This is a genomic window from Georgenia sp. (assembly GCF_054605595.1).
Window position 1 is genome coordinate 1 of the sequence record NZ_JBTSDU010000005.1, and the last position, 57,329, is coordinate 57,329.

At 72.5% G+C, this 57,329-nt stretch carries 46 protein-coding genes, 2 tRNA genes and 1 pseudogene; 38 read left to right on the forward strand and 11 right to left on the reverse strand.

All coding sequences use genetic code 11. The annotated features are described in order from the left end of the window. Positions 1-175 precede the first annotated feature (175 nt). Entirely contained in the window at positions 176-1,522 is a 1,347-nt protein-coding gene (locus ACYC1Z_RS01290; RefSeq protein WP_461407751.1) for an AI-2E family transporter, read from the reverse strand. Further along, positions 1,519-2,232, reverse strand: a complete 714-nt coding sequence (locus ACYC1Z_RS01295; protein ID WP_461407752.1) for an HAD hydrolase-like protein — start codon at positions 2,230-2,232, stop codon at positions 1,519-1,521. The genes ACYC1Z_RS01290 and ACYC1Z_RS01295 overlap by 4 nt, the downstream gene beginning before the upstream one ends. A 230-nt stretch (positions 2,233-2,462) precedes the next feature. On the opposite strand from ACYC1Z_RS01295, the gene ACYC1Z_RS01300 reads away from it, so the two are divergent. Both ACYC1Z_RS01300 and ACYC1Z_RS01305 read left to right on the forward strand, forming a co-directional pair. Then, the gene (locus ACYC1Z_RS01300; protein WP_461407753.1) at positions 2,463-2,933 is read left to right on the forward strand and encodes a hypothetical protein; all 471 of its coding nucleotides are present in this window, start codon (positions 2,463-2,465) and stop codon (positions 2,931-2,933) included. 129 nt (positions 2,934-3,062) lie between these two features. Beyond that, positions 3,063-3,968: a D-hexose-6-phosphate mutarotase gene (locus ACYC1Z_RS01305; RefSeq protein WP_461407754.1), complete on the forward strand. Its 906-nt coding sequence runs from the start codon at positions 3,063-3,065 to the stop codon at positions 3,966-3,968. Positions 3,969-4,140: 172 nt separating this feature from the next. Here the strand turns inward: ACYC1Z_RS01305 and ACYC1Z_RS01310 are convergent. Then, positions 4,141-4,226: transfer RNA gene (locus ACYC1Z_RS01310), tRNA-Leu, on the reverse strand. Positions 4,227-4,501: 275 nt separating this feature from the next. Here ACYC1Z_RS01310 and ACYC1Z_RS01315 point away from each other — a divergent pair. The 3 genes from ACYC1Z_RS01315 (at position 4,502) to ACYC1Z_RS01325 (ending at position 9,142) form a co-directional block, all read left to right on the forward strand. Continuing rightward, positions 4,502-5,575 carry a GNAT family N-acetyltransferase gene (locus ACYC1Z_RS01315; RefSeq protein ID WP_461407755.1) on the forward strand — a complete coding sequence of 358 codons (1,074 nt, stop codon included), beginning with the start codon at positions 4,502-4,504 and terminating at the stop codon, positions 5,573-5,575. A 122-nt stretch (positions 5,576-5,697) separates the two neighbouring features. Beyond that, positions 5,698-7,785, forward strand: coding sequence for a M3 family metallopeptidase (locus ACYC1Z_RS01320; protein ID WP_461407756.1), 2,088 nt, complete (start codon positions 5,698-5,700; stop codon positions 7,783-7,785). A gap of 19 nt (positions 7,786-7,804) precedes the next feature. Continuing rightward, entirely contained in the window at positions 7,805-9,142 is a 1,338-nt protein-coding gene (locus tag ACYC1Z_RS01325) for a M20/M25/M40 family metallo-hydrolase (protein WP_461407757.1), read from the forward strand. A gap of 49 nt (positions 9,143-9,191) precedes the next feature. On the opposite strand, the gene ACYC1Z_RS01330 is transcribed toward ACYC1Z_RS01325, so the two are convergent. Next, positions 9,192-9,422, reverse strand: coding sequence for a DUF5703 family protein (locus tag ACYC1Z_RS01330; protein WP_461407758.1), 231 nt, complete (start codon positions 9,420-9,422; stop codon positions 9,192-9,194). Between the two features lie 112 nt (positions 9,423-9,534). On the opposite strand from ACYC1Z_RS01330, the gene ACYC1Z_RS01335 reads away from it, so the two are divergent. After that, entirely contained in the window at positions 9,535-9,930 is a 396-nt protein-coding gene (locus ACYC1Z_RS01335) for a DNA primase (protein ID WP_461407759.1), read from the forward strand. Positions 9,931-10,121: 191 nt separating this feature from the next. Here the strand turns inward: ACYC1Z_RS01335 and ACYC1Z_RS01340 are convergent, their stop codons facing one another. Beyond that, the gene (locus ACYC1Z_RS01340) at positions 10,122-11,111 is read right to left on the reverse strand and encodes an aldo/keto reductase (protein ID WP_461407760.1); all 990 of its coding nucleotides are present in this window, start codon (positions 11,109-11,111) and stop codon (positions 10,122-10,124) included. Positions 11,112-11,255: 144 nt separating this feature from the next. On the opposite strand from ACYC1Z_RS01340, the gene ACYC1Z_RS01345 reads away from it, so the two are divergent. Then, positions 11,256-12,107, forward strand: coding sequence for an undecaprenyl-diphosphate phosphatase (locus ACYC1Z_RS01345; RefSeq protein ID WP_461407761.1), 852 nt, complete (start codon positions 11,256-11,258; stop codon positions 12,105-12,107). Positions 12,108-12,168: 61 nt separating this feature from the next. Next, positions 12,169-13,452 (forward strand): cysteine--1-D-myo-inosityl 2-amino-2-deoxy-alpha-D-glucopyranoside ligase, encoded by a 1,284-nt coding sequence (mshC, locus tag ACYC1Z_RS01350; RefSeq protein WP_461407762.1) that lies wholly within the window; start codon positions 12,169-12,171, stop codon positions 13,450-13,452. A gap of 139 nt (positions 13,453-13,591) precedes the next feature. On the opposite strand, the gene ACYC1Z_RS01355 is transcribed toward mshC, so the two are convergent. Next, positions 13,592-14,578 carry a proteasome assembly chaperone family protein gene (locus ACYC1Z_RS01355; protein WP_461407763.1) on the reverse strand — a complete coding sequence of 329 codons (987 nt, stop codon included), beginning with the start codon at positions 14,576-14,578 and terminating at the stop codon, positions 13,592-13,594. Positions 14,579-14,719: 141 nt separating this feature from the next. On the opposite strand from ACYC1Z_RS01355, the gene ACYC1Z_RS01360 reads away from it, so the two are divergent. Next, positions 14,720-15,421, forward strand: coding sequence for an HAD family hydrolase (locus tag ACYC1Z_RS01360; RefSeq protein ID WP_461407764.1), 702 nt, complete (start codon positions 14,720-14,722; stop codon positions 15,419-15,421). A 36-nt stretch (positions 15,422-15,457) separates the two neighbouring features. On the opposite strand, the gene ACYC1Z_RS01365 is transcribed toward ACYC1Z_RS01360, so the two are convergent. After that, on the reverse strand, positions 15,458-16,375 hold the full coding sequence (locus tag ACYC1Z_RS01365; RefSeq protein WP_461407765.1) for a RecB family exonuclease: 918 nt from the start codon (positions 16,373-16,375) through the stop codon (positions 15,458-15,460). A 126-nt stretch (positions 16,376-16,501) separates the two neighbouring features. Between ACYC1Z_RS01365 and ACYC1Z_RS01370 the strand changes: the two genes are divergently transcribed. From ACYC1Z_RS01370 to ACYC1Z_RS01400, 7 genes and pseudogenes are all read left to right on the forward strand, one after another. Continuing rightward, on the forward strand, positions 16,502-17,671 hold the full coding sequence (locus tag ACYC1Z_RS01370) for a site-2 protease family protein (RefSeq protein WP_461407766.1): 1,170 nt from the start codon (positions 16,502-16,504) through the stop codon (positions 17,669-17,671). A gap of 76 nt (positions 17,672-17,747) precedes the next feature. Then, positions 17,748-18,878 (forward strand): tRNA (adenine-N1)-methyltransferase, encoded by a 1,131-nt coding sequence (locus ACYC1Z_RS01375; RefSeq protein ID WP_461407767.1) that lies wholly within the window; start codon positions 17,748-17,750, stop codon positions 18,876-18,878. 151 nt (positions 18,879-19,029) lie between these two features. Further along, positions 19,030-20,625, forward strand: a pseudogene (arc, locus tag ACYC1Z_RS01380) (proteasome ATPase); the annotation flags it as partial. Between the two features lie 205 nt (positions 20,626-20,830). Then, complete coding sequence (gene dop / locus ACYC1Z_RS01385) at positions 20,831-22,534, forward strand: depupylase/deamidase Dop (RefSeq protein ID WP_461407768.1); 1,704 nt, start codon at positions 20,831-20,833, stop codon at positions 22,532-22,534. A gap of 41 nt (positions 22,535-22,575) precedes the next feature. Next, positions 22,576-22,761 carry a ubiquitin-like protein Pup gene (locus ACYC1Z_RS01390; RefSeq protein ID WP_461407769.1) on the forward strand — a complete coding sequence of 62 codons (186 nt, stop codon included), beginning with the start codon at positions 22,576-22,578 and terminating at the stop codon, positions 22,759-22,761. Then, positions 22,758-24,149, forward strand: a complete 1,392-nt coding sequence (pafA, locus tag ACYC1Z_RS01395) for a Pup--protein ligase (protein WP_461407770.1) — start codon at positions 22,758-22,760, stop codon at positions 24,147-24,149. Before ACYC1Z_RS01390 ends, pafA begins: the two co-directional genes overlap by 4 nt. Before the next feature lie 119 nt (positions 24,150-24,268). Next, a complete protein-coding gene (locus ACYC1Z_RS01400; RefSeq protein ID WP_461407771.1) occupies positions 24,269-25,192 on the forward strand; it encodes an FKBP-type peptidyl-prolyl cis-trans isomerase in 924 nt (307 codons plus the stop codon). A 298-nt stretch (positions 25,193-25,490) separates the two neighbouring features. On the opposite strand, the gene ACYC1Z_RS01405 is transcribed toward ACYC1Z_RS01400, so the two are convergent. After that, the gene (locus ACYC1Z_RS01405; protein ID WP_461407772.1) at positions 25,491-26,219 is read right to left on the reverse strand and encodes a nucleoside/nucleotide kinase family protein; all 729 of its coding nucleotides are present in this window, start codon (positions 26,217-26,219) and stop codon (positions 25,491-25,493) included. 72 nt (positions 26,220-26,291) lie between these two features. On the opposite strand from ACYC1Z_RS01405, the gene hisF reads away from it, so the two are divergent. After that, positions 26,292-27,062, forward strand: coding sequence for an imidazole glycerol phosphate synthase subunit HisF (gene hisF, locus ACYC1Z_RS01410; protein WP_461407773.1), 771 nt, complete (start codon positions 26,292-26,294; stop codon positions 27,060-27,062). A gap of 129 nt (positions 27,063-27,191) precedes the next feature. Here hisF and ACYC1Z_RS01415 read toward each other — a convergent pair whose 3' ends face one another. Then, positions 27,192-27,827, reverse strand: coding sequence for a TIGR03085 family metal-binding protein (locus ACYC1Z_RS01415; RefSeq protein ID WP_461407774.1), 636 nt, complete (start codon positions 27,825-27,827; stop codon positions 27,192-27,194). Positions 27,828-28,037: 210 nt separating this feature from the next. Between ACYC1Z_RS01415 and hisI the strand changes: the two genes are divergently transcribed. From hisI to ACYC1Z_RS01480, 13 genes are all read left to right on the forward strand, one after another. After that, complete coding sequence (hisI, locus tag ACYC1Z_RS01420; RefSeq protein ID WP_461407775.1) at positions 28,038-28,421, forward strand: phosphoribosyl-AMP cyclohydrolase; 384 nt, start codon at positions 28,038-28,040, stop codon at positions 28,419-28,421. Then, positions 28,418-29,983 (forward strand): anthranilate synthase component I, encoded by a 1,566-nt coding sequence (locus tag ACYC1Z_RS01425; protein WP_461407776.1) that lies wholly within the window; start codon positions 28,418-28,420, stop codon positions 29,981-29,983. Before hisI ends, ACYC1Z_RS01425 begins: the two co-directional genes overlap by 4 nt. Next, positions 29,980-30,579, forward strand: coding sequence for a Trp biosynthesis-associated membrane protein (locus ACYC1Z_RS01430; protein WP_461407777.1), 600 nt, complete (start codon positions 29,980-29,982; stop codon positions 30,577-30,579). Before ACYC1Z_RS01425 ends, ACYC1Z_RS01430 begins: the two co-directional genes overlap by 4 nt. Before the next feature lie 165 nt (positions 30,580-30,744). Then, positions 30,745-31,050: an HGxxPAAW family protein gene (locus tag ACYC1Z_RS01435; RefSeq protein ID WP_461407778.1), complete on the forward strand. Its 306-nt coding sequence runs from the start codon at positions 30,745-30,747 to the stop codon at positions 31,048-31,050. Positions 31,051-31,225: 175 nt separating this feature from the next. Further along, a complete protein-coding gene (gene trpC / locus ACYC1Z_RS01440) occupies positions 31,226-32,041 on the forward strand; it encodes an indole-3-glycerol phosphate synthase TrpC (RefSeq protein WP_461407779.1) in 816 nt (271 codons plus the stop codon). Continuing rightward, positions 32,038-33,381, forward strand: coding sequence for a tryptophan synthase subunit beta (gene trpB, locus ACYC1Z_RS01445; protein WP_461407780.1), 1,344 nt, complete (start codon positions 32,038-32,040; stop codon positions 33,379-33,381). The genes trpC and trpB overlap by 4 nt, the downstream gene beginning before the upstream one ends. Positions 33,382-33,389: 8 nt before the next feature. Then, complete coding sequence (gene trpA, locus ACYC1Z_RS01450; protein WP_461407781.1) at positions 33,390-34,205, forward strand: tryptophan synthase subunit alpha; 816 nt, start codon at positions 33,390-33,392, stop codon at positions 34,203-34,205. Positions 34,206-34,319: 114 nt separating this feature from the next. Next, positions 34,320-35,387, forward strand: coding sequence for a prolipoprotein diacylglyceryl transferase (lgt, locus tag ACYC1Z_RS01455; protein ID WP_461407782.1), 1,068 nt, complete (start codon positions 34,320-34,322; stop codon positions 35,385-35,387). A gap of 271 nt (positions 35,388-35,658) precedes the next feature. Next, a complete protein-coding gene (gltB, locus tag ACYC1Z_RS01460) occupies positions 35,659-40,221 on the forward strand; it encodes a glutamate synthase large subunit (protein ID WP_461407783.1) in 4,563 nt (1,520 codons plus the stop codon). Continuing rightward, the gene (locus tag ACYC1Z_RS01465; RefSeq protein WP_461407784.1) at positions 40,214-41,698 is read left to right on the forward strand and encodes a glutamate synthase subunit beta; all 1,485 of its coding nucleotides are present in this window, start codon (positions 40,214-40,216) and stop codon (positions 41,696-41,698) included. Before gltB ends, ACYC1Z_RS01465 begins: the two co-directional genes overlap by 8 nt. A gap of 143 nt (positions 41,699-41,841) precedes the next feature. Then, positions 41,842-43,266, forward strand: coding sequence for a pyruvate kinase (pyk, locus tag ACYC1Z_RS01470; RefSeq protein ID WP_461407785.1), 1,425 nt, complete (start codon positions 41,842-41,844; stop codon positions 43,264-43,266). A 124-nt stretch (positions 43,267-43,390) separates the two neighbouring features. Beyond that, positions 43,391-43,472 (forward strand) — tRNA-Leu (locus ACYC1Z_RS01475). Between the two features lie 134 nt (positions 43,473-43,606). Continuing rightward, positions 43,607-44,314, forward strand: coding sequence for an ANTAR domain-containing response regulator (locus ACYC1Z_RS01480; RefSeq protein ID WP_461407786.1), 708 nt, complete (start codon positions 43,607-43,609; stop codon positions 44,312-44,314). Positions 44,315-44,427: 113 nt separating this feature from the next. Here the strand turns inward: ACYC1Z_RS01480 and ACYC1Z_RS01485 are convergent, their stop codons facing one another. Then, positions 44,428-44,991, reverse strand: coding sequence for a hotdog fold thioesterase (locus ACYC1Z_RS01485; RefSeq protein WP_461407787.1), 564 nt, complete (start codon positions 44,989-44,991; stop codon positions 44,428-44,430). Between the two features lie 81 nt (positions 44,992-45,072). On the opposite strand from ACYC1Z_RS01485, the gene polA reads away from it, so the two are divergent. Further along, a complete protein-coding gene (polA, locus tag ACYC1Z_RS01490) occupies positions 45,073-47,784 on the forward strand; it encodes a DNA polymerase I (RefSeq protein WP_461407788.1) in 2,712 nt (903 codons plus the stop codon). A 6-nt stretch (positions 47,785-47,790) separates the two neighbouring features. Here the strand turns inward: polA and ACYC1Z_RS01495 are convergent, their stop codons facing one another. After that, positions 47,791-48,696: a class I SAM-dependent methyltransferase gene (locus tag ACYC1Z_RS01495; protein ID WP_461407789.1), complete on the reverse strand. Its 906-nt coding sequence runs from the start codon at positions 48,694-48,696 to the stop codon at positions 47,791-47,793. Between the two features lie 190 nt (positions 48,697-48,886). Here ACYC1Z_RS01495 and ACYC1Z_RS01500 point away from each other — a divergent pair, with 190 nt between their 5' ends. From ACYC1Z_RS01500 to ACYC1Z_RS01530, 7 genes are all read left to right on the forward strand, one after another. Continuing rightward, positions 48,887-49,912, forward strand: a complete 1,026-nt coding sequence (locus tag ACYC1Z_RS01500; RefSeq protein WP_461407790.1) for a 6-phosphofructokinase — start codon at positions 48,887-48,889, stop codon at positions 49,910-49,912. Positions 49,913-50,082: 170 nt separating this feature from the next. Then, entirely contained in the window at positions 50,083-51,570 is a 1,488-nt protein-coding gene (rpsA, locus tag ACYC1Z_RS01505; RefSeq protein ID WP_461407791.1) for a 30S ribosomal protein S1, read from the forward strand. 113 nt (positions 51,571-51,683) lie between these two features. Continuing rightward, the gene (locus tag ACYC1Z_RS01510; RefSeq protein WP_461407792.1) at positions 51,684-52,544 is read left to right on the forward strand and encodes a siderophore-interacting protein; all 861 of its coding nucleotides are present in this window, start codon (positions 51,684-51,686) and stop codon (positions 52,542-52,544) included. Next, positions 52,544-53,149: a dephospho-CoA kinase gene (coaE, locus tag ACYC1Z_RS01515; protein WP_461407793.1), complete on the forward strand. Its 606-nt coding sequence runs from the start codon at positions 52,544-52,546 to the stop codon at positions 53,147-53,149. The genes ACYC1Z_RS01510 and coaE overlap by 1 nt, the downstream gene beginning before the upstream one ends. Before the next feature lie 230 nt (positions 53,150-53,379). Beyond that, positions 53,380-53,826 carry a MarR family winged helix-turn-helix transcriptional regulator gene (locus ACYC1Z_RS01520; protein ID WP_461407794.1) on the forward strand — a complete coding sequence of 149 codons (447 nt, stop codon included), beginning with the start codon at positions 53,380-53,382 and terminating at the stop codon, positions 53,824-53,826. Between the two features lie 42 nt (positions 53,827-53,868). Then, on the forward strand, positions 53,869-55,965 hold the full coding sequence (gene uvrB / locus ACYC1Z_RS01525) for an excinuclease ABC subunit UvrB (RefSeq protein WP_461407795.1): 2,097 nt from the start codon (positions 53,869-53,871) through the stop codon (positions 55,963-55,965). Positions 55,966-56,278: 313 nt separating this feature from the next. Continuing rightward, positions 56,279-57,329, forward strand: a 1,051-nt coding sequence (locus ACYC1Z_RS01530; protein WP_461407796.1) for a TerC family protein, incomplete at its 3' end; no start/stop codon positions are given.

Below are 57,329 nucleotides of genomic sequence, written 5' to 3' on the forward strand. Positions count from 1 at the left end.
GTGGCCCGCACGGCTTGTGTAGTCCGGATCGCCGTGTTCGGGCCGTCCGCTCAAGGTCACCACCGTCACGCGCCACTCACGCACTTCGGCCCGCCGGCCATTCCCGCGCTTCGGACCGCCTGGCCCGGGTTCCCGCCTTCGCCCCGGTCATCTGACCTCCGACCGTCCGGACCGCCTACTCCCGCCCCCGACCTCGGGAGCCGGGCAGACGCGGCAACGGTCCCTCGATCGGCGGATCGAGCTGCCGAAGCGTGGAGTAGACCGCCCACACGACGGCGATCAACGGGATGGCGATGACCGCGCCGAGCAGGCCGGCGAGGAACGTGCCCGCGGCGACGCCCACGGCCACGACAACCGGGTGCAGCGACACCTGTTTCCCCATCACGAGCGGCTCGAGGATGTGCCCCTCGATCTGGCCGATGAGCGCGACGCCGATGGTGACGATCAGTGCGGCGACCAGACCTTCGGCGGCGAGCGCCACGACCGCCGCGACGATCATCGCCGCAGGGGCGCCGATCAACGGGATGAAGGCGCCGATGAAGACCAGCACGGCCAACGGTGCGGCCAGCGGGACGCCCACGATGCTCAGCAGGATGAACGCCAGGAGGCCGTCCACCGACGCCACGATCATCGTGCCGCGGGCATACCCGGAGAACGTGTACCAGCCCGCTCCGGCCGCGGCGTGCACGAGCTCGCGGTTCTTGGCGGGCAACTGGTTGAGGAACCACCGCCACAGCACACTGCCGCGCGCCAGGAAGAAGATCGTGATGAACAGGCTCAGCGCGAGCACCGTGAACACCAGCACGACCGCGCCCGCGTTCGAGAACACCTGCCCGACGAGGTCCGTGGCGTTGTTCTGGAGATACCGGGTCGCCTGGTCCAGCAACTGGTTGATGGCGTCGTTCAACTCGGCCTGGGTGAATCGGAACGGCAGCGGGCCGGTCTCGAAGAAGGTGAGGATCGTGTCGATGCCCTCGCCGAAGCTCTCGGCAAGCTTGGACCACTGGCGCTCGACCGAGCTGATCACGTAATAGAGGAGGCCCGCCACCACAGCGAACGAGCCGACGAGCGAGACCGCGGTCGCCAACGGTCGTGGCATCACCCGGGCCATCCCCGTGACGATCGGGTTGAGCACCGACGTCACCACCAGCGACAGGAAGACGGCGATGAACACGACCTGTATCCGCGACGTCGCAAAGACGACCATGCCGATGACGATCACGAGACCGATGAGCAGCCACGCCAAGGTTCCGTACTTGCGGATCCAGCGCGGCACGCCCGATGTGAGGTCGTCGGCGTGGGTGGCCCGTTCGGGCATGCGTCGCACGTGCAGGCGCATGCTGCTGGACAGGCCCCCGGGGCGGATGGTCGGGGTGCTGGGGGAGGTCGTCCCGGACAGCCGAGGCTGGGCGATCACCTGGTCGACCGAGCTGGGCGTCGATCGCCGGACGCGGCGCGGGAGAGCCACCCGCCGGCCGACCTGGCCCAGCAGGCGCCTCGAGCGGTCACCGATGGGTGTCATCGGGGCAAGTGTGCACCACGGACGCCGAGTACATCGGCGAGGCCGGCCGTGTCGTCGACGACGGCGTACGTGCCCAGCTCCTCCCCGGGCTGTCCGTAGCCCCACCTTGTCAGGATGGCCGGGATCCCGGCCGCCGTCGCACCCTCGACGTCGTGGTGGCGGTCGCCCACCATCACCGCCACGGTGGTGTCGGCCCCGGCGGCCGACAGCCCCGTCAGGGCGTCGGTGATGATGTCCGCCTTGGCGCTGCGAGTCTCGTCGGCGGTCGCGCCGCAGATGACGGTGAAGTACCGGGCGAGCCCGGCGTGCTCGAGGATCGCTACGGCCATCTCGCGCATCTTGGAGGTCGCCACGGCCTGCGGAACACCCATCGCGTGGAGGTCCCGGACGAGCGCAGCCATGCCCGGGTAGAGCTCGACGTCGAGCATCCGGGCGGTGTACGCGGTGCGGTAGAGGTCCACGACGCCGTCGAGCTCGTCGTCGGTCACCCCGGCGAACTGGGTGAGGCCGGTCCGGATTGGCGGCCCGACGAAGCGCAGCAGCTCCTCGGGACTCTGCTCGCGGTAGCCGAACGCGGCGAGCGCGTCCGCGATCGAGCGGGTGATCGCCGGCGCCGAGTCGGTGATCGTGCCGTCGAGGTCGAGGAGCACCGCCGTGGCCGCCAGCGGTGCGGCAGCGACGGCAGGCGTCGAGGTGGCATCGGAGGTCATGGGCACTGTGAGTCCGTTCGTTCGTGGAGACCCGTGGGCACTCGGGAGGCCTGACCGGGCCCGTCCAGGCTACGACGGCGGTGGTGTCGCCCGGCTCAAGCGCCCGGCGGCTGAAGTCTCCGAGCGGAATGGGTGGCTGGTGTGCGGCAACCCCGATGTTTGGCTCGGGCGCGGACACTGTGGTCGTCATACGCTTGGGCTTCCGGGGACAAGTTGTCGAAGGGTGTGGGATGGGCAAGGTCGGAACACTGATCAAGGTCGCGGCGACGGCGGGTCCTGCGGTGTGGGGGGTGGTGCGCCGGTTCGGGCCCATGCTCGAGCGCATGCGCAAGGACAACCCCGAGGTCTTCGACCAGATCGCCACCCAGGTGCAGCGGCTGGCGCGCAGCCGGCGCGAGGCGAAGGGCCCCGAGGGCCTGCGACGCCGGATCGTCGTCCTGCGCCAGCAGCTGGCATATCTGGACAGGTCCGCCGACGACGACGGGGAGCGGGTCCGTGCCCGCGGCTGGGCGCGCCAACTCGACAAGCTGGAGGCATCGTTGCCGTTGCTCGACACGATGAGCCGGCGCACCTCGACGCGCGAGGCCCACCGCGTCGGCGACCGGATCGACGCGCTCTCCGAGGAGATCCTCACCGCGTTCATCGACGAGCAACGGGCGGACAGCGGGCCGAGCGGACCGGTCCGCCGGCTCGAGCCCTGACGAGTTCTCGAGCCCTGACGAGTTGCGGCACGAACGTCCGACGGGCAACAACGTCCGGCGGGCAAGATGACGGGCAACATCGAGCAACCAGTGGCCGCGGGTACCACTGGTCGGTCTAGCGTCGGTCTCATGACAGCTGAGCTCGCCATCGACCTTCCCGACTCCGTGACGATCTCGGAGGGGGCGGGTGGCCTCCGGCACGTGGACGTCACCTCTCCGGTCGCGACCGGAGAGATCTACCTGCACGGGGCGCACGTCACCGCGTACACCCCCGCCGGACAGGATCCCGTCATCTGGATGAGCAAGGCCTCCATGTTCGAGGAGGAACGGCCGATCCGTGGCGGCGTGCCGATCTGCTTCCCGTGGTTCGGCGGCGGCCGCGACCCGGGCATGGAGCCCGCGCACGGCTTCGCGCGGCTGGTCGAGTGGGACCTCGTGGGCGCCGACGACGTCGACGGCGTCATCACCCTGACGCTGCGTCTGACGGGGGAGGACGTCGCCGGGCTCCCGGCCACCCAGGCGTGGCCGCACGCGTTCGACGCCACCTACACGGTCACGTTCGGCCCCGAGCTCGGCCTCGACCTCACGGTCCGCAACCCCGGTGACCGGTCGTACTCCTTCGAGGAGGCCCTGCACAGCTACCTCCACGTCAAGGACGTCACCGTCGTCACGGTCGACGGTCTGGACGGCGCGACGTACCGTGACAAGGCTCCCGGGGCCGGCCCCGAGCCGGTGACGCAGTCCGGGGCGGTGACCTTCGCCGGCGAGACCGACCGCGTCTACACCTCGTCCGGCACCGCCGTCGTACGGGACCCGGGCCTCGGGCGCACCCTCACCGTCGCGAAGCAGGGGTCGGCGAACACGGTGGTGTGGAACCCGTGGGTCGCGAAGGCCGCCGCGATGCCGGACTTCGACGACGACGAGTGGCCCACGATGGTCTGTGTCGAGACCGCCAACGCGGACGTGGACGCGGTCACGCTCGAGCCCGGCCAGTCGCACACGATGGTGGCGAGGATCGCCGCTGCGACAAGCTGACAGCGGCCCCTCGGTGTGGGTGGGGCGCCGGTGCGCGCCCGCACCGGTGCACCGAGCAGCAGTCTCGCTCGGCCGCGAAAGGCTCGACATCACAACGACCTCGGCACCGACGACAGAGCCCCTGACCGCGTCTGGCGCAGGTCAGGGGCTCTGTCGTCGCTGTCTCAACGAGTGTCCGGAGGGGGACTTGAACCCCCACGCCCGATAAAGGGCACTAGCACCTCAAGCTAGCGCGTCTGCCAATTCCGCCACCCGGACGGGTGTCGTCTCCCCGCTTCCCGACTGATCTTCGAGACCGTCGGGCCGGCTGGGCAACGCCGTAAAAGATAGCACGGGCGAGGTGGCCGATCCGAACCGGGAAAGACCCGTCGTGGCCGTTCGTGACGGACGACACAGCGCGGTGCGCGTCCGCCCGTTCGGTTACGACGACGTCGGCCGGCTCGGCCTGATCGCCCGCTCGTGGGCCGGCCGAGCAACCCAGGCCGAGCAGCTCAGGCCGAGCAGCCCAGGCCGAGCAACTAGGGTCGTGCCTCATGGAACCCTTCGCCCTGAGCACCTCCGACGGGACCTTGCTGCTCGACGTCCCGTCCGCCGACGACGTCGATCGCATCACCGCGATCTGCCAGGACCCCGAGATCCAGCGCTTCACGAGCGTGCCCAGCCCGTACGGGCGTGACGACGCGAAGGCGTTCGTCGCCGAGACCGTCCCGGAGAGCTGGGCGAAGGGTGCCCCCGTGTGGGCGATCCGCACGGTCGACGACGCCGGCCGCACCTGGCTCGTCGGCATGATCGACCTGCACGACGCCCAGGCCCGCCGGGTGGAGATCGGGTACTGGCTCGCCGAGGAGGCGCGCGGCCGCGGCATCATGTCCCACGCCGTCGGGCTCGTGCTCGACGCCGCGTTCGACGTGCTGGGGCTCCGCACCATCCGGTGGTGCGCCGACGTCGACAACTGGACCTCCTGGCGTGTGGCCTGGCGCCACGGCTTCCGCCGGGAGGGCACCGTGCGCGACCTCGTGCACACCAAGCGCGGGTGGCGCGACGGCTGGATCGGCAGCCTGCGCGAGGACGACCCCCGCGAGCCGGTAGCACCGTGGGACGGGCCCGTGACCGGCGCCGTCCCCGCGACCCCGGACGCACCCTCGCCCCGTGACCCCGACGCCCTCGTCCGGCAGTTCCACGCCACCTACAACCTCCCCGTCGTCGCGGACGCACCGAGCGTCGACCGCGACCGTGTGCACATGCGCATGGCCCTCGTCGCCGAGGAGACCGCCGAACTCGTCGAGGCCGTCTACGGCGAGGCGGCCGGCGCCGAGATGTCGGCGGCCTTCACCCGGGCCGTTGCCGCGGACGACGGCACCCGGGACACGATCGAGGCGGCGGACGCCCTCGGGGACCTGACCTACGTCGTCTACGGCATGGCACTCGAGTGCGGGATCCCGCTCGACGAGGTCCTCGCCGAGATCCAGGCCTCGAACCTTTCCAAGCTCGGTGCCGACGGCCGGCCGATCTACCGCGAGGACGGAAAGGTCCTCAAGGGGCCGGGCTTCTTCCCGCCGGACGTGGCGGGGGTGCTCACCCGGCACGGCTACCGCCCGCGGGGCTGAGCACGGATCGCCGGATCCGTCACCACGAAACATGTGGCGCGCCCCAGGGCGAGGCGGCAGCCCGGCCCGGGCACGGGCGGACCGCCGCGCCGACGTGGGACGTCGGCTGCACAATGAGCCGCATGCCCGAACCTCAGGACGCGGCCCCACTGCCGCAGTCGAATCCCTTCATCGAGCCGTCCACGCTGCCCTTCGGCCTGCCGGACTTCGCCGCCGTCCGCCCGGAGCACTTCCGCCCCGCCATCGCCGCCGGCCTGCGGGAGCAGCGGGCGGAGTGGGAGGCCGTCGCCGCGGACGAGGACCTGCCCGACGTCGCGAACACGCTCGAGGCGCTCGAACGGTCCGGACTCCTGCTGCAGCGCACGCTGCACACCTTCTTCACCCTCGTCAGCTCCCTCGGTGACGTGGAGCTGCACACGATCGAGTCGGAGATCGCTCCGCAGCTCGCCGCGCACGAGGACGCCCTCTGGCTCGACCGGCGGATCTACCACCGCCTCGAGTCGCTCGCCTCCGCCGCCCCCCTGCTCGACCTCGACGACGAGACCGCGTGGCTCCTGCAGACCTACCTCAAGAACTTCCGCCGTGCCGGTGCCACCCTCGCCGACGCCGACCAGGAGCGGCTGAGGTCCCTCAACACGGAGATCTCGACACTGACCACCGAGTTCTCCCAGCGCGTCGTCCGGGCCATGACGGCCGGGGCGGTCACCGTGACCGGTCCCGCCGCTCTGGCCGGCCTGGACGAGGGGACGCTCGCCCAGCTCCTCCGGGACACCGGGCAGTACTCCATCCCGCTCGTGCTGCCGACCCAGCAGCCCCTCCTGGCGAGCCTGGACGATCGTGACCTGCGGGCGCGGCTCCTGGACGCGTCGCTCGAACGCGGCGCCGGCGTCGACGCCGACTCGGACACCCGAGCCACACTCCTGCGGATCGTGCGCCGGCGCGCCGAGCGGGCCGCCCTGCTCGGATACCGCCACCACGCCGCCTACGTGGCAGCGGACGGCACCGCCGCCACGACCGAGGCGGTGGAGGCCCTGCTCGTGCGACTGACCGCGCCGGCGGTGCGCAACGCCCGGAACGAGGCCGCCCAGCTCCAGACGATGCTCGACGCCGATCGTGGGAAGGGCCACGAACTGGCGCCGTCGGACTGGCAGTTCTATGCCGAGCGGCTGCGCAAGGAGCGCTTCTCCTTCGACGACGCCGTGCTGCGCCCGTACCTCGAGCTCGACCGGGTGCTCGCCGACGGTGTCTTCTACGCCGCGAACCGCCTCTACGGCTTCACCTTCCACCTCCGCGCCGACCTCGCCGGCTACGCCGACGGTGTGCGCGTGTGGGAGGTCCGGGAGGCGGACGGCACTGCGCTCGGGCTCTTCGTCGGCGACCACCACGCCCGACCCGGCAAGCGTGGCGGCGCCTGGATGCACACCCTGATGGACCAGTCCACGCTGCTCGGCACCCAGCCCGTGGTGGTCAACACCCTCAACATCGCACCGCCGTCGCCCGGCCGCCCCACGTTGCTGACCTGGGACGAGGTCCGCACGTGCTTCCACGAGTTCGGCCACGCCCTGCACGCGTTCTGCTCCGCGGTGCGCTACCCCTCGCTGTCGGGGACGAACGTGCCCCGCGACTTCGTCGAGTACCCCTCCCAGGTCAACGAGATGTGGCTGGCCCACCGCGACGTCGTCGGCTCGTTCGCCCGCCACCACGTCACGGGCGAGCCCCTGCCGGCCGAGCTCCTCGAGAAGGTGCTCTCCGTCGGTGCCTACGGCCAGGGGTTCGCGACCACCGAGTACCTCGGTGCCGCGCTGCTGGACCAGGCCTGGCACCGGGTGACGGCGGCGGAGGTCCCCACGGACCCGGGCGCCGTGGCGGCGTTCGAGGGGGCGGCGCTGGAGCGGGCCGGCATCGGGTTCGCCCTGGTTCCGCCGCGCTACCGGTCGACCTATTTCAACCACGTCTTCGCCGGTGGCTACGACGCCGGCTACTACGCCTACGTCTGGTCCGAGGTGCTCGACGCCGACACCGTGGACTGGTTCACCACCGAGGCCGCGGTCGACGGTGACGGCGGCCTGAACCGGGCGGCGGGCCGGCGGTTCCGCGACACGCTGCTCTCCCGGGGCTACTCGCGCGACCCGCTCGTCTCGTTCCGCGAGCTGCGCGGCCGGGACGCCCGCACCGACCCGCTGCTGGTGCGGCGCGGCCTCACCGGCTGAGCGAAGTAGCCTGGGCCGCATGACCACCGCAACGGCCCGCGACGCATCCACGATCCGGCCGGAGGACGAGGTGGTGGCCATCTGCCGCGACCTCATCCGCATCGACACGTCCAACTACGGCGACGACAGCGGCCCGGGGGAGCGGGCCGCGGCCGAGCTGGTCATGGGCCTGCTCACCGAGGTCGGCTGGGACCCGGAGCTGCTCGAGTCCGAGCGCGGCCGGGCGAGCGTGGTGCTACGCATCCCCGGCACCGACCCCACCCGGCCCGCGCTCGTGCTGCACGGCCACACCGACGTCGTGCCCGCCGCCGCGGACGACTGGACCACCGACCCCTTCGGCGCCGAGGAGCGCGACGGCCTGCTCTGGGGCCGCGGCGCCGTCGACATGAAGGACATGGATGCCATGATCCTGGCGGTCGTCCGGGACATGGGCCGCACCGGGTGGCGACCGCCCCGCGACGTCGTCGTCGCGCTCCTGGCCGACGAGGAGAACGGCGGCAAGCTCGGCGCCCACTGGCTCGTCGAACGTCGCCCCGAACTGTTCGCCGGGGCGACCGAGGCGATCAGCGAGGTCGGCGGCTACTCCGTCGAGATCGACGGACGGCGGGTCTACCTCCTGCAGACCGCGGAGAAGGGGCTCGCCTGGCTGCGCCTGATCGCCGACGGCACGGCCGGGCACGGTTCCCAGGTCAACACCGACAACGCCGTCACCCGGCTCGCGGGCGCCGTCCACCGCATCGGCGAGCATGCGTGGCCGATGCACCTGACCGGGACCGTCCGTGAGCTGCTCACCGGGGTCGCTGACCTGACCGGGACCACCTTCGATCCCCAGGACGAGGACGGCATCACGCGCCTGGTGGACGCACTCGGCCCGGCGAAGAAGTTCGTCGGGGCCACGCTGCGCCCCGGGTCGAACCCGACGCAGCTCGCCGCCGGGTACAAGGCCAACGTCATCCCCGGCAGCGCTACAGCGGCCGTCGACGTCCGCTTCCTCCCCGGCCAGGAGACCGATGTGCTGGACACGCTCGCCCGGCTCGCCGGACCGGGCGTGCGGTTCGAGGACATCCATCGCGACGTCGCGCTCGAGGTGCCGTTCGAGGGAGACCTCGTGGACGCCATGGTGGCGGCGCTCGACGCCGAGGACCCCGGCGCCGTCGTCCTGCCGTACATGCTCTCGGGCGGCACCGACAACAAGGCACTGAGCCGGCTGGGGATCACCGGCTACGGGTTCGCGCCGCTGCGCCTGCCCCCCGACCTCGACTTCGCGGGGATGTTCCACGGCGTCGACGAGCGGGTGCCGACCGACGCGCTGCGGTTCGGCTGTCGCGTGCTCGAGCGGCTGCTCCGCAACTGCTGAGAGGTGCTCGGTGCGTGGGGCGGGCGGCACCGTGAGAGTGCCGGGCGGCTCAGAGCGTGCTCGGCACGCGCATGGCCTTCCGGCGCAGCCACACCTTCCGTGAGCCACCGAGGTAGACGCGGGTCCGGGCCAGCTCCCAGCGGCCGTACTCGGCCTCGTCCGTGAGCAGACGGCGCACGTCGTTGCGGCTCACGGTTCCGGGGAGGGTGACCGTCCGGTACTCGTAGAACGTCGCGGCACTGACGGCACGCTTGGCGGTCCTGACGGGGCGGTGGTTCATCATCGGCATTCTCCCATGTTCCCTCGTTGCCGTGGGTGAGGGGCAATTCTCACTGTCCGTGCAGGTCAGATGACGGGCTGTGCCACCCCGACGCGGGCGCTAGGCTCTGGCCATGGCTAACGATCCGCGTTCGGCGCTCGACCGACTCATCGCTGCTTTCGAGGCACACTATGACGCCGTGGCGGCGGCGCAGGACAACGACGCGCCGGCCGTGGTGGCCGCGGCGAACATGCTCATGGACGCATTCGACACCTACGACGACGCCCTGTTCACCGGGTTCGGTGTCGACACACCGTTCGACATCTACTCCGAGGACGACGACGACGAGTTCGACGACGACGAACTCGACGACGACGAGCTGGTCGAGGGCGACGACGAGCTGGTCGACGGCGACGACGGCGACGACGGCGACGACGGCGACGAGGACGACGAGGACGACGAGGACGGCGACGAGGACGACCTGGACGACGAGCTCGAGGGCTTCGACGACGAGCACGACGAGAAGTAGTCACGCCAGGGCGAGGCACAGCCCACCCGCCGACGACGAGCAGTGGCCGCGCTCGTCGGGGACGGGCAGCGGTCCCGGACGGTGCGCACCGGCCGCGCCGGCCGCGCCGGCTCAGAACCGCTCGGGCTCAGAACCGCTCGGGCTCAGAACCGCTCGGGCTCAGAACCGTTCGGGCTCAGAACCGTTCGGGCTCAGAACCGCTCGGGGTAGCCCGTCACCAGCGTGGTGACCTCGTCGAGCACCGCGCGGATCGGTCCGGGCAGGTCGAGGTCCGTCGCCCCGAGAACGCCCCGGAGCTGGGCGGCGCTGCGCGCCCCGACGATCGCGGAACTGACCCCGGGAGCGTCTCGTACCCAGGCGAGCGCCACCTCGAGCGGCGTGCGCTCGAGCCCCGCAGCCGCCGTCGTCACCGCCTCGACCACGCCGTGCGCGCGCTCGTTGAGGTAGGGCTCGACGAAGCCGCGCAGGTGAGGCGAGGCGGCGCGTGAGCTGGCCGGCACACCGTGCCGGTACTTGCCCGTCAGGACGCCGCGCCCCAGGGGGGACCAGGCGAGCAGCCCGGCGCCCAGCGCCTGCGCCGCCGGGACGACCTCCCGCTCGACGCCGCGCTGCAGCAGCGAGTACTCGACCTCGACGGCGGTCAGCCCAGGGGCGCCCGCACCCGCCATGGCGGGGCCGAGCAGCGTGGCGGCCTGCGCCGTCGCCCACCCGGGGAAGTTGGAGAGGCCGACGTACCGCGTCCGGCCGGCCCGGACGGCGTACTCGAGGGCACCGACGGTCTCCTCCAGGGGGGTACCGGGGTCGGGGCTCTGGACGAGCCACAGGTCCAGGTGGTCCGTGCCGAGCCGGGCGAGCGAGGCGTCGAGCGTGTCGAGCAGCGTGCCGCGTGAGGCGTCGACCACCCGGGTGCCGTCGACGGTGCGGTGCGCCCGGGTACCGGCCTTGGAGACGAGGACGACCTCCTCGCGCCCGACGGCGGAACCGAGCAGGGTGCCGATGACGGACTCGGCGTCCCCGGCGCCGTAGGAGGCGGCCGTGTCCACGAGGGTCCCGCCGGCCTCGAGGAACGCCTCGAGCTGCTCCGCGGCCTCGTGCTCGTCGGTGTCCCGGCCCCAGGTGAGCGTCCCGAGGCCGATGTTCGAGACGGTCAGACCGGTTCGACCGACCCTGCGTTGCTCCATGGGGCCAAACTTACTGGTCCGCGATGCGCCGACCCCTACTGGTCCGCGATGCGCCGACCCTCACCGGTCCGCGTTGCGCCGGCCGGGACCGCGCCGTCGCGCCATGACCGCGACCGAGCCTCCCATGACGTATGTTGGGCGATCGTGACATGGTTCGAAGCGGTGATCCTCGGCCTGGTCCAGGGTCTGACGGAGTTCCTTCCCATCTCCTCCAGCGCCCACCTGCGTATCGTGGGTGATCTGATGGGCTCCGACCCGGGTGCGGGGTTCACCGCCATCACCCAGCTCGGCACGGAGTCGGCGGTGGTCATCTACTTCCGCAAGGACATCGTCAGGATCATCAAGGCGTGGTTCGGTGCCCTGCCCGTCGGGCCCTGGAAGAACACAGTGCCCCGTTCCGATCCGGATGCCCGGATGGGATGGTTCGTCATCCTCGGGTCGATCCCGATCGTCGTGCTCGGGATGCTCCTCGTGAACGCGATCGACTCGACCTTCCGCAACCTGTACATCACCGTCACGGCGCTGGTGGTGTTCGCGATCATCCTCGGGGTGGCGGACGCCACGTCGCGCCGGACCCTGACGCTCGACCGCATGACCGGGCGCCACGCGCTCTTCTTCGGTCTGGCCCAGGCCCTGGCGCTGATCCCGGGCGTCTCCCGCTCCGGTGGCACCATCACTGCCGGCCTGCTCATGGGGTACACGCGTGAGGCCGCGGCCCGGTACTCCTTCCTCCTGGCCATCCCCGCGGTCATGGGGTCCGGGTTCTACAAGCTCATCAGCGACGGCACCGGCGGGGGGGCCGGCCCGGGAGCATTCGCCACCGTCGTCGCCACCCTGGTGGCCTTCGCCGTCGGCTACCTCGTCATCGTCTGGTTCCTCCGGCTCATCTCCACCCACAGCTTCCTGCCGTTCGTGATCTACCGCATCGCGCTGGCCGCGGTGGTGCTCGTGCTGCTCGGCGCGGGCCTGCTCGAGGCGGTCCCGACGGCGACCTGACGCCGTCTCACGCCGGTCGGGCCTCAGTCATCCCAAGGCGCCGGGAGGTTAGAGTCTCGTCGTGCTCGCATGGACCTCGCCCGACGTACCTGCCCTGCCGGGCCGTGGGGGCCTGGTGCACCTGCGGCACTCCGCCGCGGGTGTGCTGACCCCCACCAGGTCCACGGAGGCCGCGGATCCGGCCACCCTGTACGTCTGCGGGATCACCCCGTACGACGCCACGCACCTGGGCCACGCCAACACCTACGTGGCCTTCGACCTGCTGGTCCGCGCCTGGCGGGACGCCGGCCGCGAGGTGGTCTACGCGCAGAACATCACCGACGTCGACGACCCGCTGCTCGAGCGGGCCACCGAGACGGGTCAGGACTGGCGCGAGCTCGCCGCCAGCCAGGTCGAGCTCTTCCGCTCCGACATGACGGCCCTGCGGGTCGTCGCCCCGGACCACTACATCGGTGCCGTCGAGTCGATCCCCCTGGTCGTCGCGGCGGTCGAGGAGATGCTCGAAGACGGCGCCGCCTACCGGGTGCCGGTTCCCGCCGGCGAGCTCGCCGAGGGCGCCACCCCGGAGCTCGGTGACGTCTACGCCGACCTGTCCGCCGACCCGCTCTTCGGCACCGGCACGCATCTCTCGTTCGAGCGGATGCGGGAGGTCTTCGCGGAGAACGGCGGCGACCCGGACCGCGCGGGCAAGCGGTACGCGCTCGACCCCCTGATGTGGCGCCGGGCCCGGACCGGCGAGCCGGCCTGGGACGGTGGCAGCCTCGGTACCGGCCGGCCCGGCTGGCACATCGAGTGCGCCACCATCGCGCGGGAGTACCTCGGGCCCCACATCGAGGTCGAGGGCGGCGGGCGCGACCTGGTCTTCCCGCACCATGAGATGGGGGACTCCCACCTGCGGGCGATCACGGGCGACCCCGGCCCGGTGTGGCTGCACGCGCACGCCGGCATGGTCGGTCTGCACGGCGCGAAGATGAGCAAGTCCCGCGGCAACCTCGTGCTCGTCTCACGCCTGCTCGCCGCCGGCGCCGAGCCCATGGCCGTGCGCCTGGTGCTCCTCGCGCACCACTACCGCGCCGACTGGGAGTACACCGACGGCGAGCTCGTGGCCGCGACCGAGCGGCTCCACGGGTGGCGTGCCGCGTTCGCCCGTGCCGAGGGACCCGCGGCCGAGGAGCTGCTGGCGCAGGTGCGTGCCGCCGTCGCCGACGACCTCGACGCGCCGACCGCCGTGGCCGCCGTGGACGCCTGGGTGGAGCGGGCCCTGGGGGCGGGTGGTGCGACCACGACCACCGGCCCCGACCTGGCGCGCCGCACCGTCGACGCCCTGCTCGGCGTCGCCGTCTGACGACGGGATCGGTCGTCGCTCGGCGTCGCCGTCCGACGACGGGCCCGGCAGGCTGACGACAGCCTCGGTCGCCGTCCGACGACGGGCCCGGCGCCGGGCGACCGACCGCGGGTGTGTCGGAGCACGGACGAACCGGACCTCAGAGGGTGGGCGGGCCGCCCATGTCGCCCCGGTCGCCCTTCTTGCGGATGTCCCGGCGGCGCAGGTAGCGCTCGAACTCGCGCGCGATCGCCTCGCCGGTGGCCTCGGGGAGGTCGGCCGTGTCCTTCGCCTCCTCCAGCTGCTGGATGTACTCGGCGACGTCCGGGTCCTGGCCGGCGAGCTCGTCGACCCCGGCCTGCCAGGCACGGGCGTCCTCGGGCAGGTCGTCGACCGGGAGGGGCTCACCCACAAGTTCCTCGAGCCGGAGCAGGATCCCCAGGGACGCCTTCGGGGACGGCGGCTGCGCCACGTAGTGCGGGACGGCCGCCCACACGCTCAGCGTGTGCACCTTGCGCTCGGCTGCCAGGTGGGCCAGCACGCCGACGATGCCCGACGGGCCCTCGTAGTCCGAGCCCTCGACGCCGAGGAGCGCCTGGACCTGGATGTCGTTCGAGGTGACCTGGACGGGGATGGGCCGGGAGTGCGGCACGTCGGCCAGCAGGGCGCCGACGCCGATGACGGTGCCGACCCCCTCCCGCTCCGCGACATCGAGGATCTCGTTGCAGTAGTCCAGCCACCGGAACGACGGCTCCACACCCTGGACGAGGAGGAGCTTGCGGCCGGAGACGGGGGTGCGGGTGATGGAGATCGAGGTGCGTGGCCAGGAGAGGGTGCGGCCGCCGTCGTCCTCGATGTGCACCACGGGCCGGTTCACCTGGAAGTCGTGGTAGTTCTGGGGGTCGAGCACGTGGACGACCTCGGCCCCCCACGCCTCGGCGATCTGCTCGATCGCGAGCGTCGCGGCGCCGCCGGCGTCGTTCCAGCCGTCGAACGCGGCGAGCAGGAGCGCCGGCGGGACGTCCCGACCCTCGTCGTCCGCCGCGCCCGATGCCCGGTCGGTGGTCGTCGCGTCGGGCCCGGCGCCGGCCGCACCGGGGTCCTCCACGGGGCCCTGGTCGGTGGAACGGTCGTCCGAGCTCGTCATGGGGACAGACTAACCACGAGGCCGGGGGGTCAGACCGCACACCTCGCCGCGGACGCCGGACAGGGTCGGACCGCACACCTCGCCGCGGACGCCGGACAGGGTCGGACCGCACACCTCGCCGCGGACGCCGGATAGGGTCTGATGGTGCAGCGACTTCCCGACGCCGTCCTGTGGGACATGGACGGCACCCTCGTCGACACCGAGCCCTACTGGATGGCGTCCGAGGCCGCAGTCGTCTCCCGCCACGGTGGCACCTGGACCCACGAGCAGGGCCTCCAGCTGGTGGGCAACGACCTGCTCGTCTCCGCCCGGATCATTCGTGAGCAGACGGGTATCGCCCGGTCGCTCGAGGAGATCATCGAGGAGATCATCGGGGGCGTCGTCGACCGGGTCCGCACCGACGGTGCCCCCTGGCGACCCGGCGCGCTGGAGCTCCTCGCGGCCCTGCGTGACGCCGCGGTGCCCTGTGCCCTCGTCACCATGTCCTACGCCGTCCTCGCCGACACCGTCGTCGAGCAGGTGCCCCCGGGCACCTTCGCGGCCGTCGTCACCGGGGACCAGGTGACGCACGGCAAGCCGGACCCGGAACCGTACCTGGCCGCCGCGCAGCACCTCGGCGTGGACGCGCATCGGTGCGTGGCGATCGAGGACTCCACGGTGGGCGTGGCCGCCGCGCTCGCCTCCGGCGCCCGCACGATCGCGGTGCCGCTCATGGTGCCGATCGAGCCGCAGCCCGGGTTGAACCGGCTGCGCTCGCTCGACGGCGTCGGCCTCGAGCTGATCTCCCGGGTTGCTGCGGGGGAGCACATCGACCAGGTCGATCCCGCCAGCGCCTGGCTGTGACGACGGTGCCCGGCCGAGCGGACGGGCGGACGTCGGTCAGTTCTGGGACTGCGCGGAGAGCAGCTGCTCGACGCCCTGCGCCGGCAGCTCAGGCGGCTCGCCACCGAACACCGGGCACAGCGACCGGAAGCTGCACCAGTCGCACAGCCGGGTCCGCCGGGGGGCGAAGTCGCCCGACCGGGCCGCCGAGGAGATCGTGCCCCACAGCGCGTCCAGGTCCCGTTCCAGGGCGACCAGCTCGGCCGGCTCGGGGTCGTGCGTGAGGGTGCGACCGTCCCCGAGATAGACGAGCTGGAGCCGTGCCGGCACGGTGCCGCGCAGGCGCCAGAGCATCAGCCCGTAGAAGCGCATCTGGAACAACGCCTCGTCCTGGAACCGATGACCCGGGGACTTGCCGGTCTTGTAGTCCACGACGCGGACCGCACCGTCCGGGGCGACGTCCACCCGGTCGACGAAGCCGCGCAGCAGCACGCCCGAGTCGAGCTCCGTCTCGACGAGCAGCTCGCGTTCGCGCGGCTCCAGGCGCTGCGGGTTCTCCATCCTGAAGTACTGCGTGAGCAAGCTGCGCGCCTGCGCCAGCCAGGCCTCGAGATCCGCCGGGTCGGTGAACATGCCCAGCACCTCCGGCCGTCCCTCCCGCAACCGGGCCCACTGCGGGTCCAGCAGCCCGTGCGCTGCGGGCTCGGTCCGCTCGGCGGCCGGCAGGTCGAAGAGCCGCTCCAGGACCGCGTGCACCAGCGAACCCCTGACCGCCGCCGGGCTCGGAGGCTCCGGGAGGCGGTCGACCGCGCGGAACCGGAACAGCAGGGGGCACTGCATGAAGTCCTTCGCGCGCGACGGCGAGAGCGCGGCCCGGCGGCGTGGCGCACCGGCCCCCGGCGCGGGTCCTGTCGGTGCGTCGGGCGCGCCGTCGGGAGGGTTCGGGTCGGTGAGGGTGCTGAGGTCGTCGGGCATGCCTGCACGTTATCCGTGGCCCCCGACATCGGGGCGCAGGCCTGTGGAGAACGTCGCCCGGCGCGTCGGGCGCCCCGGCGCCTCGGGCGGCCCGGGGCGCGGCTGCTCGCCACGTACGCTGGCCCGGTGAGCAGCCCCTCGAACCCCGGTCGCACCACCACCGGCCGCCGCACCCGGTCGGGCTGGGTCCTCGGCCGGGTGAGCGGCACACCGGTCGTGCTGGCCCCGTCCTGGCTGCTGGTCGCGGCGGTGCTCGCGCTCGTGTACTTCCCGATCGTCACCGACATCGTCCCGGGCGCGACCGTCGGGGTGGCCCTGGCGACGACCGGCGCCTTCGTGGTGCTCCTCTTCGTCTCCGTCCTGGTGCACGAGCTGGCGCACGGGCTCACCGCCCGCACCGTCGGGGCACGGCCCCGCGAGTACGTCCTGACGTTCTGGGGCGGGCACACGACCTTCGACCACGAGTTGCCCACCCCGGGCTCCTCCGCGCTCGTGTCCGTCGCGGGCCCGCTGGCGAACGTCGCCCTCGCCGTGCTCGCGTGGCTGGCGATCCAGTTCGGTGGTCCGGGTGTCGCGGTCGGTCTCGTGCTGTGGGGTGCCGTGCTCTCCAACGGGTTCGTCGCCGCGTTCAACCTGCTCCCCGGCCTCCCGCTGGACGGCGGCAAGGCGCTGGAGGCGCTCGTGTGGGCCGTGACCGGCAGCCGCTACCGCGGCATGGTCGTCGCGGCCTGGGGTGGCCGCCTCGTCGTCGCCGGCCTCGTGGCCGTCGTCGTCCTGCTCCCGCTGCTGCGGGGCGGACAGCCGGACCTGACGATGGTCGTCTGGGTCGCGGTCCTCGGCTCGATGCTGTGGAGCGGGGCGAGCGCGGCGCTGCAGGAGGCCGAGCAGCACCGCGCCGCGGCCGGGCTGGACCTGCGCGTGCTCACCACCCCCACGCTCACGCTGCCCGCCGACGGCCCGCTCACCGCCGTCGACGCCGCGCTGGCCGGGCGGGGCCCGACCGCCGTCGTCCTCCTCCACGACGGCGCGCCGGTCGGTCTGGTCGACCCGGCGGCCGCGCGCACGGTCCCGCCCGAGCAGCGGGGCACGACGCCGCTGCACGCCGTGGCCCGCACGCTCGCCCCCGCGCAGATCGTCCGCGACCCGACCGGGCTCGCCGCGCTGGCCGCCGTGGCCGTCGCCCAGCGCAGCGGGACCACCGTCGTCCTGGTCGACGGCGCCGCGGTGGTCGGCGTCGTCGAGGTCACCGCCGTCGCCCGGGCGATGGCGGCGCTGCGGGCCGCGCCGCAACGCTGAGGTGACCCGCGACGGCCCCCGCCCGATCGCGGCCGTGCGAGAACCGCGTCCGTGGGGAAACGTAGACTCGCCCGTCGTGACCAACGAACCCGTCCAGGACGACGGCCCGCCCGCCGCCGAGCCCACCGGCCACCGAGCGGCCGCCGAGCCCACCGGCCGCGACCTCCCGCCCGGGCCCGCCCGGCGCCGCGGACCGCTGGCCGCCGGCGAGCGCGTCCAACTCACCGACTCCAAGGGCCGGCTCCACACCATCCTGCTCACCCACGACGGCAACTTCCAGAGCCACCGCGGCAGCTTCCGCCACGGCGAGCTCATCGGCCGCCCCGACGGCACCGTCCTCACCACCGCCAGCGGCCACCAGTTCCTCGCGCTGCGCCCGCTGCTGAGCGACTACGTCCTGTCCATGCCGCGCGGCGCCGCCGTCATCTACCCCAAGGACGCCGGCCAGATCGTCCAGATGGCCGACATCTACCCCGGCGCCCGGGTCGTCGAGGCCGGCGTCGGCTCCGGCGCGCTGAGCATGAGCCTGCTCTCGGCGATCGGCGAGCGCGGCAGCCTGCTCTCGGTCGAGCGACGTGAGGACTTCGCGGACATCGCCCGCGGCAACGTCGAGACCTGGTTCGGTGCCCCGCACCCGGCGTGGGAGGTGCGCGTGGGTGACCTGGCCGACGTGCTGCCCGAGGCGGCCGAGCCCGGCGCCGTGGACCGGATCGTCCTGGACATGCTCGCTCCCTGGGAGAACCTCGACGTGGCCGCCGACGCGCTGGTGCCCGGCGGCGTCCTCGTCGCGTACGTGGCCACCACCACCCAGCTCAGCCGGTTCGTCGAGGAGGCCCGCGTCACCGAGCGGTTCACCGAGCCTCAGGCCTGGGAGTCGATGGTGCGCACGTGGCACCTCGAGGGCCTGGCCGTCCGACCCGACCACCGCATGATCGGCCACACCGGCTTCCTGGTCACCACCCGCCGCCTCGCCCCGGGGACGCCACCGCCGCAGCGGACCCGCCGACCCGCCAAGGGCGCGTACACGCCCGACGGCGAGTGGACGGCCGAGGACATCGGCGAGCGCGCCGTGTCGGACAAGAAGGTGCGCCGCGTCCGGCGTGACATCCATCGCCGCGCCGAGATCGCGTCCACCGGGATGGCCTCGGTACCGGGCACCCGACCCGGCCCGGCGGCGCCCGTCGAGGACGGTGGCGAGCAGGACTGACGCGAGCCACCGGCCGGGGACCGGTCGGCCGGGCCCGGGGTCGGCGTCGTGCGCCGCGAGACCAGACTCACAGGCGGCTGTGTGGTGGCCACGCACGCCGGGTGCTCGTACCCGTCCTAGGCTGGAACGATCGACCCACGGAGGGAACGTCATGGCAGATGTGGACCGGTACGGCGAGGCCCGTGCGCGTGAGCTGGAGCAGCAGGCCATCTCGCTGGCCAGCAAGAACGACCGGTTGGCGCAGGCGCTCGACACCGCCCGTCAGCGTCTCGTCCAGCTCCAGGACCAGGTCGACTCCATCTCCCGCCCCCCGGGCTCCTACGGCACGTTCCTGGCCGCGCATCTCGAGGACCGGGAGGCGGACATCTTCGTCGGCGGCCGCAAGATGCGCGTCGCCGTCTCCGCCGCCGTCCCGCTCGGGGCGCTGCGGCCCGGGCAGGAGGTCCGCCTCAACGAGCAGCTCCTGCTGATCGGGGCCGGCACCTTCGAGACGACGGGGGAGATCGTCACCGTCAAGGAGCCCCTCGACGGCGACCGCGTCCTCGTGCACGCGCGCGGTGACGACGAGCACGTCATGCGCCTCGCCGGGCCCCTGCTCAGCGCCCACCTGCGGGTCGGGGACGCCCTGACGGCGGACCTGCGCACCGGGTTCGTCACCGAGCGTGTGGTGCGCTCCGACGTCGAGGAGCTGCTGCTGGAGGAGGAGCCGGACACCGACTACTCCGACATCGGCGGGCTCGGTCCGCAGATCGAACAGATCCGCGACACCGTCGAGCTGCCCTTCCAGCACCCGGAGCTCTACCGCGAGCACGGTCTCAAGCCACCCAAGGGCGTGCTGCTCTACGGCCCGCCCGGATGCGGCAAGACCCTCATCGCCAAGGCGGTGGCCACGTCGCTGGCCTCCGCGGCGGTGGCGCACCGCGCTGCCGGGGTCGACGGCGAGGCCCGGGCGGACGCGCCCCGCAGCTACTTCCTCAACATCAAGGGCCCCGAGCTGCTCAACAAGTACGTCGGCGAGACCGAGCGCCAGATCCGCGTGATCTTCGCCCGAGCCCGCGAGAAGGCCGCGCGCGGCATCCCCGTCGTCATCTTCTTCGACGAGATGGAGTCCCTGTTCCGCACCCGGGGCACCGGGGTCTCCTCCGACGTCGAGACGACGATCGTGCCCCAACTCCTCAGTGAGATCGACGGGGTCGAGAAGCTCGAGAACGTCATCGTCATCGGCGCCTCGAACCGCGAGGACATGATCGATCCCGCGATCCTGCGCCCCGGCCGCCTCGACGTGAAGATCAAGATCGAACGTCCCGACGCCGAGGGCGCTCGCGAGATCTTCGCCAAGTACCTCACGCCGGACCTGCCCCTGCTCCCGGCCGAGGTCGCCGCGCACGGGAGCAGCGCTGAGGCGACCGTGACGGCGATGATCGACCGCGTCGTCGACGCCCTGTACGGCACCGGCCCCGAGAACGAGTTCCTGGAGGTCACCTACGCCAACGGAGACCGTGAGGTCCTCTACTTCAAGGACTTCGCCTCCGGCGCCATGATCGCCAACATCGTCGACCGGGCGAAGAAGCGAGCCATCAAGGATCTCCTCGCCACCGGTGCGCGGGGCCTGCGCACCGAGCACCTGCTCGGCGCCCTCGCTGCGGAGATGCGGGAGAACGAGGACCTGCCCAACACCACGAACCCCGACGACTGGGCGCGGGTCAGCGGCAAGAAGGGGGAGCGGATCACGTTCCTGCGCACGCTGACCCCCCGCGGCTCGGCCGGCGGGCGTCACGACGGCGCCCGCCACGGCGCCGCGGCGCCGCACGACGGCGGTGTCCCGGTGCCGATCGACGGTCCGGGCGCGGCGCGGCCCGCGACGACGGTGCCGGGCGCCCACGGTCTCGACACGGTGGAGGGCCGCGACATCGACACCGTCAGCGCCGCCGGCGGATACCTGTGAGGCGGGCATGAGCGTCCACCGCCCCATGGGCATCGAGACCGAGTACGGGCTGATCGAGCCGGGCAACCCGGGAGCCAACCCGATGGTGCTCTCTGCCCATGTCGTCGCCGCCTACGCCACCCAGCCGGGCGGTGCGGGCCGTGGCGGTCACGTGCGCTGGGACTACGCCGGCGAGGACCCGCTGGCCGACGCCCGCGGCTTCCGCCTCGACCGCGCCGGCGCGCACCCCTCCCAGCTCACCGACGACCCCGACCACCCGGCCCCGTCGGAGGAGGACGTGCCCGCGACGCCGGGTGACGGCGTGCGCACGACCACCCTGCGCCGGCCGAGCGGCGCGGAGCTGGCACTCCCGAGCGCGACCAACGCCGTGCTGACCAACGGTGCGCGGCTGTACGTGGACCACGCGCACCCCGAGTACTCCAGCCCCGAGGTCACCAACCCGCTGGACGCGGTGCGCTGGGACCGCGCCGGCGAGCTCGTCATGCGCGGCGCCATGGACGCCCTCAGGGCGACGCCTGCCCTGCCCGACGTCGTCGTGTACAAGAACAACGTCGACGGCAAGGGTGCCGCCTACGGCACCCACGAGAACTACCTGGTGAGCCGCGACGTCAACTTCGGCGACATCATCCGCTACCTCACGCCCTTCTTCGTGACCCGGCCGATCTTCTGCGGCGCCGGCCGCGTCGGGCTCGGGCAGCGCAGCGAGCGGGCCGGCTTCCAGCTCTCCCAGCGGGCCGACTACGTCGAGAACGACGTCGGCCTCGAGACGACGTTCAACCGTCCCATCATCAACACCCGGGACGAGCCGCACGCCGACGCCGAACGCTTCCGCCGGCTGCACGTCATCGGCGGGGACGCCAACCTGTTCGACGTGTCCACCTACCTCAAGATGGGCACCACTTCGCTCGTGCTCTGGCTCCTCGAGGCCGACGCCGTCCCGCTCGACCTGGACGCGCTCATGCTCGCCAACCCTGTCGGCGAGACCTACGAGGTCAGCCACGACACCACGCTCACCCACCGGCTCACGCTCGCCTCCGGCGGCGAGACGACGGCCTTGGACATCCAGCGCACCTACCTCGACGTCATCTCCCGCGCGCTCGCGGAGGCGGGCCGCACCGACGCTGCCACGGGAGCCGTCCTGGAGCGCTGGGCGGGCGTCCTGGACCGCCTCGCCACCGACCCGGAGTCAGCGGCGACGGAGGTGGAGTGGGTGGCGAAGAAGCAGCTGCTCGACCGCATGCGGGAACGTGAGCAGATCCCCTGGGCCCACCCGCGCCTGGCGGCACTGGACCTGCAGTGGTCCGACCTGCGCCCGGAGCGCTCGATCGTCAACCGGCTTCTCGCCGCCGGCCGCGTCGAGCGGCTCGTGCCCGACTCCGACGTCGCCGCCGCCGAACACACCCCGCCGACCGACACCCGCGCCTGGTTCCGCGGCCAGGTGATCGCCCGCTACCCCGGGCAGGTCGCCGGGGCGAGCTGGGAGTCCGTCGTCCTCGACGTGCCCGGCCGCGACCACCTCGTCCGGGTGCCGATGGCCGACCCGCTGCGCGGCACCCGCGATCACGTCGGCGCCCTGCTCGAGGCGTCACCGACCGCGGCGGACCTCCTCGCCGGACTCACCGCCGGTCGCCCGGCGGTGGACGACCCGGCGGGCGCGCCCGCTACCGATCCGGGCGCGGGCACCGCTGAACAGGGCACACCGGCGCCTTGACGGCCTAAAATCGACAGACCCGACGAAAGGGGAGCATCACCATGGCCGAGCAGGAGCAGTTGCGTAGCACGCGCCGTGACGACCCGGGGACCGACCCGGCGCCGCCCGTCGTCGCCGCCCAGGCGCGGACCCAGCAGGTCGACAGCCTCCTGGACGAGATCGACTCCGTCCTCGAGGCCAACGCCGAGTCCTTCGTCCAGGGGTTCGTGCAGAAGGGCGGCCAGTGACCGCCCGACGCATCTATGGCGTCGAGACCGAGTACGGCATCACCTGTGCCCCCGCCGGGGCCTCCACGGGGGCGCCCCTGAACGCGGACGACGCCGCGCGCTACCTGTTCCGCAAGGTGGTCGAGTGGGGGCGTTCCTCCAACGTCTTCCTGCGCAACGGGGCCCGCCTCTACCTCGACGTCGGCTCCCACCCGGAGTACGCCTCCGCCGAGTGCGACGACGTGCGCCAGCTCGTCGCGAACGACCGTGCCGGGGAGGTCATCCTCGACGAGATGGTCGAGGATGCCAACGTGCTGCTGGCGGACGACGGCGTGCGGGGCACCCTCCACCTGTTCAAGAACAACGTGGACTCCGTCGGCAACTCCTACGGCTGCCACGAGAACTACCTGGTGCGCCGTCGCCGCGACTTCCGCGAGACCGGCGAGGCGCTCGTGCCGTTCTTCATCACCCGCCAGATCCTCACCGGCGCCGGACACATCCGGGCCCGGGCCGGGGGCGGGGCCAGCTACGCGTTCTCCCAGCGCGCGGATCAGATGTGGGACGCCATGAGCTCGGCCACGACCCGGTCGCGTCCCATCATCAACACCCGCGACGAGCCGCACGCCGACGCCGACCTGTACCGCCGCATGCACGTCATCGTGGGCGACTCCTCCGTCGCGGAGACGACGACCATGCTCAAGGTCGGCGCCACCGACCTGCTGCTCGGCATGCTCGAGGACGGGGTGCGGGTGCGGGATCTCGCCCTGGCCGAGCCCATGCGCGCGATCCGCGAGATCAGCCACGACCTGACGGCGAGGACCCCGGTCGAGCTCGCCAGCGGCCGGCGGATGAGTGCGCTGGCGATCCAGGAGGAGTACCTCACGCGCGTCACCGGCTACCTCGACTCCCACGGGCTGACGGCGGAGCTCACCGATGTCCAGCGGCGCGTCCTGGAGCTGTGGGAGCGCGGGTTGCGCGCCCTGGAGACGGCGGACCCGACCCTGGTCGACACCGAGCTCGACTGGGCCATCAAGGCGCGGCTGCTCGAGCGGTACCGCACGCGCCACACCCTCGGCCTCGACGACCCGCGCGTCGCCCGGCTCTCGCTCGCCTATCACGACATCTCGCCCACGCGCGGCCTCGCCACGACGCTCGCCCGGCGTGGGCTGATGGCCCGGGTGACGACCGACGAGGAGGTCGCCGACGCCGTCCGCAACCCGCCGTCGACGACGCGGGCACGCCTGCGGGGGGAGTTCGTGGCCGCCGCCCGGGAGCGCCGGCGCGACATCACCGTCGACTGGGTCCATCTGAGGATCAACGACTCCACCCAACGGACCGTCGTCCTGAAGGACCCGTTCTCCCCGGTGGACGAGCGCGTGGACGACCTGCTCGCGGCGCTGCGCGCCTGATGCGCCCGGTGATGAGCGCCCTGCTCGGTCGTGACCTGCTCGGTTGTGTCCTGCCCGGTCGGGGCCGGCGCGGTGGTGTCCTGCTCGGCCGCGCCCGGCGTCGGACGTAGGCTGCGTCCGTGCACTTTTCGTCCCACGTCCGCGACCCCCGGCAGCGGGCACGGCGTCTCGTCGGGGCGGTCGCCGCGACGGTGGCGCTGTTGCTCATGACCGCCTGCGCGCCCGACGGGTCCGGCGACGGCACCGACGGCGTCGCTGTCAGCGGCACCTTCGGCTCTGTCCCCGTCGTCACCTTCGCTCCGCCGCTCCCCCTCCAGGAGGAGCGCGTCGACGTGATCATCGAGGGCGACGGACGCAAGCTCGTCGAGGGTGAGCCCGTGCTGATGACCCTGACCGCGTACGACGGGCAGGACGGGGAGCTGATCGAGGACCGCCCGGTGGGGGAGGCTCAGACCCGCATGCTCACCGAGGAGGACGCCGGCCCCGAGCTGGTGAACCTCCTCAGCGGGCACCGTGAGGGAAGCCGCCTCCTCGTGCGCCAGCCCGTCGCCGCCGACGGCGAGAACCGGATGCTCGTCCTGGTCATCGACCTGCGTTACACCCGCGCCCGCGGCGAGGAGGTCGCGGTGCCGGCGGGGCTTCCGACGGTGACGCTGGGCGAGGACGGCTCGCCGACCATCACCCTCGGCGAGGGGGCGCCGCCGTCGAGCCCCGTGGTCCAGCCGCTCGTGCACGGCACGGGTGCGCAGGTGCGACCCGGCCAGGACGTCACCGTGCAGTACACCGGTGTCTCCTGGGAATCGGGGGAGCCGTACGACTCCACGTGGGCCGCGGGCAAGGTGCCGAAGACGCTGGCCATCGACACGACGCTCCCCGGGCTGCGTGCGGGGCTCGTGGACCAGACGGTCGGCTCCCAGATCCTGCTCGTCATCCCGCCGGACCTCGCCCACGGCACCGAGACGCTCGTGCTCGTCGTCGACATCCTGGCAGCCTCGGGAGGGGACGAGGACTCCGTGGTCTCCTCGCCGAACGGCCAGGACTAGCGCCGGGGTCTCCTCGCCGGACGGCCAGGACTAGCGCCGTGGTCTCCTCGCCGGACGGCCAGGACTAGCGCCGTGGTCTCCTCGCCGGACGGCCAGGACTAGCGCCGTGGTCTTCTTGGGCCGGCGTCATCGGCCGACCCGCGCCTGCCGGTCCCGCTCGACCCGGATCGCGACAACGCGAAGACTTCGGACTGATAGTCATGTCGAAGTCTTCGCACAAGTCGAAGTCTTCGTGCAACGCGGGCCACGGCCTGTCGCGGTGGCCGGGGCGTCCGTGACTGGTGGCGGCCGGCCGGATTCAGCCCGTGCGGACGACGACGTCCGCCACCGCGTGGGCGTCGCGCACCCGGAGGAGCGCCCGCTCCTGGGCGGCCCAGGCGTCCCACCGGTCCGCCCAGGTGCCGCCGTCGCGCGCCATCGCCCGAGCCCGACGAGCTTCGGCGGGCGCCTCCAGCCAGACCAGCAGGCCGACGAACGGCTCGCACAGGCGCGACCCCGCCCCGCACCCCTCGACCACCAGCACGCGGGGCAGCTCATCGCCGGCTGCCGGGATCCGCAGCTCCTCGGCCACGGCCCGCGCGGACCAGTCGTAGCGGTGGACGGCACCCGGCAGCCCTCGGGAGAGCGGCTCAAGCACACCGGCGGCCGCCAGTCCCACTCCCACCGCGAGTCCGTCCCAGCCGCGGTAGACGTCCTCGAGGGTGAAGAGGGCGACGGCGCCGGGCCCGGTGAGGCCGTCGACGCCACGCAGCCGCGCCGTGATGTCGCGGGCCAGGTCGGACTTGCCCGAGCCGGAGCGACCGTCGACGCCGAGCACGAGTGGGCCGCGGGCGTCGTAGCCGGTGCGGCCGGTGCCGCGCGGGTCATGGCCGGTGCGGCCGGTGCGGCCAGGACCGGTGCCGCGGGGGTCGCGGCCGGTGCGGCGGGCGTCGTGGCCGACCAGGGCGGCGGTCACGAGCGCGACGATCGCGTCGGGGGCGGCGTCGGCGGCGAGCATGACGGGGACGTGGGCGGGCCGGTCGGTCATGGCGAGGCACGCTACCCGCGAAGTACCCTCGAGGTGTGCGCCGGAGCGGTGACGAAGGGACGAGGAGCAACGATGGGTGTGGCGGTGCGGGTGATTCCTTGCCTCGACGTGGCCGACGGGCGCGTGGTCAAGGGCGTGAACTTCCAGGACCTGCGCGATGCGGGCGATCCGGTCGAGCTCGCCCGACGCTACGACGCCGAGGGCGCGGACGAGATCACCTTCCTCGACGTCTCTGCCTCCGCCGAGGCACGTGCGACCACCATGGACGTGGTCTCGCGCACGGCTGAGCAGGTCTTCGTGCCGCTGACGGTCGGTGGCGGGGTGCGCAGCGTCGAGGACGTCGACCGGTTGCTCAAGGCGGGGGCCGACAAGGTCGGCATCAACACCGCAGCCATCGCCCGCCCCGAGCTCATCAGCGAGGTGGCCCAGCGTTTCGGCAACCAGGTCCTCGTGCTCTCCGTCGACGCGCGCCGATGCACCGGGGACACGCGGACCGAGTCCGGCTACGAGGTCACCACGCACGGCGGCCGCCGTGGCACCGGCATCGACGCCGTCGAGTGGGCCGCCCGCGGCGCCGAGCTGGGCGCGGGGGAGATCCTGCTGAACTCCATGGACAAGGACGGCACCACCGACGGCTTCGACCTGACCATGCTGGACCACGTCCGTGCCCGCGTCCGGGTGCCGCTGATCGCCTCCGGCGGGGCCGGCACCGCTCAGGACTTCACCCAGGCGGCCCGGCACGGCGCCGACGCCGTCCTCGCGGCCTCCGTCTTCCACTTCCGGACCCTCAGCGTGGGGCAGGTCAAGGACGAGATGCGCGCCGGCGGCATCGAGATTCGCTGACCTCCCACCCCACCAACCCCAACCCCAACCCCAACCCCCCAGCCCCGCCGAACAGGTCCTGAAGTCCCGTTGAGGGGCCGATCGAGCACACAAGGGCCTGTTCGGCGATACGGGAAGCGGCGGTCGGGCTCACCGCGACCGCTCGAACGCCGCCACGATCTCGGGCCGACCGCGCACCGCCACGTCGGCGGCCCGCTCGCGCCCCGTGGCGTGCAGGGCCAGCTCGACCGGCTCACCCACGACCACCACCGCATCGGGCCCGCGCCGAGCCACGCGGCGCGGACCACCGGGCACCGCGAGCACCACCCCGACCGGGCTCGTGCGGTATCCCAGCAGTGCCAGGGGGGCCAGGTGCGCCCAGACCGCGCGCGCCGTCGCGGCCGGCAGCGTGCGGGGCTCGGCCGGCGCGTCGCCACCCCGCCGGACGTCCTCGTGGTGGATGACGTACTCCAAGAAGTTCGCCCGGTCACCCGCCAGCCCCATCGCGGAGCGGGGTGCGGGCCCGGCCGCGAACAGGTCGACGAGCTCACGGTAACCACGCTCCGTGCGGGCGGTGTCGACCGCCCGGCTCAGGAAGTGCTCGGTGCCGGGCTCCCGGCGCATGACGTCGTCGGCGAGCTTGCGCAGCGGCGTGTGCTCGCGAAGGACCAGGTGAGCGACGACGTGCCGCACGCTCCAGCCGGCGCACAGCGTGGGTGCGTCCGGGTCGGCGGTGCGCAGGGTCGTGACCAGCGCCGCCCGCTCGATCTCCATCCAGTCCCGCACCGAGGGCTCCTTCCGCCGTGTCGTCGCTGCCGGCGAGAACTACTCTGCCCGCTCGCCACCGGTCGTGCTCGAGAACGCCGGGTCGTGCGAGTGGGAACTCGCCCGCACGGCGAGCGCCCCACCGGTCGCATGAACCACACCGCGGGTCGTGCCGGCGCGAGCGGTAACCCACCCGCACGAGCACGAACGGTCGCGTGGCAAGATCGTCGGATGCCCGAGAACTCCGCGCTCGCCCCCGCCGTCGCCGCCCGCCTCAAGCGGGACGAGCACGGCCTGGTCTGCGCCGTCGTCCAGCAGCACGACACCGGTGAGGTGCTCATGGTGGGCTGGATGGACGACGAGGCGCTCGCCCGCACACTCACCTCGGGGCGCGTGACGTTCTGGTCCCGCTCCCGGGGCGAGTACTGGCGCAAGGGCGACACCTCGGGCCACACCCAGCACGTCAAGTCCGTCGCGCTCGACTGCGACGGCGACGCCCTCCTCGTGCGGGTGCACCAGGTGGGCGCCGCCTGCCACACCGGCACCCGTACCTGCTTCGACGCCGGCGGCGACCTGGGCGCCGTCGTCGGGCACGCACCGGGGGAGGTCGCATGAGCCCCGGCCACGCCCCGGGTCGGCTGGAGTGGGGCGAGACATGGCCCGCGCTGCCCGAGTTCCGGGAGATGGCCGCCGAGCGGCGCGTCATCCCCGTCGTGCGGCGCCTCCTCGCCGACGACGTCACCCCGGTGGGTCTGTACCGCCAGCTCGCCGGCGGCCGGCCGGGCACCTTCATCCTGGAGTCCGCCGAGCACGACGGCGCGTGGTCGCGCTGGTCCTTCGTGGGCGTCGCCTCGCGCGCCACGCTGACCAGCCGGGACGGCCACGCCCGCTGGTCCGGCGACGTGCCCGTCGGCATCCCCGCCGAGGGTCCGGTGCTCGAGGTGCTCGCCACCACGCTCGACGCCCTGGCGACCCGCGCGATCCCCGGGCTGCCCCCGCTGACCGGCGGGCTCGTCGGTGCGCTGGGCTGGGACGTGCTGCGGCACTGGGAGCCCACGCTGCGCGCGCTCGCCCCCACCGAGCACGACACGCCCGAGGTCGCCATGTGCCTGGCCACCGACATGGCGGCGGTGGACCACCACGACGGCTCGATCTGGCTCGTGGCGAACGCGGTGAACTTCGACAACACCGAGCTGCGCCTGGACGCCGCCCACGCCGACGCCGTCGCCCGCCTCGACGCGATGGCTCAGGCGCTGCTGCGCCCGCAGGTGAGTGCCGCCGCCGTCCGGGGCGACGCCCCGGAGCCCGAGCTGCGGTTCCGGACCCCGCGCGCGGACTTCGAGCACTCGGTGCGCGCGGCGAAGGAGGCCATCCGGGACGGCGAGGTGTTCCAGGTCGTGCTCTCCCAGCGTCTCGACCTGGACTGCACGGCCGACCCGCTGGACGTCTACCGGGTCCTGCGCACCATCAACCCCAGCCCGTACATGTACTACCTGCAGCTCGCGGACGAGCCGGACCGGTCCAGCTTCGCCGTGGTCGGCTCCAGCCCCGAGACCCTCGTCAACGTCCAGGACCGGCACGTGACCTCGTACCCGATCGCCGGCTCCCGGCCCCGCGGGCCCACGCCCGCCGAGGACCAGCGCCTGGGGGAGGAGCTGCTCGCCGACCCGAAGGAGCTCGCCGAGCACGTCATGCTCGTCGACCTCGCTCGCAACGACCTCGCGAAGGTGTGCGTGCCGGGCACGGTCGAGGTCGTCGAGCTCATGGCGGTCAAGCGGTTCAGCCACATCATGCACATCTCCTCCACCGTCGCCGGCACCCAGCGCGCGGGGGTGAGCGCGCTCGAGTGCCTCATGGCGACCTTCCCGGCCGGCACGCTCTCCGGCGCGCCCAAGCCGCGCGCCATCGAGCTCATCGACACCCTCGAGCCCGCCCGGCGCGGTATCTACGGCGGCGTGGTCGGCTACCTCGATCTCGCCGGCAACGCCGATCTGGCCATCGCCATCCGCACCGCCGTCATCCGCGACGGGCAGGCGTCGGTGCAGGCCGGCGCGGGCATCGTCGCCGACTCGGTCCCCGCCACCGAGTACGAGGAGACCCGTTCCAAGGCCGCGGCCGCCGTACGCGCCGTGCAGGTCGCCGCGGGTCTGCGCCCGCTGGCGGGGGTACGGCCGTGAGCCTGCCCCGGCGTGCCGTGGTGCTCACGGCGCTCCTGCTCGCCGTCGCCGTGGTGGCCGTCGGGGCGCCGCCCTGGGTCGGCGCGGACGTGCCGACCGTGATCGGCACGCGCCGGGTCGACCTCTCGGGCTCGGCCGCCGCCCCCGGGCTGACCGCGGCCGCCCTGGTGGTGGGCGCCGCCGCCCTGGCGATCGGCATCGGCCGCCGGGTCGGCTCCGTGATCGGGGCGCTCGCGCTGGTCGGGGCCGGAGCCCTGGTCGCCGCGGCCACCGTGGCCTTCCTCGGCGACCCGGGCAACGCCGTCCTCGGCGCCGCCGCCCAGGTGAGCGGTGTCCGCCAGATCGACGGCGCCGCGTCCGTCGCGCCCTGGCCGTGGGTGGCGCTCGCGCTCGCCGCCGTCCTGGTGCTGCTCGGCGTCCTCGCGCTCGGCGCGACGCGGACCTGGGGTTCGACCGGGCGCCGGTTCGAGCGACCCGCCCCCGAGGCGCCGGCGCCCCGTTCGGCGTCGACGGAGGCGACCGAGGTCCGCACGCGGGCGATGGACGACTGGGACGCCTTCGGTCGCGGCGAGGACCCGTCCGGTCCCGCCACCTGAACCCGACGCGACGACCTGGACCTGACGCGACCACCTGAACCGCCGTGACGACCTGACGCCGACATCTCGCCATCTGACGCCGATATCTCGCCACGGCGATGGTGATGGGGACAGCGGTGCTCCGATAGGCTGACCCGCACGCAGACCGACCCGCCGGAGGAAGACATGGCCCCGACCCCTGAGCCCGAGACCTACACGCTGCCGCCCACCGCGCCCTTCGCGAACCACGGCCGCACCCGGGCCGGCTGGACGCTCATGGTGGGCGTGTGCCTCGGCTTCCTCCTCGCCGGTGTCGGCCTCGCGGTGTCCGTGCAGCCCCTGGTGATCGCCGGTGTCGTGGTCGCTGTCGGCTCCCTGGTCGTCAGCCAGGTCATGCGGGCCATGGGCATGGGCCAGCCCGCCACCCACGCCGGCGAGCACGAGGAGCAGGACTGGTACGGCGCGACCGCCGTGGAGTCGCCCGGCCACTGAGCCACCCGCACCACCCCGACCGCCCGGCCGGGCCGCCCAGCGCGGACCCGCCGGGTATGCGCGTACCCGCGGGGCCACGGCCACCTGTCGAACGGGGGACGGCGGGTGGACACCGACGTCCCGCCCACCCGGGCCGTCCTACCATGAAGGCGTTGGCCTACGAAGGGGATACGTCGTGACCGTGCTGGAAGAGATCGTCGCCGGGGTCCGGGAGGACCTTGCCGAGCGGGAGACGCAGCACCCGCTGGACTCCCTCAAGGAGATGGCGCAACGCGTCCCGGGGGCCAAGGACGCGGTGCGCGCCCTGCGCAGCGAGCACGGCGGCGTCACCATCATCTCGGAGGTCAAACGCTCGAGCCCGTCGAAGGGTGCGCTGGCCTCGATCGCGGACCCGGCCGGCCTGGCGGCCGAGTACGAGGCGGGCGGGGCGGCCGTCATCTCCGTCCTCACCGAGCGTCGCCGCTTCGGCGGCTCCCTGGAAGACCTCGCCGCGGTGCGCGCCGCCGTCGACGTCCCCGTCCTGCGCAAGGACTTCATCGTCACGCCCTACCAGGTGTGGGAGGCTCGTGCCTACGGCGCCGACCTCGTGCTGCTCATCGTCGCCGCGCTCGAGCAGACCGTGCTCACCTCCCTCGTCGAGCGCACCCACTCCCTGGGCATGACCGCCCTCGTCGAGGCGCACGACCGCACGGAGGCACGGCGGGCCGTCGACGCCGGTGCCCGCGTCGTGGGCATCAACGCCCGCAACCTGCACACCCTGCAGGTGGACCGCGCCGTGTTCGCCGACGTCGTCGACGTCGTGCCCGACACGATCGTGCGCGTGGCGGAGTCCGGCGTGCGTGGCCCGCACGACGTCCTCGAGTACGCCCGCCACGGCGCCGACGCCGTCCTGGTCGGCGAGGCCCTCGTCACCCAGGGCGACCCGCGCGCCGCCGTCGCCGACATGGTCGCTGCCGGTTCGCACCCCTCCCTTCGGGCAGTGCGCAAGTGAGCGCCCCCGCCGCCGCCCCGGCGGGCCGGCCCGAGCACCTCGCGGACGCGCCCGGCCCCTACTTCGGGGCCTACGGCGGCCGCTACGTCGCCGAGGCGCTCGTCGCGGCGCTCGACGACCTCACCACCGCGTGGGAGGAGCTCAAGCTCGACCCCGGCTTCCTCGCCGAGATGGATCACCTGCACCGCACCTACACCGGTCGGCCCAGCATCATCACCGAGGTGCCCCGCTTCGCCGAGCACGCCGGCGGCGCCCGGGTCGTCCTCAAGCGCGAGGACCTCAACCACACCGGCTCGCACAAGATCAACAACGTCCTCGGCCAGGCGCTGCTGACCCGGAAGGTCGGCAAGCAGCGCGTCATCGCCGAGACCGGCGCCGGCCAGCACGGCGTGGCCACGGCCACCGCCGCGGCCCTCATGGGGCTGGAGTGCACCGTCTACATGGGCGAGGAGGACATGCGGCGCCAGGCCCTCAACGTGGCCCGCATGCGCCTGCTCGGCGCCGACGTCGTCGGCGTCTCCGCCGGTTCGCGCACGCTCAAGGACGCCATCAACGAGGCGTTCCGCGACTGGGTCACCAACGTCGGCACCACCAACTACATCTTCGGCACCGCGGCCGGCCCGCACCCGTTCCCCGCGATGGTCCGCGACCTGCAGAAGATCATCGGCGAGGAGGCCCGCGCCCAGGTCCTCGAGCTCACCGGTGCGCTGCCCGACGTCGTCGCCGCCTGCGTGGGCGGCGGCTCCAACGCGATCGGCATCTTCAACGCGTTCCTCGACGACGCGGGCGTCCGCCTCGTCGGCTTCGAGGCCGCCGGCGACGGGGTCGAGACCGGCCGCCACGCCTCTTCCATCACCGGTGGGGAGCCCGGGGTGCTGCACGGCGCCCGCAGCTACGTCCTGCAGGACGAGGACGGGCAGACCAAGGAGTCGCACTCGATCTCCGCGGGCCTGGACTACCCGGGCGTGGGGCCCGAGCACGCCTGGCTCGCCGACATCCACCGCGCCGAGTACCAGCCGGTCACCGACGCGGAGGCCATGGATGCCTTCCGGCTGCTGTGCCGAACCGAGGGCATCATCCCGGCCATCGAGAGCGCCCACGCCCTCGCCGGCGCGATCCGCATCGGGAACGAGGCCAAGGCCGCCGGCCGGCCCGCGCCCACGATCCTGGTGAACCTCTCGGGCCGCGGGGACAAGGACGTGGAGACGGCGGCCGCCTGGTTCGACCTGATCGACCGGGACGCCGACGACGCCACGGGCAGCACCACCACGGGCAGCGCCACCACCACCGGCAGTGACGCCACCGGCAGCGCCGCTACCACCGGCAGCGTGGAGAGGTGAGCGCGGACGTGACCACGACCAGCACGAGCAGGAGCGCCGCCGCGATCGACGCCGCGAAGGCCCGGGGCGGCAAGGCCCTCATCGGGTACCTGCCCGTCGGCTTCCCCGATGTCGAGACATCGGTCCGGGCCGCGAAGACCCTCGTCGCCGCCGGTGCCGACATCGTCGAGCTCGGCCTGCCGTACTCCGACCCCGGCATGGACGGCGAGGTGATCCAACGGGCCGCGCAGGCCGCGTTGGACGGCGGCACCCGGACCGCGGACGTGCTCCGCGCCGTCGAGCAGGTCGCCGAGACGGGCGCTGCGGTGCTTGTCATGACCTACTGGAACCCGGTGCACCGCTACGGTGTCGACCGCTTCGCCCGCGATCTCGCCACCGCCGGCGGCGCCGGGCTCATCACCCCCGACCTCATCCCCGACGAGGCGGCCGAGTGGGTCGCCGCGTCCGACGTGCACGGGCTCGACCGGGTCTTCCTCGTGGCACCCAGCTCCACCGATGCCCGGCTCGCGATGACGGCGCGGGCCACCAGAGGTTTCGTCTACGTCGCGTCCACCATGGGCGTGACCGGGGCCCGGGCCGCCGTGGACTCCCACGCCCGGGAGCTGGTGGCGCGCACGTTCGCCGCCGGCGCCGACCGGGCCTGCGTGGGTCTGGGGGTGTCGAACCGCGCGCAGGCGGCGGAGATCGCCGCCTATGCCGACGGCGTCATCGTCGGCTCGGCGCTGGTGCGCACGCTCATGCGCCCCGACGGCGACGTCGAGGCCGGGCTGCGGGACCTGGCCGCCCTGACCGAGGAGCTCGCCGCGGGCGCGCACGGCGCCTGAGACCGGCGGCGCCCGGGGTTCGACACCGGCGGCGTGCGTCGGCGGACAGTGGCGGCGCACCCCGGCGCCCGGGACCCGGCCCGGTGCGACGGTCGGGCGACGTAGGCTACTCCGATGATCCTCGCCTCCCTCCCCAGTCCGCCGCAGGGTGTCTGGCACCTCGGCCCGCTCCCGCTCCGCGCGTACGCCGTCGGCATCCTGATCGGCGGGATGATCGCCTGGTGGATCCTGGACCGGCGGTACACCGCCAAGGGTGGCCCGAAGGACACGGCGATCGACGTCGTCTTCTGGATGGTGCCGTTCGGGATCGTGGGTGCCCGGCTCTACCACGTCGTCTCCAGTCCGGCCGCGTACTTCGGCCCGGGAGGCAACCCGTGGAACGCCTTCGCGATCTGGAACGGCGGTCTGGGGATCTGGGGCGCGGTCGCGCTCGGCGCGGTGGGCGCCTGGATCGGGCTGCGCCGGAGGGGGTTGCGGCTCGCACCCTTCGCGGACGCGCTCGCCCCGGGCCTGCTCGTCGCCCAGGCGGTGGGCCGGCTGGGGAACTACTTCAACCAGGAGCTCTACGGCAAGCCGACCACGCTGCCGTGGGGCCTCGAGATCGACGACGCCCACCTCGTGGGCGGCTACGCCTCGGGCACGCTCTTCCACCCCACGTTCCTGTACGAGCTCCTGTGGAACCTCGCCATGGTCGGGGTGCTGCTCTGGGCCGGGCGCCGGTTCCGGCTCGGCCACGGCCGCGTGTTCTGGCTCTACGTCATGCTCTACACGCTGGGCCGGGTCTGGATCGAGTCCTTGCGCATCGACGACGCCGAGATCGTGCTCGGGCTCCGGCTGAACGTGTGGACCTCGATCGCGATCTTCCTGGTCGCGCTGGTGGCGTTCCTGGTGATCGGGCGGCGGACCCGGGGGCAGCCGGAGAACCTGTGGCTGCCCGGTCGTGAGCCCCAGGATGCCACCGACGGCGAGACGACCGTGCGCCCCGCCACGGCCAGCGACGCGCCGGGGGAAGCCGCCGACACACCGGGCACGACCCCCGACGCGCCGGGTGCGACCGCCGACACGCCGGGTGCGACCGCCGACACGCCGGGCACGGCCGTCGGCACGCCTGGGGAGGGAACCGTCGCGGCGGACCCGTCGATCGACGACTCCGTCGCGGGGGACGCCCGCCCGGCCCCTTGACCCACCCTCCCGCCAGGACTTTTCCGGATGCGTGGCACCGCACGGCACGCCGTCGTCGTCGGCGTGCCGGCCCCGGCGGGTGACCCGTGCCGGGCCGGCGGCGAGGGCCGGTGAGCGTGGAGGATCCGGCGAGTGTCAAGAATGTGGACAGGACTCGTCATAGGCCCCCCATGTGCGAGTAGCATCTCGGCACCATGGGCGACGACGACCGATCAGCATCAAGCAGCAGGACGATGCGGGGTCGACGGCACCCTGCGGTGAGGACGTGCGCATGGAACGGACGCAGGCAGTCAGCCCCTTCGCGGCTCCGGCCCGGGGTCTGTACGACCCTCTTCACGAGCACGACGCCTGCGGTGTCGCGTTCGTGGCCACGCTGCGCGGCACGCCCGGCCGCGACATCGTCGACGCCGGCCTGACCGCCCTGCACAACCTCGACCACCGCGGCGCCGTCGGCGCTGAGGAGAACACCGGCGACGGCGCCGGCATCCTCACCCAGGTGCCCGACGAGTTCCTGCGCAGTGCCGTCGACTTCGACCTGCCCGCCACGGGCTCCTACGCCGTCGGCCTCGCGTTCCTCCCCGGGCCGGACACGGACGAGGCGAGGCGTGCCGCCGTCGTCGACCGGATCGGTGTCATCGCCGCCGAGGAGGGACTGACGGTGCTCGGCTGGCGCCCCGTCCCGGTCGACACCGCGATGATCGGGCCGAGCGCCCTGGAGACGATCCCGACGTTCCGTCAGCTCTTCGTGGCCGACGAGGCGGGCCGGACCGGCCTCGACCTGGAGCGCCAGGCGTTCCGGCTGCGCAAGCGCACCGAGCGCGAGCTGGGCACGTACTTCGCCTCCCTCTCCTCCCGCACCCTCGTCTACAAGGGCATGCTGACCACTGCGCAGCTGCAGTCCTTCTTCCCCGACCTCTGCGACCCCCGGTTCGCGAGCGAGCTGGCGCTGGTCCACTCCCGGTTCTCCACCAACACCTTCCCGTCCTGGCCGCTCGCCCAGCCGTTCCGGCTGGTCGCACACAACGGCGAGATCAACACGGTGCGCGGCAACCGCAACTGGATGGGGGCGCGTGAAGGCATGCTCGCCTCCGAGGTGCTCGGCGACCTCGAACCGCTCCTGCCGGTGTGCACCCCGGGCGCATCCGACTCCGCCACGTTCGACGAGGTGCTCGAGCTCCTCCACCTCGGCGGACGCTCACTGCCCCACGCGGTCCTCATGATGATCCCCGAGGCGTGGGAGAACCACGCCACCATGGGTGCGCGCGTGCAGGCCTTCTACGAGTTCAACGCCACCATGATGGAGCCCTGGGACGGCCCCGCCGCGATGACGTTCACCGACGGCACGCTCATCGGTGCCGTCATGGACCGCAACGGGCTGCGCCCGGGCCGCTTCTGGGTCACCGACGACGGGCTCGTCGTCCTCGCCTCGGAGTCCGGTGTGCTCGACCTCGACCCGGCCCGGATCGTGCGCCGCGGCCGGCTCGAGCCCGGGAAGATGTTCCTCGTGGACACCGGCACGGGCCGGATCGTCGACGACCGGGAGATCAAACGGTCCCTCGCCGACCTGCACCCCTACCGGGAGTGGCTCGACCAGGGCCTCGTCCGCTTCGCGGACCTGCCCCAGCGGGACCACGTCGACCACTCGCGCCTGTCCGTGGTGCGCCGGCAACAGACCTTCGGCTACACGGAGGAGGAGCTGCGCCTCCTCCTGGCGCCCATGGCGGGCACCGGGGCCGAGGCGATCGGGTCGATGGGCACCGACACCCCCGTCGCCGTCCTCTCCGCCCGGCCGCGGCTGCTCTTCGACTACTTCACCCAGCTCTTCGCACAGGTCACCAACCCGCCGCTGGACGCGATCCGCGAGGAGCTGGTCACCTCCCTCGCGGGTGCGATCGGGCCGGAACCGAACCTGCTGGCCGACACCCCCGAGCACGCCCGCAAGCTCGTGGTGCCGTTCCCCACCATCGACAACGACCAGCTCGCCACGATCAAGCACATCGGGAAGGTGGCCGGCGGCCACGGCTTCTCCGCCCTTACGATCGAGGGCCTGTACCGCGTCTCGGGCGGCGGCGCCGCCCTCCAGGCCCGGCTGCAGGAGATCTGCGACGAGGTCGACAACGCCATCGACGCGGGCGTCAGCTTCATCATCCTCTCGGACCGGGACTCCACCGCTGAGCTCGCCCCGATCCCCTCGCTGCTCATGACGTCCGCCGTGCACCACCACGCGCTCCGACGGCGCAGCCGCACGAAGATCTCCCTGATCGTCGAGGCCGGGGACGTGCGTGAGGTCCACCACGTCGCCGTGCTCGTCGGGTACGGCGCCGCGTGCGTCAACCCCTACCTCGCCATGGAGAGCGCCGAGCACCTCGTCCGTCAGGGCGACGTCGACGGCGTCACCCCGGAGCAGGCGGTCACGAACGTCGTCAAGGCGCTCGGCAAGGGCGTGCTGAAGGTCATGTCGAAGATGGGCATCTCCACCGTCATGTCCTACCGGGGTGCCCAGGTCTTCGAGGCCATCGGCCTCTCGGCGGACCTCGTCGCCGAGTACTTCACCGGCACGCCCACCCCGCTGGGCGGCGTCGGCCTCGACGTCATCGCCGCCGAGGTCGCCGCCCGGCACGCCACCGCCTACCCGCCGTCCGGCCTCGCGCCCGCGCACCGCGCCCTGCGCACCGGCGGGGAGTACCAGTGGCGGCGCGAGGGCGAGCCGCACCTGTTCGACCCCGAGACGATCTTCCGGCTGCAGCACTCGACCAAGACCCGCCGCTACGACATCTTCCAGCGGTACACCCGGGGCGTGGACGAGCAGGCCGAGCGGCTCATGACGCTGCGCGGTCTGCTGAGGTTCCAGGACCGGGAGCCGGTCGACATCGACGAGGTCGAGCCCGTCAGCGAGATCGTCAAGCGGTTCTCCACCGGCGCCATGAGCTACGGGTCCATCTCCGCCGAGGCCCACGAGACCCTCGCCATCGCCATGAACATGCTCGGCGGGAAGTCCAACACGGGCGAGGGCGGGGAGGACCCGGACCGGCTCCACGACCCGCGCCGACGCTCCGCCGTCAAGCAGGTCGCCTCCGGCCGCTTCGGCGTCACCGCGGAGTACCTCACCAACGCCGACGACATCCAGATCAAGGTCGCGCAGGGTGCTAAGCCCGGCGAGGGCGGTCAGCTGCCCGCGCACAAGGTCTACCCGTGGATCGCGCAGACCCGGCACTCGACCCCCGGCGTCGGGCTCATCTCCCCGCCGCCGCACCACGACATCTACTCGATCGAGGACCTCGCCCAGCTCATCCACGACCTGAAGAACGCCAACCCTGTCGCGCGCATCCACGTCAAGCTGGTCAGCGAGATCGGGGTGGGCACCGTGGCGGCCGGCGTCGCCAAGGCGCACGCCGACGTCGTCCTCGTCTCCGGGCACGACGGCGGGACCGGCGCCGCCCCGCTCACCTCCCTCAAGCATGCCGGCGGCCCGTGGGAGATCGGCCTCGCCGAGACCCAGCAGACGCTCGTGCTCAACGACCTGCGCAGTCGGATCGTCGTCCAGACCGACGGCCAGCTCAAGACCGGGCGGGACGTCGTCGTCGCGGCGCTGCTCGGTGCCGAGGAGTACGGCTTCGCCACCGCGCCGCTCGTCGTCACCGGTTGCGTGATGATGCGCGTGTGCCACCTGGACACGTGCCCGGTGGGTGTGGCGACGCAGAACCCCGAGCTGCGGGCCCGTTTCACCGGCCAGGCCGAGCACGTGGTGACGTTCTTCGAGTTCATCGCCCAGGAGGTGCGTGAGCTCCTCGCCTCGCTCGGTCTGCGCAGCATCGACGAGGCCGTCGGTCGGGTCGACCTGCTGCGCACCGAGGAAGCCGTCGAGCACTGGAAGGCCTCCGGGCTCGACCTGGGACCCCTCCTCGAGCCAGTCGCGCCGAAGGAGGGCTCCGCGCTGCGGCAGATCCGCACCCAGGACCACGGGCTGGAGAAGGCGCTGGACAACGAGCTCATCGCGCTCGCCGAGCCCGCTCTGGAGCGTGGCGAGCCGGTGCGCATCGACCTGCCGATCCGCAACGTCAACCGGACCGTGGGCACGATGCTCGGCCACGAGGTCACCAAGCGGTACCGCGGTGAAGGGCTGCCCGAGGACACGATCGACATCACCCTGCGCGGCTCCGCCGGGCAGTCCTTCGGCGCCCTCCTGCCGCCCGGCATCACGTTGCGGCTCCTGGGAGACGCCAACGACTACGTCGGCAAGTCCCTCTCCGGCGGCCGCATCGTGGTCCGGCCCGACGAGCGGTCCGCGTTCCCGGCCGAGGACAACGTCATCGCCGGCAACGTCATCGCCTACGGTGCCACGAGCGGGGAGATCTACCTCCGTGGCTGCGCGGGGGAGCGGTTCGCGGTGCGCAACTCCGGCGCCACGGTCGTGGCCGAGGGCGTGGGTGACCACGCCGGCGAGTACATGACCGGTGGGACGCTCCTCGTCCTCGGGCCGACGGGGCGCAACTTCGGCGCCGGCATGTCGGGCGGTACCGCCTACCTGCTCGACGTCGACACCGCCCAGATCAACGTCCCGGCCCTCAGGGGCGGGGACCTCATCCTGGCGGACCTCGACCAGGAGGACCACGCCATCGTGGTCGACCTGCTGCGCCGGCACCACGAGCTCACCGGGTCCACGGTCGCCGGCGCCCTGCTGGCCGACGTCGACGCGCTCGACCGCCGCATCACCAAGGTGCTCCCGCGCCAGTACGCCGCCGTCGCCGCCGCCCTCCTGAGGGCGGCCGAGGACGGCCTCGACACCAGCTCGCCGGACGTGTGGGCGAGCATCATGGAGGCATCCCGTGGCTGATCCCCAGGGCTTTCTGACCTACCGCGAGCGGGAGCTGCCCCGCCGCCGCCCCGTGCCGGTGCGCATCCTCGACTTCGCCGAGGTCTACGAGCGCCGCGCCGAGGACGCCCCCGCCCTCGTCCGGCAGGCCACCCGCTGCATGGACTGCGGCGTGCCGTTCTGCCACAACGGCTGCCCGCTGGGCAACCTCATCCCCGAGTGGAACGAGCTGACCCGCAAGGAGGACTTCGCCGCCGCCATCGACCGCCTCCACGCGACGAACAACTTCCCCGAGTGGACCGGTCGGCTGTGCCCCGCCCCGTGCGAGACGGCCTGCGTGCTGGGCATCAACCAGCCGCCCGTGACGATCAAGAACATCGAGCAGTCCATCGTCGACAACGCCTGGGACGCCGGACTGATCGAGCCGCAGGTCCCGGAGCGTCTCACCGGCTGCACGGTCGCCGTCGTCGGCTCCGGGCCCGCTGGTCTCGCCGCCGCGCAGCAGCTGACCCGGGCCGGGCACACCGTGGCCGTCTACGAGCGCGACGACCGCATCGGCGGCCTGCTCACCTACGGCATCCCCGACTTCAAGATGGACCGCGGCCAGGTCACCCGGCGGCTGGACCAGATGGAGGCCGAGGGCACCCGGTTCCGCCCCGGCGTCGACATCGGCGGCGCCGGCCCCGATGCGATCAGCGGCTCCGAGCTCCTCGAGCGTTATGACGCCGTCGTCCTGGCCGTCGGCTCGACCGTGCCGCGCGAGCTGCCCGTCCCCGGGCGCGCCCTCGGCGGCATCCACCCCGCCATGGACTACCTCGTCCAGTCGAACCGGGTGGTCGCGGGCGACGACGTGCCGGACCAGATCCTGGCGACCGGCAAGGACGTCGTGATCATCGGCGGCGGCGACACGGGCTCCGACTGCCTGGGCACCGCCACCCGGCAGGGCGCCCGCTCGGTCACCCAGATCGACATCAACCCGGTGCCCACGACGGAGCGTCCCGACAGCCAGCCCTGGCCCACCTATCCCAAGGTGTACCGCGTCTCCACCTCCCACGAGGAGAACGGCGAACGGGTCCACGGCACCAGCACCGTCGAGTTCGTCTCCGACGGCTCCGCCGGCGCGGGGCGGGTCACCCACCTGCGCCTGACCGACGTCGACCGCGCGTCCGGCGTGGCCGTCCCGATCGAGGGCACCGAACGGATCGTCCCGGCGCAGCTCGTGCTGCTCGCGCTCGGCTTCTCCGGGGTGCCGGGCACCGGTGTCGTGGAGCAGCTGGGGATCGAGCTCGACGCGCGCGGGCGGGTCGTGCGCGATGAGAGGTTCGCCACGTCGGTACCGGGTGTGTACGTCGCCGGCGATGCCGGCCGTGGGCAGTCGGTCATCGTGTGGGCGATCGCCGAGGGCCGGTCGGCCGCCGCGCACGTCGACGCCTACCTGCGCGGCGAGACCGAGCTTCCCGCGCCCGTCCGGCCCTCCACGGTGTCGGTCTCGGCCTGAGGCGCCGGCGGCGGGCCGCGGCTCCGTGTCCGGGTGTCGTGCCCGCGAGGACGCCCGGGCCGGCGTGAACGTGGCCGACATCGCACGTGGTTCCGAACGATCGGGCGGGCCTCCCCGCTGGTCGAGGCCCTATCGTTAGCGCCATGCGTAGAGCGAAGATCGTGTGCACGATCGGCCCAGCCACCGCGTCCGCCGAGAAGGTCCAGGAGCTGGTCGACGCCGGCATGGACGTCGCCCGGATCAACAGGTCGCACGGTTCGACCGAGGAGCACCAGGCGGTGGCGAACAACGTGCGCGCCGCCGCGCAGGCCTCCGGCCGCGCCGTCGCCGTGCTGGTCGACCTCCAGGGGCCGAAGATCCGGCTCGGCGAGTTCGCGGTGGAGCCCGTCCATCTCAAGGAGGGCGACACCTTCACCATCACCACCGAGGACGTCCTCGGCACCGCCGAGCTGGCCGGCACCACCTACAAGGGTCTGCCCGGCGACTGCAAGCCCGGCGACCGCATCCTCATCGACGACGGCAAGGTCGCGGTGCGCGTCCTCGAGGTCGACGGCCCCCGCGTCATCACGCGCGTCGAGGTCCCCGGCCCCGTCTCCAACCACAAGGGCCTGAACCTGCCCGGCGTGGCCGTCTCGGTGCCGGCGATGTCCGAGAAGGACATCGCGGACCTGCGCTGGGCGCTGCGTATCGGTGCCGACATCATCGCGCTGTCCTTCGTCCGCTCGGCCGCCGACATCGAGGCCGTCCACCAGATCATGGACGAGGAAGGCCGCCGCCTCCCGGTCATCGCCAAGGTCGAGAAGCCGCAGGCGGTCGAGAACCTCCTCGAGATCGTCGACGCGTTCGACGGCATCATGGTCGCCCGTGGCGACCTCGGCGTCGAGCTGCCCCTCGAGCAGGTCCCGCTCGTGCAGAAGCGCGCGGTCGAGCTGGCCCGCCGGTCGGCCAAGCCGGTCATCGTGGCGACGCAGATGCTCGAGTCCATGATCACCAGCCCGCGCCCGACGCGCGCGGAGGCCTCCGACGTCGCCAACGCGATCCTCGACGGAGCCGACGCGGTCATGCTCTCCGGCGAGACCTCTGTGGGCGACTTCCCGATCGAGACCGTCCGGACCATGGCCCGCATCGTGGAGAACACCGAGGAGAACGGCGGCGAGCGCATCGCTCCGCTGGGCTCCAGCCCGCACACGCGCGGTGGCGTCATCACCCGGGCCGCGGCCGAGATCGGCGAGATGCTCGAGGTGAAGTACCTCGTGACCTTCACGCAGTCCGGCGACTCCGCGCGGCGCATGTCACGGCTACGGTCCCCCATCCCGCTGCTCGCGTTCACCCCGGACACCTCGGTGCGCAACCGACTGGCACTCTCCTGGGGCGTGCAGACCTACACCGTGCCCGAGGTGAGCCACACCGACGACATGGTCAACCAGGTCGACCAGCTCCTGCAGACCACCGGGCTGGCGGAGCGTGGTGACCGCGTCGTCATCGTCGCCGGCATGCCCCCCGGTCAGGTCGGCTCGACCAACTCCATCCGCGTGCACAAGATCGGCGAGACCTACAAGAAGCCCTGACCGCTCCGGTCGCGCAGCACACCGCCCCGTGTCCGTTCGTCGGGCACGGGGCGGGTGCGTCCGTTCGTCGGGCCCGGGGCGGGTGCGTCCGGTGCGCGGACTCCTGAGATAGCCTGGCCCTCGCGCTCCTGTGGTGGAACTGGCAGACACACCGCACTCAAAATGCGGCGCCGAAAGGTGTGCGGGTTCGAGTCCCGCCGGGAGCACTCAACTCGTGGAGGCCTCTCGCGCATCGTTGCGGGCACGTACGGCGCCGGTCACGCACCGCCGGGGCCATGGGTGCGGCCGGTCCGCGTGCGATGCGTCACGTCGGGCTTCTCCCGGGCTGTCGCGCGGGCGGATGCCCTATAAGGTTGCCCTCGTGACGAAGCAGCAGAGCGAGAACGGCGGCGACGCCGCCGAGGAGACCACGACCGGGGCGGTCGAGATCGACCTGCCCGGGCCCGAGGCCGGCGCGGCGCCCGAGCCCACGCGCAAGCGTCGGATCGTCGTCGCCGAGGACGAGACCCTCATCCGCCTCGACATCGTCGAGTCCCTCACCGAGGCAGGTTTCGAGGTCGTCGGCGAGGCCGCGAACGGCGAGCAGGCCGTGGCGCTGGCCACCGAGCTTGAGCCCGACGTCGTCGTGATGGACGTCAAGATGCCGGTCATGGACGGCATCACCGCGGCCGAGCGGATCATCGGGGCCCGCACCTGCGCCGTCGTGATGCTCACCGCCTTCTCGCAGAAGGAGCTCGTCGAGCGGGCCCGCGACGCCGGCGCGATGGCCTACGTCGTCAAGCCGTTCACCCCGGCCGACCTGCTGCCCGCCGTGGAGATCGCGATCTCCCGCCACCAGGAGATCACCTCGCTCGAGGCCGAGGTCGCGACCCTCTCCGAGCAGTTCGAGACCCGTAAACGCGTCGACCGGGCCAAGGGCCTGCTCATGACGAAGATGGGTCTGAGCGAGCCGGAGGCGTTCCGGTGGATCCAGAAGACGTCGATGGACCGCCGCCTCACCATGCGCGAGGTCGCCGACGCCGTGATCGAGCAGGTCGGCAGCAAGTAGACCCCCACACTGCCCGACGGGGCCCGGCTCGCCCGAGCCGGGCCCCGTCGGCGTCCACCGGCGCGCGGCGTCGACGCGGCGTTCGGCTGAGCTCGAGGACGCAGCGCTCGGCGTCAGCTCGAGGGCGGCGCGCTCGGCGTCGAGGACGTGCCCCGGCCGGGCGCGGGCAGCACGATGCAGCTGAGACGGGCGGTGCACGTGCGGTGCCCCTCGTCGTCCACGATCGCGATGTCGTAGGAGGTCGTGGTCCGCCCCTCGTGCAACGCCGTCGCCGTACCCGTGACGTAGCCGTCCCGGGCGGCGCGGTGGTGGGTGGCGTTGATCTCCGTGCCGAGCGCGACCCGGCCGGGCCCCGCGTGCAGACCCGCGGCGAAGGATCCGATCGTCTCGGCGAGCACCACCGAGGCGCCGCCGTGCAGCATGCCGAGCGGTTGGGTGTTGCCGGCCACCGGCATCCGGGCGACGACGTGGCCGGGCTCCACCACCAGCAGCTTGATGCCCATCCGCTCGATCAGCGTCCCCGCGCTCAGAGCCTCCCAGCGGGCGATGACGTCCGCGTCCCACACGTTCAGCTCGGTGGTGAGATCGCCCCCGGCGGCACCGCCGCCGGCGGCCGTGGCACGGTCCGCGGACCCGGGCGTCGTCACGGGTTCCGGGCGCGCATCGGGATTCGTCATGGCGCCGACCCTAGTGTAGGTGCCCCCACCGGCCCGGGGCGCCGGCGGGGCGGCGCCGCGGTCGGTCGGGCCGTCTTCGCGATGGCGGCGGCGCACCATAGTGTGTTCGTCGTGACCGACAGCCAGCCCCCGCGCCTCCTCCTCGTCGACGGCCACTCCATGGCCTTCCGGGCGTTCTACGCCCTGCCGCCCGAGAACTTCTCGACGAAGACGGGTCAGGTGACCAACGCGGTCTACGGCTTCTTCTCGATGCTGATCAAGCTGCTCGCCGAGGAGCAGCCCACGCATCTCGCCGTGGCGTTCGACATGTCGGGCGGCACGTTCCGCACCGAGCAGTACGCCGAGTACAAAGCCAACCGGGACGCCGCCCCCGCGCCGTTCCAGGGGCAGGTGCCCCTGATCCAGGAGGTCCTGCGGGCGATGAACGTCCCGTTCCTGGAGAAGCAGAACTACGAGGCGGACGACATCCTCGCCACCCTGGCGACCCGCGCCGCGGCGGCCGGGCAGGAGGTCCTGATCTGCTCCGGAGACCGGGACACCTTCCAGCTCGTCACCGACCAGGTCACCGTCCTCTACCCGATCCGCGGCGTCTCCACGCTCTCGCGGATGACTCCCGAGGCCGTCGAGGAGAAGTACGGAGTGGCGCCCGCGCGGTACCCCGACCTCGCCGCCCTCGTGGGGGAGACGAGCGACAACCTGCCCGGTGTCCCCGGCGTCGGGCCCAAGACGGCGGCGAAGTGGATCGCCCAGTACGACGGGCTCGAGAACGTCGTCGCCCACGCCGACCTCGTCGGTGGCAAGGCGGGGCAGAGCCTGCGGGACAACCTCGACCTGGTGCTGCGCAACCGGCGCCTGAACCGGCTGCTCGTCGACCTCGACCTCTCGACGGGCGTCGACGACCTGGCCCGCCGGCCGCTCGACCGCGAGGCGGTCCACCAGATCTTCGACTCCCTCGAGTTCGACGTCCTGCGGCAGCGGCTCTTCGAGACGCTGCCCGAGGAGGAAGGCGCCGCCCCGGCCGAGGACGTCGAGGTCGACGTCGTCGCCGCAGCCGGCCTCGTGGGGGGCCTGGACGCGTGGCTGGCCGCCCGGAACGGCACCCTGCTCGGCCTGGACGTCACCGGCACGACCGCGCAGGGCAGCGGGGACGCCTGGGCCGTCGCGATCGCGGACGGCGCGGGCAGCGCCGTCACCGTCGATCTCGCCGCGGTGGGCCCGAAGGACGAGACCGCGCTGGCTGCCTGGCTCGCCGACCCGGGCGCCGCCAAAGCCGTGCACGAGGCCAAGAACGCCTGGCACGCCCTGGACGGGCGGAAGCTCATGCTCGACGGCGTCGTCTTCGACACCGCCCTCGCCGCCTACCTGTGCCATCCCGACCAGCGGCGGTACACGCTGGCGGACCTGAGCCTGCGTCACCTCAAGCGCGAGCTGCGCGAGGACGACGAGGCCGACGGCCAGGGCGTGCTCGACCTCGGGGGCGGGGGCGCCGACCAGCACGCCGGGGTGCGGGCGAGCGTCGTCATCGAGCTCGCCGGTGCGCTGAGCGCCGAGCTGGTGGATCGCGGCGCGCACGCGCTGCTCGGTGAGCTCGAGCTGCCCGTCCAGCGGGTGCTCGCACTCATGGAGAAGGCGGGGATCGCCGCCGACGTGGCCAACCTGGAGGAGCTGCACGCGGGCTTCGACCACGCGGTCGAGCGCGCCGCCGCCCTGGCGTTCGAGGCCATCGGGCACGAGGTGAACCTGTCCAGCCCCAAGCAGCTCCAGGACGTGCTGTTCAACGAGCTCGACATGCCCCGGACCAAGCGGACCAAGACCGGCTACACCACTGACGCGGACGCCCTCGTCGAGCTCTACACCAAGACGGAGCACCCGTTCCTCGAGCACCTGCTCGAGCACCGGGACCAGATCCGGCTGCGACAGACCGCCGAGGGGCTGCTGCGCGCCGTCTCCCCGGACGGCCGGATCCACACGACGTTCCACCAGACCATCGCCGCCACCGGCCGGCTCAGCTCGACCGACCCCAACCTCCAGAACATCCCCGTGCGCACGGCGGACGGCCTGCGCGTGCGTGAGGGCTTCGTCGTGGGGGAGGGGTACGAGGCGCTGCTCACCGCCGACTACTCCCAGATCGAGATGCGCATCATGGCGCACCTGTCCGGTGACGCCGGGCTGATCGACGCGTTCCGCTCCGGTGAGGACCTGCACTCCTTCGTCGGCTCCCGGGTGTTCGACGTGCCGACCGACGCCGTCACGCCCGCGCAGCGGAGCAAGATCAAGGCGATGAGCTACGGCCTCGCGTACGGGCTCAGCGCGTTCGGGCTGTCGCGCCAGCTCAAGATCGAGGTGGGTGAGGCGCGCGCCCTCATGGACGGGTACTTCGAACGCTTCGGCGGCGTGCGGGACTACCTGCGCGGCGTCGTCGACGAGGCCCGCAAGACGGGGTACACCGAGACGATCATGGGTCGGCGCCGCTACCTGCCGGACCTGACCAGCGACAACCGGCAGCGCCGCGACATGGCCGAACGGATGGCGCTGAACGCCCCGATCCAGGGCTCGGCCGCCGACCTCATCAAGGTCGCCATGGTCGAGACCCACCGGGCGCTCGGGGCGGCCGGGCTGCGGTCCCGCATCCTGCTGCAGGTGCACGACGAGCTCGTGCTCGAGGTGGCGCCCGGCGAGAGCGACCAGATCGAGGCGATCGTCCGCGAGCAGATGGGCGGGGCGGCCGAGCTCTCCGTCCCGCTGGACGTCTCGGTCGGCACCGGCCGCTCCTGGCGCGACGCCGCACACTGACGGCCGTCAGCGCATCCGCGGGCGGGTCATGCCGGGCGCGGCACCGCTCTCGTGGGGCGTCGTGCGGGTCTTGCGCGTGACGAAGACGGCGGTGCCGGGCACGAGGGCGCCGCGGACCGGGCCCCAGCCGCCCCACACCGAGCGCTCGCCCCCGGGCCACTCCGGCTCGACCACGTCCTCGATCACCAGCCCGGCGGCGACGACGTCGCGGACATGGTCCCCGAACGTGCGGTGGTACTCGGCGTAGAGCGGGGTGCCGGCTTCGTCGGTCTCGACGTAGGGGGTGCGGTCGAAGTACGAGCGGTTCACCGTCAGGCCGTGGGCCGAGGGGTCGTCGGGGAAGGCCCACCGCACCGGATGGGTGACCGAGAAGACCCAGCGGCCGCCGGGGGTGAGCACACGCGCCGCCTCGGCGTGGACGCGACCGGCGTCGGGGACGAACGGGATGGCGCCGAACGCGGTGAACACGACGTCGAACGAGGCGTCCGCGAACGGCAGCGCCCGGGCGTCCGCGAGCACGGTCGGCACCGCGGTCCCGGTCGCGGCGTCCAGCGCGGCCGCTTGCCCCAGCATCCCGGCGGCGACATCGGTCGCGACGGTGTCGACCCCCTGGGTGCGCAGCCAGCGCGAGCACTGCGCCGCCCCGCAGCCGACCTCCAGCACCCGGCTCGTGCGCAGGTCCGCGAGCGGTCCCAGCAGCTGGGCGTCGCGTTCGCGGAGCCCTTCCGGCGACCAGCAGAAGTCCGCGTCGCCGAGGAAGCGGCCGTGCTCGGCCAGGTAGTCGCCCGCCGCCCGGGACCACCACCGGGCGTTCGCGCCGGCGGCCGCGACAGGATCGACGTCGCGGTAGCCGAACCGCGCCGCGCTCGCCGGGCCGGTCCCTGGTGCGGTCCGCGCCGCGTCCTCGTCCACGGGGCCAGTCTGCCGGACCACGACCCGCGCCGCGGCCGGCCGCGCTCGCCCAGGGCCGGCCCCCGGGCGCCGACCGCGGACCCAGGGCCCGGGTGCCGGGCCCGGCAGGGCACTACCCTCGAGGAGGAGTCGGGCTCGGTGCACCGGCCCACGCGACGTCCCCGTCTCCCGTCCTGCAGGAGGATTCATCGTGCGCATCGGCCTCATCACCGGAGGCGGCGACTGCGCCGGCCTCAACGCCGCGATCCGTGCCGTCGTCAAGCACGCGATGGGGGAGTACGGGCACTCGGTGATCGGCTTCCGGAACGGCTGGAAGGGTGTGGCCGAGGGTGACGTGATGACCCTCACGCGTGAGCACATCCGTGGCGTCCTCCCGCTCGGCGGCACGCTGCTCGGCACCGCCCGGTTCCACCCGCACGACGCCGCCGGCGGGCTCGACGCCGTCCAGGCCACGCTCGAGGCGGAACGCATCGACTCCCTCGTGTGCATCGGGGGCGACGGCACGCTGCACGCGGCCAGCAAGGTCGCCGAGCGCGGCATCCACGTCATCGGCATCCCCAAGACCATCGACAACGACGTCGTCGGCACCGACGCGTCCATCGGCTTCCAGACGGCGGTCCACATCGCCACCGAGGCCATCGACCGCCTCCACACCACCGCCGAGTCCCACAACCGCGTGATGGTGGTGGAGGTCATGGGCCGCCACACCGGCTGGATCGCCGTCAACGCGGGCATCGCCGGTGGGGCGGAGGTCGTGCTGGCCCCCGAGCGGCCGTTCGACATGGACGCCCTCGAGAAGTTCCTGCGCCACCGGCACCGGGCGCACGCCTCCTTCTCGATCGTCGTCGTCGCCGAGGGCGCCGTGCCCGCGGCGGGCACCTCCATGACGTACGAGACCCAGCTCGGCAAGTACGGCGAGATCGTCGCGGGCGCCGTCGGGCACCGGGTGGCGGGGGAGATCGCCGCCCGCACCGGGTTCGACACGCGGGTCACCGTGCTCGGCCACGTCCAGCGGGGCGGCACCCCGCTGCCCGCGGACCGGATCCTGGGCTCGCGGTTCGGTTACGCGGCCGTGGAGGCCCTCCAACGCGGCCGGTCCGACGTCATGACCGCGATCCACGGGGAGGACATCGACCTGGTGCCGCTCGCGGACATCGCCGGGCAGGTCAAGCAGGTACCCGAGGAACTGCTCACGGTCGCCCGGGCCCTGGCGTGAGATCTCCAGGGGCCGAGTCCGAGAGCACCCCGGGGCGCGCCGCGTGGTTGCCTGGGCCGGCCGGGCATCGGTAGGATCGCCGTTGGCGTAGTCATGCGCTGCGCCACGCGCTACCGGCACCACTCACCTGTCCGAACTACATCCCTGTCCGCAACGGAGTCCATAGCTCAATGACCATCACTACGCCCACGCAGGCGACGTCCCCCCAGGTTGCCGTCAACGACATCGGCTCGGAGGAAGACTTCCTCGCCGCCATTGACGCCACCATCAAGTACTTCAACGACGGGGACATCGTCGAGGGCACCATCGTCAAGGTCGACCGGGACGAGGTCCTCCTCGACATCGGCTACAAGACCGAGGGCGTCATCCTCTCTCGTGAGCTCTCCATCAAGCACGATGTGAACCCCGACGAGGTCGTCTCCGTCGGCGACCACATCGAGGCGCTCGTCCTCCAGAAGGAGGACAAGGAGGGTCGCCTGCTCCTGTCGAAGAAGCGCGCCCAGTACGAGCGTGCGTGGAGCACCATCGAGCGGATCAAGGAAGAGGACGGCGTCGTCACCGGCACCGTCATCGAGGTCGTCAAGGGTGGCCTCATCCTCGACATCGGCCTGCGTGGCTTCCTCCCCGCCTCTCTCGTGGAGATGCGCCGCGTGCGCGACCTCCAGCCCTATGTGGGCAAGGAGCTCGAGGCGAAGATCATCGAGTTGGACAAGAACCGCAACAACGTCGTCCTCTCCCGTCGCGCCTGGCTCGAGCAGACGCAGTCCGAGGTCCGGTCCCACTTCCTGCAGACCCTGCAGAAGGGTCAGGTCCGCCCCGGCGTCGTCTCCTCGATCGTCAACTTCGGTGCGTTCGTCGACCTCGGTGGCGTGGACGGTCTGGTGCACGTCTCCGAGCTGTCCTGGAAGCACATCGACCACCCGAGCGAGATCGTCGAGGTCGGCCAGGAGGTCACCGTCGAGGTCCTCGACGTCGACATGGACCGTGAGCGGGTCTCCCTCTCGCTCAAGGCCACGCAGGAAGACCCGTGGCAGGCCTTCGCCCGGACGCACGCCATCGGTCAGGTCGTGCCCGGCAAGGTCACGAAGCTGGTCCCCTTCGGTGCGTTCGTGCGCGTCGAGGACGGTATCGAGGGCCTCGTGCACATCTCCGAGCTGGCCCAGCGCCACGTCGAGCTGCCCGAGCAGGTCGCAAAGGTCGGCGACGACGTGTTCGTCAAGGTCATCGACATCGACCTCGAGCGTCGCCGCATCTCGCTCTCGCTGAAGCAGGCGAACGAGGGTGTCGACCCGACCAGCGACGACTTCGACCCGTCGATGTACGGCATGGCCGCGGAGTACGACGAGCAGGGTGCCTACAAGTACCCCGAGGGCTTCGACCCCGAGACCAACGAGTGGCTCGAGGGCTACGAGACCCAGCGCGAGGCGTGGGAGGCGGAGTACGCCAAGGCCCAGGCTCGCTGGGAGGCACACAAGAAGCAGGTGGCCGAGGCGATGAACGCCGACGCGGACGCTGCCGACGGCACCACCTCCACCTCAACCTCCAGCTCCGCCCCGGCCGGCCCGACGTCCTACACCTCGGCCCCGGTCGAGGCGCACGGCACGCTCGCGTCCGACGAGGCGCTCGCCGCGCTGCGCGAGAAGCTCACCGGCAACTGATCGGACCACCGATCAGCAGCTGACCGGCACGGCGAGGCCCGTCACCCGTTCGCGGGTGGCGGGCCTCGCGCGTGCCCTCTTCCACCCGTCGCGGGCCGGTTAGGCTGGCCCCCATGCCCCCTGAACAGCACTCGCCGACCAGCGCCGGGCCGGTCCTCGTGCGTGAGCGCCGCCGCCACGACCTCGCCGTGCGGCACCTGAGGGTGGCCCGCACCGAGCGGCTCACCGCCCAGCTGCTCCGTGTCACGCTCACCGGCGACGAGCTCGCCGGCCTCGTCGCCGACGGCCCCACCGACCACGTCAAGCTCTTCGTCCCCGACCCGGCCACCGGCGTCCTGCACGCCCCCACGGTCGGCCTGGAGGGGATGGTCCGCCCGGAGCTGCCGCCCGTGGTCCGCGACTACACCCCACGCGCCGTCCGGCCCGGCGAGCTCGACATCGACTTCGTGCTGCACGCCACGCCGGGGCCGGTCTCGGCCTGGGCCGCGGCAGCCGCCGTCGGTGACGCGGTCGCGGTGGCGGGGCCGCGCAGCTCGCAGCTCGCCCCGCGGGGCGCCGACCACCTCCTCCTCGGCGGCGACGAGTCCGCACTCCCGGTCCTGGCCCGGTGGCTGGAGATGATCCCCGCCGGCATCCCCGTCGACGTTCTCGTCGAGCTCTCGGACCCCGACGCGGAGTCCTATCTCGCCGCCGTCGCCCGGCCCGAGCACGACGTCCGCCACCTCTACCGTGGCGACGCCGCCCCGGGCACGACGACGCTCCTCGTCGATGCCGCCCGTGACCTGCCGGTCCGGGACGGCACCGGCTACGCCTGGTTCGGCGGTGAGGCCGGTTCGCTCGTGCTGGTGCGGCGCTGGCTGCGCGGAGGATCCGCGTTCGCACCGGCCAACGTCAAGGTCTCCGGGTACTGGAAGCGCGGCGAGGTCGCCCACGACCACCACGCCCCCATCGACCCCGAGGACCCGGAGAACTAGTGTTCACCGTCGGACTCACCGGCGGTATCGGGTCGGGCAAGTCCACCGTCGCGCGCCAGCTCGCCACGCTGGGCGCGGTGGTCATCGACGCCGACCAGATCGCGCGCGACGTCGTCGCCCCGGGGACACCCGGGCTGCGCGCCGTCGTCGCGGCGTTCGGCACCGGCATCCTCGACGACGACGGCGCGCTCGACCGGGCCGCGCTGGGCCGTCTCGTGTTCGCCGATGAGTCGGCACGGCGCCGCCTCGGCGCGATCACGCACCCGCTGATCGGCGCCGAGAGCGCGCGGCGTGCCCGGCAGGCGCCCGCCGACGCCGTCGTCGTGCACGACGTGCCGCTCATCGTCGAGAACGGGCTGGCGGAGCATTACGACCTCGTCGTGGTGGTCGGCGCCGACGCCGCGACGCGTCTCGCCCGGCTGGTCCGCGACCGGGGGATGACGCCGCAGGACGCGCGGGCGCGTATCGACGCCCAGGCCACGGACGAGGCACGACGAGCCGTGGCCGACGTCTGGTTGGACAACTCCGGCACCCCGGCGGAGTTGGCGGCCGCGGTGCGCGAGCTCTGGGTCGAACGCCTCCGGCCCGCGGTCGGCAGGCCGTAACACCCCCGGGCGGCACACCGGCACGGGCGGCCCATCACCGGGCGCTCCTGGGGGTCTCGCCGGTCGGGGACACCGGCCGGACGGGTTGGAGACAACCGACTGGTGCCGAGACGGGGGGCGTGCTCGTGAAGATATTGGTTGGGGTAACCTCACCAACGGATGGCGCGACAGCCGACCGGGCCGGGCGGACGATGCGAACACCGGACCGGTGGGCGACCCGAGGAGGAGAGATGGTCGACGAGGCCACGGAGCGGGTTCAGGCGGCCTTCGCCGCGCTGATGTGGTGGTTGAGCCGGAGCGGTGTCCGCCGGCGCTTCTGGGCCGGCAAGGACATCGCGCTCTCACCGACCGACGCGTGGTTGCTGGAGGCGCTGCACGAACGTGGGCCGATGCGGGTGTCCTCCCTCGCAGCGTGGCAGGGCGTGGACAAGTCCACCGTGACGCCCCAGGTCCGCCGGCTCGAGCGCGCCGGGCGCGTGGACCGCACACCGGACCCGGATGACGGGCGCGCCAGCCTGCTCAGGCTGTCCGCGCGCGGCGCGGCGGTCCGGGAGCACGCGCGCGCCTCGGGCGCCGCGCTGCTCGAGGAGCACCTCGCCATGTTCGACGACGCCGAGCGCCGCACCTTCGCCGATCTGCTCAGCAGGTTCGCGGCGGGCCTGGACGCAGGGCGCTGACCGGCGCCCCCCGAGGTCGCCGAGCCGACGTACGGTTGATTCATGCGACCGGTGACCGACCTCCAGCGCTCCGTCGCCCCGTTCGAGGTCATCTCTGACTACACCCCGTCGGGGGACCAGCCCACCGCCATCGCGGACCTGACCGCCCGGATCAACGCCGGGGAGAAGGACATCGTCCTGCTCGGCGCCACGGGGACCGGTAAGTCCGCCACGACGGCCTGGATGATCGAGCAGCTTCAGCGCCCCACGCTGGTGATGGCTCCCAACAAGACCCTCGCCGCACAGCTGGCCACCGAGTTCCGCGAGCTCCTGCCGAACAATGCCGTCGAGTATTTCGTCTCGTACTACGACTACTACCAGCCCGAGGCGTACATCCCGCAGTCGGACACGTACATCGAGAAGGACTCCTCCATCAACGACGAGGTCGAGCGCCTGCGGCACAGCGCCACCAACTCGCTGCTCACCCGCCGCGACGTCGTCGTCGTCGCATCCGTCTCCTGCATCTACGGCCTGGGCACGCCGCAGGAGTACGTGGACCGGATGGTCCAGCTCAAGGTGGGCGACCGGGTGGACCGCGACCAGCTCCTGCGCCAGTTCGTCACGATGCAGTACCTCCGCAACGACGTGGCCTTCACCCGGGGCACCTTCCGGGTGCGCGGCGACACCGTCGAGATCATTCCCGTGTACGAGGAGCTCGCCATCCGGATCGAGCTCTTCGGGGACGAGATCGACGGGTTGAGCACACTCCACCCGCTGACCGGTGAGGTGGTGCGCACCGAGGAGGCCGTCCATCTCTTTCCCGCCACGCACTACGTGGCCGGTCCGGAGCGGATGGAGCGGGCCGTCGTCGGGATCGAGGCCGAGCTCGCCGAGCGGCTCGACGAGCTGGAGCGGCAGAACAAGCTCCTCGAGGCACAGCGGCTGCGCATGCGGACCACGTACGACCTGGACATGATGCGGCAGATCGGTACCACCTCCGGCATCGAGAACTACTCCCGCCACATCGACGGGCGTGGCCCCGGCACGGCGCCCAACACGCTCCTGGACTACTTCCCCGAGGACTTCGTGCTCGTCATCGACGAGTCGCACGTCACGGTGCCGCAGATCGGCGCCATGTACGAGGGGGACATGTCCCGCAAGCGGACGCTGGTCGACCACGGGTTCCGGCTCCCGTCGGCGATGGACAACCGACCGCTGCGCTGGGAGGAGTTCCTCGAGCGCATCGGGCAGACCGTGTACCTCTCGGCCACCCCTGGCTCGTACGAGCTGAGCCAGTCCGACGGCGTCGTCGAGCAGATCATCCGGCCCACCGGCCTGGTGGACCCCGAGGTGGTCGTGAAGCCCACCACGGGGCAGATCGACGACCTGCTGGGCGAGATCCGGGCTCGCACCGAGCGGGACGAGCGCGTGCTCGTGACCACGCTGACGAAGAAGATGGCGGAGGACCTCACCGACTACCTCCTCGAGCGGGGCGTCCGCGTGCAGTACCTGCACTCCGACGTCGACACCCTGCGCCGCGTCGAGCTCCTGCGCGAGCTGCGGCTCGGCCAGTTCGACGTGCTCGTCGGCATCAACCTCCTGCGCGAGGGCCTGGACCTGCCCGAGGTCTCGCTCGTGGCGATCCTCGACGCCGACAAGGAGGGCTTCCTGCGCTCGGCGACGTCCCTCATCCAGACCATCGGCCGCGCCGCGCGCAACGTGTCCGGTCAGGTGCACATGTATGCGGACACGATCACCCGGTCGATGGCCCAGGCCATCGACGAGACGACCCGTCGCCGGGAGAAGCAGGTCGCCTACAACACCGCGAACGGCATCGAGCCGACGGCGCTGCGCAAGCGGATCGCCGACGTCACCGACATGCTCGCCCGCGAGGACATCGACACCGCCGAGCTGCTCGAGGGCGGGTACCGCGGCGCCGGCAAGGGACCCGGGGGCAGGGACCGCAAGAAGGCCGGGCTGTCGGCGCGGGAACGGCTCGCCGGCGCCGCGGCCAGTGACCTCGCGCAGCTCATCCAGGAGCTCTCGGCGCAGATGCACGCCGCTGCCGAGGAACTGCAGTTCGAGCTCGCGGCGCGGCTGCGCGACGAGATCGGCGACCTCAAGAAGGAGCTCCGGCAGATGACCGCGGCGAACGCCTGACGCGCCGTCGCGGGCGCTCCCGCGGTGCGGCCCTGACCGGCCCGTGCGCCGCGCCAACACGTGGCGGGGTACATCCTGTATGTCCGATGGCGCCCTGGGGCACGCTGGCTGGGCGTTCTCCCGTGCCGTACAGTGAACCGCGCGGAGGGGAGTATTCCCCCAACAGTGGTGCCGTCATCACGGCGGGCGAGAGTGCCCGCTCGGTACCACCGGCCAGGCCCTCGGCGGTCGTCACCCACCCAGGTCGGTTGGCGGACTGCCCGTTCCAGGCGGAAGAGACCTCCGGTACCTGCCCCTACGTACCGGAGGAATTGTGGAAGTTCACGCGCTCGGCTGGATTATCCTCATCGCCATCGTCGTCGTGATGATCACGGTCGACATCGTCGGCCACGTCCACACCCCGCACGCCCCGTCCATGAAGGAGGCGGCGTGGTGGTCCGTCGCCTACGTCGCCATGGCGATCCTGTTCGGGGTGGTCATCTGGCTCATCTACGGCAGCCAGTACGGCGGCGAGTACTTCGCCGGCTACGTCACCGAGAAGAGCCTGTCGGTCGACAACCTCTTCGTCTGGGTGATCATCATCGCCGCCTTCCGGATCCCCCGGAAGTACCAGCAGGAGGTCCTGCTCGCGGGCATCATCATCGCCCTCGTCCTACGTTTCACCTTCATCATGCTCGGCGCCGCGGCCATCGAGACCTTCTCCTGGGCCTTCTACATCTTCGGAGCCTTCCTCATCTACACGGCCGTCGCGCAGGCCAGGGAAGGCGTCGAGAAGCCCGACGAGCACGACGAGTACCAGGAGAACGGGTTCGTCCGCATGGTGCGCCGCTTCGTCCCGGTGACCGAGGGCTTCGTCGGCGGCAAGCTCGTCCACCGGCACGCAGGCAAGACCTTCATCACCCCGATGCTCCTCGCCGTGCTCGCGGTCGGCAGTGCGGACGTCCTGTTCGCGGTCGACTCGATCCCCGCCATCTTCGGCCTCACACAGGAGCCGTACCTCGTCTTCGCCGCCAACGCGTTCTCCCTGCTCGGGCTGCGCCAGCTGTACTTCCTCATCGATGGGTTGCTCGACAAGCTCGTCTACCTCCACTACGGCCTGGCGCTCATCCTCGGCTTCATCGGCGTCAAGCTCGTCATCCACGCCCTGCACACCAACGAGCTCGGCTTCATCAACGGTGGCGCGGAGTGGCTCGGTGTTCCCGAACCGTCCACGGCGTTCTCCCTGCTCTGGATCCTCGGCGTCCTGCTCGTCACCGTCCTGGCGAGCGTCACGCGGAACCGGAAGGACGCGCGGCTCGCGGCAGAGAACGACCCGGCTGCCGTGGGGGCCCGTTCGACCACCCTCGCGAACCGCCCCCACGGCA

Bases quoted from the DNA above. Each gene is read 5' to 3' on its own strand.
- ACYC1Z_RS01335 (WP_461407759.1), top strand. From the start codon at position 9,535: ATGGCTAACGATCCGCGTTCGGCGCTCGACCGACTCATCGCTGCTTTC.
- ACYC1Z_RS01480 (WP_461407786.1), top strand. From the start codon at position 43,607: ATGCCCTATAAGGTTGCCCTCGTGACGAAGCAGCAGAGCGAGAACGGC.
- lgt (WP_461407782.1), top strand. From the start codon at position 34,320: ATGATCCTCGCCTCCCTCCCCAGTCCGCCGCAGGGTGTCTGGCACCTC.
- ACYC1Z_RS01330 (WP_461407758.1), bottom strand. From the start codon at position 9,422: ATGAACCACCGCCCCGTCAGGACCGCCAAGCGTGCCGTCAGTGCCGCG.
- ACYC1Z_RS01485 (WP_461407787.1), bottom strand. From the start codon at position 44,991: ATGACGAATCCCGATGCGCGCCCGGAACCCGTGACGACGCCCGGGTCC.
- dop (WP_461407768.1), top strand. From the start codon at position 20,831: ATGAGCGTCCACCGCCCCATGGGCATCGAGACCGAGTACGGGCTGATC.
- polA (WP_461407788.1), top strand. From the start codon at position 45,073: ATGGCGGCGGCGCACCATAGTGTGTTCGTCGTGACCGACAGCCAGCCC.
- ACYC1Z_RS01325 (WP_461407757.1), top strand. From the start codon at position 7,805: ATGACCACCGCAACGGCCCGCGACGCATCCACGATCCGGCCGGAGGAC.
- ACYC1Z_RS01405 (WP_461407772.1), bottom strand. From the start codon at position 26,219: ATGACCGACCGGCCCGCCCACGTCCCCGTCATGCTCGCCGCCGACGCC.
- ACYC1Z_RS01390 (WP_461407769.1), top strand. From the start codon at position 22,576: ATGGCCGAGCAGGAGCAGTTGCGTAGCACGCGCCGTGACGACCCGGGG.
- ACYC1Z_RS01435 (WP_461407778.1), top strand. From the start codon at position 30,745: ATGGCCCCGACCCCTGAGCCCGAGACCTACACGCTGCCGCCCACCGCG.
- rpsA (WP_461407791.1), top strand. From the start codon at position 50,083: ATGACCATCACTACGCCCACGCAGGCGACGTCCCCCCAGGTTGCCGTC.
- ACYC1Z_RS01360 (WP_461407764.1), top strand. From the start codon at position 14,720: ATGGTGCAGCGACTTCCCGACGCCGTCCTGTGGGACATGGACGGCACC.
- ACYC1Z_RS01520 (WP_461407794.1), top strand. From the start codon at position 53,380: ATGGTCGACGAGGCCACGGAGCGGGTTCAGGCGGCCTTCGCCGCGCTG.
- ACYC1Z_RS01300 (WP_461407753.1), top strand. From the start codon at position 2,463: ATGGGCAAGGTCGGAACACTGATCAAGGTCGCGGCGACGGCGGGTCCT.
- gltB (WP_461407783.1), top strand. From the start codon at position 35,659: ATGGAACGGACGCAGGCAGTCAGCCCCTTCGCGGCTCCGGCCCGGGGT.
- ACYC1Z_RS01315 (WP_461407755.1), top strand. From the start codon at position 4,502: ATGGAACCCTTCGCCCTGAGCACCTCCGACGGGACCTTGCTGCTCGAC.
- ACYC1Z_RS01340 (WP_461407760.1), bottom strand. From the start codon at position 11,111: ATGGAGCAACGCAGGGTCGGTCGAACCGGTCTGACCGTCTCGAACATC.
- uvrB (WP_461407795.1), top strand. From the start codon at position 53,869: ATGCGACCGGTGACCGACCTCCAGCGCTCCGTCGCCCCGTTCGAGGTC.
- ACYC1Z_RS01305 (WP_461407754.1), top strand. From the start codon at position 3,063: ATGACAGCTGAGCTCGCCATCGACCTTCCCGACTCCGTGACGATCTCG.
- ACYC1Z_RS01510 (WP_461407792.1), top strand. From the start codon at position 51,684: ATGCCCCCTGAACAGCACTCGCCGACCAGCGCCGGGCCGGTCCTCGTG.
- ACYC1Z_RS01365 (WP_461407765.1), bottom strand. From the start codon at position 16,375: ATGCCCGACGACCTCAGCACCCTCACCGACCCGAACCCTCCCGACGGC.
- ACYC1Z_RS01290 (WP_461407751.1), bottom strand. From the start codon at position 1,522: ATGACACCCATCGGTGACCGCTCGAGGCGCCTGCTGGGCCAGGTCGGC.
- pyk (WP_461407785.1), top strand. From the start codon at position 41,842: ATGCGTAGAGCGAAGATCGTGTGCACGATCGGCCCAGCCACCGCGTCC.
- ACYC1Z_RS01425 (WP_461407776.1), top strand. From the start codon at position 28,418: ATGAGCCCCGGCCACGCCCCGGGTCGGCTGGAGTGGGGCGAGACATGG.
- hisI (WP_461407775.1), top strand. From the start codon at position 28,038: ATGCCCGAGAACTCCGCGCTCGCCCCCGCCGTCGCCGCCCGCCTCAAG.
- ACYC1Z_RS01320 (WP_461407756.1), top strand. From the start codon at position 5,698: ATGCCCGAACCTCAGGACGCGGCCCCACTGCCGCAGTCGAATCCCTTC.
- ACYC1Z_RS01295 (WP_461407752.1), bottom strand. From the start codon at position 2,232: ATGACCTCCGATGCCACCTCGACGCCTGCCGTCGCTGCCGCACCGCTG.
- ACYC1Z_RS01355 (WP_461407763.1), bottom strand. From the start codon at position 14,578: ATGACGAGCTCGGACGACCGTTCCACCGACCAGGGCCCCGTGGAGGAC.
- hisF (WP_461407773.1), top strand. From the start codon at position 26,292: ATGGGTGTGGCGGTGCGGGTGATTCCTTGCCTCGACGTGGCCGACGGG.